We start from the raw sequence: 57,671 nt of genomic DNA on the forward strand, positions 1-57,671 counted from the left end.
TCGGCACAGTTTGCGATCGTGATCCGCGACAATAACCCTTTAAAAATTGAAGCAAGTCAATTAGTCCCTGGTGATTTAATTCTACTGGAAGCCGGTGATATTGTCCCTGCCGATGCAAGGCTTATCCAGGTGAGTTCTCTTAAAACGGACGAAGCATCGCTTACCGGCGAAAGCCATTCAATAGAAAAAATAACCGAGCCAATAAAAGAAGGGGACATTGTGCCTGGTGACCAGCTCAATATGGTTTTCAAAGGAACGGTTGTGAGTAATGGTTCTGCCCAAGCGGTCGTCACTGCCATTGGTATGAATACCGAAATCGGTAAAATTGCAGGTATGATGGAGGCAAGTTCTCAAAAAACGCCCCTCCAGAAAAGGCTAGCTGTTTTTAGTAAGCAACTGGCGGTTATTGTTCTAGTGATTTGCCTAACCGTTTTTGGTCTTGGCTTGCTCCGTGGCGAGCCACCATTTGCCATGTTTCTTACCGCATTGTCGCTGGCTGTTGCTGCGTTGCCAGAGGCATTGCCAGCCGTTATAACAATTGCGCTTGCCCAGGGGGCCCGCCGAATGGTGAGCCAAAATGCATTGATGAGAAAATTGCCGGCGGTTGAAACGTTAGGGTCAGTCACCTATATATGCAGCGATAAAACCGGGACGCTTACCCAAAACATCATGACGGTAGAAAGTATCCTTGCTGTAGAGGGCAAGGAAGAACTTTTGGGCTATGCCATGATGCTCAATAATGATGTGCGATTTTCCGCAGACAAAGAACTGTTGGGCGATTCCACAGAAACAGCATTGGTAAAGTATGCCATAGATAAGGGCAAAACAAAAGAAGAAGCAGATCAAAAATTCCCGCTGTTGGAGAAGCTGCCATTCGATTCAGAGCGCATGCGGATGGGCACCTTACATAAATATGGGGACAAATGGATTTTGTTTGTAAAAGGTGCCCCAATAAAAATGCTAGAATCGGTATCTGAAAAACACAAAAATCAGACTGACGGATGGCTCGCGCAAAACCGTAAGTGGGCGGCAGATGGCCTTCGGGTTCTATTTTTTGCTTACAAAATTTTTGAAAAAGATCCTGGCAGGATAACCTCAGATGAAGAGAATGAACTTGAATTTTTGGGGATGGCAGCCATGATTGATCCGCCCCGCGAAGAAGTCATAGAAGCCATTAAAGAATGTAAATCCGCGGGTATAAAAACTGTAATGATAACCGGCGACCAGCCACTTACTGCCACAGCCATCGCCCAACGCCTGGGGATGATTGAAGAAGGATCCCAAGAGGTCAGGGCAGGCTCTGATTTAGAGAAGCTGACGGAAGAAGAATTTAAGAGTGTGACGAAACACGTTGCTGTATATGCCCGTGTGTCGCCAGAGCAGAAATTAAATATTGTAAAAGCTTTACAGAACAACGGTGAGTTTGTTGCCATGACTGGCGATGGCGTAAATGATGCACCATCCTTAAAGCAGTCAGATATCGGGATTGCAATGGGGATAACTGGCACTGATGTATCGAAGGAAGCATCTGATATGATTCTGTTGGATGATAATTTTGCCACCATTGTGAAAGCCGTTCGGGAAGGTAGGCGTATTTACGAAAATATTAAAAAGTTTATTGTTTATGTGCTTTCGTGTAACCTGGGTGAGATCCTCGTAATCTTCTTTGCCCCAATTATTGGGTTTGCTATTCCACTGCTCCCCATACACATTCTCTGGATAAATCTGGTGACGGATGGCTTGCCTGGGATTGCGCTGGTGGCAGAACCAGCCGAAAAGGACATTATGAACCGTCCGCCCCGTCCACCTAAGGAAAATTTATTTGCAGGTGGTTTAGTTCTTCGTATCGTACTCATAGGAATCATCATGACATTTGCTGCACTCTTCATTCAGTGGTGGTGCATAAATGAAAATTACGATGTAAAAACACAACAGACCGCAGTATTTACAACTTTGTGTTTTGTGCAACTAGGTAATGCACTTTCTGTGCGCTCTACATATCATTCTATATTTTCCAGAGACATATTTGCTAACCGGGGGATGTGGGGAGCAATAATCCTTACCATAATGCTTCAAATGCTGATTGTGTATGTGCCGTTTTTGGATACCGTTTTTAAAACAACACCATTAAGCTGGCATATTATGCTAATAGTGATAATTACAACTGTTGTTTGTATTATCTTAATTGAGTTGGTTAAGCTTATGAATAAGAAATAAGATCCCTACGATACCATATTGCCTGACGTCCACACCAGAGTAGGAGAGCGTTTCAAAAGCATTTAGCGACGGCATAATAGATAATTATTAAGCACTAATACTTGTCTTAGATTACAAGAATCAAAATCCTTTTACTATTATATCTCAAGAACTATGGAGCCATATGTAACGCTAACTGAAAGTTTGAATGAGTTGCGCAACCAAGGATATTCGGAGGACTTCAACCTTCGACAAAACTGCCTTGAGTGCCGTAACGGGCAGTTCAAAATATTTACCGATGACTTTAAAGTGGATAAATTCATTCGGTTTGAAGGGGACAGTAACCCCTCGGATGCAGCCGTGCTATATGCGATATCATCCGATGTTCATCAAATAAAAGGTGTGCTGGTAAACGGCTATGGTATTTACAGCGAATCAATAACGGACGAAATGCTGCGTAAGCTAGATATACGAAGCTAAACAGACAATTCGCTGTTGTCAAGCTCGGCCTGTGCAGCAGCATGTCAAAAGGCCGGATAGTCTTTTCGCTGTCATTCAATTGTAAATTCGAAATTTGCCAGCTGTTAGTTGGGTGATCCGCTCATTAAGAAATTAACGGCCATTGCCGCCATTGCCCTTGTACCTACTACCAATGCTTTTTCATCGACAAAGAATTTGGGATTATGGTTTGGGGCAGCTTTGGCAGGATCCTCACCTTCGGGCGTAACACCGAGAAAAATATACAGACCCGGCACTTCTTTGGCAAAGTAAGAAAAATCCTCCGAGGCCCCCTGCAACGACCCGGGTACCACGCCGGCTTCGGCAACGCGCTTCAGTACTGGCAGCATCTGTTTAGCCAGGGCATCATTGTTGTCTGTGACATCATACATAGGCAAAATGTCAACCTGCGCCCTCGCATAGGTTCCTTCCGCAATGTGCTCAGCAGCCTGCTTAATATCAGTATGAAGTTGCTTGCGTGCCTCAGGGTCATATGAACGGATGGTGCCAACCATTTTTACAGTGTCCGGAATCACATTCTGGCTGGACCCGCCATGGATCATCCCCACTGAAATAACGGCCGGCGACTTCGTCAGGTCAGCGCGTCGACTAACAACGGATTGTAAGCCGGCTATTACGTATGCCGAGGCTACTACCGGGTCAATTGTGTTCCATGGCATACCTCCATGGCCCTGCTGCCCGCTGACAGTAATATTCAGCACGTCGCTGCTGGCTGTGGCTGGTCCACTCTTGTAATCAATCTGTCCTGACTTGCCGGGGTGAACGTGTAGTGCGAATACTGCATCCGGTTTGTTTTTCTTAAACATGCCGTCTTCAAGCATCCGTTTGGCCCCCCAGCTTTTGCCCGTCCCTGGCTCTACAACGCTTGAGCCTTCTTCGGCAGGCTGGAATATGAACATTACTGAACCTGTTAGCTCACTTTTCATGCTTGCAAGAACTTCGGCTGCCGCCATTAGCATAGCCGTATGTGCGTCATGCCCACAGGCATGCATAAGGTATTCAGTCTTTCCGTTTATTTGGGATGTGGCTTTTGAAGCGAATGGTAATCCGGCGGGCTCCTTAACGGCCAAAGCGTCCATGTCAGCCCGCAGGGCAACCAACTTTCCCGGCTTCCCGCCTTTCAATATGCCTACGACCCCTGTGCCGCCCACTCCTGTCTGAACTTCAATTCCCAGGGTGCGAAGGTGTTCTGCAACCAGTTTTGAAGTGCGTTCTTCCTGATCTCCCAGTTCCGGATTTTGATGTATATCCCGGCGCCAGCCGATCAACTTGGACTCGATGGCCGTCGTCTTGTCGCGGATCTTGCTTTCAATTGCAGTTAGAGCTGATGAATTTGCCTTGGTCTGCTTGGGAGTTTGCCCGATGGCAGTCAGTGATACGTAAATAAGTATCAGAAGGGGGATGAGCTTAGCCAAGCTCTTGCTGTTTCCGTTTGCTGATTTGCCCATAACCGTTTGCAGCTTTACACTTAACTTGTTAAACATTGCCATAACTGTTTGACTGCCCCCCATCAATAGCAAGAATCTGCCCATTTACATAGGAACATTCGTCGCTTAAAAGAAACGCCACTACCTTCGCCACTTCTTCGGGCAGGCCAAGCCGTTTTGTAGGATTGGCCTTAGCATATTCTGATTCAGCAGCTTTCGGATCCTCAGGGTTTACCTGTTTAAAAGCTTCCGCAACCATAGGTGTCAGTATGGCTCCCGGAGCAATTGCGTTTGTATTGATGCCGTCTTTCGCATATTCAAGCGCTGCACTTTTTGTCATGCCTGACACTGCATGTTTTGTTGCTACATACGGGGTTTGATTTAAAACACCCCTTATTCCTCCGACGGATGCTACATTTACGATCCTGCCATACTTTTGGTTTTGCATGTAAGGAATAACATAGCGCATCGCGTAGTACACTCCCATAAGATTTATATCGATTACTTTTTTAAAGGTGTCTAGGTCATATTCTGTGATACTGGCTTGCTTGCCTTCAATTCCGGCATTGTTATACAGCCCATCAATACGGCCAAACTGATTAATTGTTTCATCAACGTAACCTTTTACGGCAGCTTCCTGGGAAACATCCGCCACAACAGTAATGATTTTGTTATCCGGGAAATCTCTGCTGATCTCATCCTTAGCCTCGGAAAGACTTTGCTGATTGTAGTCAACAAGTGTGAGATTAGCTCCTCTCATAGCAAGTTCCTTTGCGACTGCTAGACCAAGCCCCATTGCGGCACCCGTAATGATAATTGTCTTGTTTTCAAAATTTTTCATTTTTTTACCTTTTTAGAAGATTAAAATTGAAATTATGGTCAAATCGCTATTAAACGAAGATCTAGGTGAAGTTACTGCAGGAGTGAACTCTTAGGATCCGCTCGGAGAACCTAATTAATTTTGTAGCAGTTCTATTTAGCCATCCTGACTACTTGTTAGCAGTCCTGACTACTCGGTTTAACTGTCACACCTTTTAAAGTTTGATTAGTAATAATTGTTTCTTCTAAAGTACAATGTTGTGCCGACATTTCCGAAAGGCGCACATCATCGCATAGCATGTTTAAGTTACTGGTTTAAACCTTTCATTTCCCCGATCATTTTTGGGCAGCCTTATTTCGATCGGAAACAGAGCTCAAGTGGTCTGGTGTTGTTATTACATTTCAACTTATGCATGTATTACATCTAGTACTGTAAATTTCTTCATCCCTGCGGCCATTTTTTATTCCACAGGATCACCTTGGCAAAGGTCCCTGATCAGGACATTAGGTCATCACATGAATTAGTCAAGTACGATTGAGCACTATTGCTGGCGATTATTTGCTTTTGTATTTTTACAGTTGTAAATTTACAGCTATAATTAATACAATCAAAATTTTAGACGAAATGAATAAAATAATTTTATTTCCGACAAAATTAGGCCCTTGGTTTTATTTGAAGGTTTTAACCGGTTTGACGCTTATATATACCTGTTTTTTAAGCAGAAGCAATCGTGAAAACATTGGGGTGCAATTTAATGAAGACAGGTGGTTAGGCATTTAAGCCTGTAACAGGGCAAAAAGTTTAGGTATATGCTTAGGGCTGATTACTATAATTTCCTAAATCCTTTTATAAGCCTGGCGGATGTTCTTTGCCGACGCCGGGCTTTCTTACTCTGGTCTTATAAACAATGTTCATATGAAATGGTCTTTTGTAATACGACAAAAAGTTAAAGCGGCAGTAGTACTTGCCGGTATTTTAGTAGTGATAATGCTTGCTTCTCTCAGTACGAATCAGACGATACAGGTTATGGATCAAAGTCTGGAATCTGTATTTGTTGACCGTTTACAACCAGCTGTTGATCTTGTGTTTTTGAGCGAAAACCTATATAACAGACGGCTTCTGGTGCAAGGGTATTTAACCGATTCATCCTCCATCTCGACAGGAGAACCGGTTAAAACCTCACGTATTGACAATTCCGAGCGCAACCGTCTGATCAGTAGCTTTGAGAAGACTTCATTGACTGCTTTGGAAGCAAAAAAACTTTCCTATTTTAAAGATCGATTGAAAGCTTATGATAGGCTCGAAAATTCCGTTCTACAACTTATCAGTAGAAATCGCCATCAAGAGGCCGGACTTTTGTTTGGAGATCAGGGAGCAATTATTTTCCGGGAAGCTGTTTCAACTCTTCATTCTATTGCTCAAATACAGTCCGATGCGGGTAAAAAGACAATAAAAAGCGCCCACGGGCAAGCAGCAGGAGGGCTGATCAATATTTCTCTTTTACTTGCAGTCTGTATTGTAATAGGACTCGTTATTTTAAACCTACTTAAAAACCAAAGTCTGGTTGATCAAAAATCAGAGACGTTCCATTTAAACTAGCAGCTTGGCAGATAAGCTTTTGTATCAAAAGACGCTAGATTATTGCGTGGATTGAGATTTTTCTTACAAATGGGCGGATCATACGCAACTATGAGATTATTCTCCTTCATGACCCGGATTATCGATCAAAATCCTGGTGAAAATGAATTTCACCAGGCATTCCAAGAGGTGGCCGAAACAATTATTCCATTATTGAGGATAAGCCGCATTACCAGAAAGCTAAAATCCTGGACCGTAAGGGAGATGGGCGCATGAGCTATATGCAGGGGGCCAATATAGGAGGCTTTGTCCGGGTGGCTGATGCTATGCTTGCGCAAGGGCTTGTTTAAATAGAGAACCTGGCCACACGACCGTGCAAAGCTAATATCGACATTGCATAATAACTCTTTAACAATACAAGGGAGGATGACAGCTATGCAAGAACAGGGTGTTATCATTAAGGTATATAGGACATTCAGGCCACATGAGTATAGAAAAAGATAGCAATCCATCAGCATTTACGCCTAATGATCATCTGGCTAATGAACGGACTTACCTTGCTTGGTTAAGGACAGGGATCGGCATTATGGCCTTTGGATTTGTGGTTGTAAAGTTTTCACTGTTTGTAAAACAGCTTGGTTTCGTGCTGCAAACACAAGTTGCTACGCCTTCGCATGCATATTCAGCCATTATTGGGATTTTTTTGGTCGTCCTAGGTATGCTTGCCATTTTGTTTGCCTTTTTGCAGTACCGTAGGACTGATAAGCAACTTAAAACCGGGCGGTATAAACCAACAACTTTATTGACCACCATTCTTACCGGAGTCATTTTAGTCATCAGTATTCTATTAATTGCTTATCTACTGCTAAGCGTGTGATACCGCCTGTAATTATGCCGAAAAACAGCAAAACAGTGCGTAAAATAAAAGAGTAAAAAGTATTTTATTTTCCGAATCTTGAAGATATATTTGCACATAAACCAGATGCAGATGTTTTTTTCAAAAACGTGCGAATATGCAATAAGAGCGGTCATTTTTGTTGCCCAGAAGTCAGAAGGAGGCAGGAAAGTGGGTATTAAAGAAGTTGCGGCTGGTATTGATTCACCGGAACACTTCATTGCAAAAATTCTTCAGGAACTCAGCAAACGTGAGCTCATACAATCCAGTAAAGGTCCAAATGGCGGCTTTTATGTTGACAGCATTGCCCGGAGCAATACACTGGCCGATATTGTCAGGGCGATTGACGGGGAAAAAATATTTAAGGGCTGCGGGCTTGGGTTAAAAAGTTGCTCTGAAACAAAGCCTTGCCCACTGCACAACGATTTTAAAGAAATCAGAACAAAAATGCATCGCACGTTACAGTCTGCGACGATCGGGGAGTTTAATGAAAATTTGAACTTAGGGCTGAGCTACATTAAAGAAAGATAAAATTTTCCAGAGTAAAAGATATTCAGGTCTTAATATATATAATATGATCGCTGTTAGTAAGTATAAGATTATAAGTAGCGTATGCCTTTTGATTTATTTGGTTGCGACTCCTGTATATGCAAATAGCCTATTTGGACAAGCCGTTATGCTATCGGTAGGAATCGTTGCATTGGTGATGGCCCTAGGTGTGCTTTTCATTGCGGTCCTGATCAAAAACGTTGTTCAACATGATCTGATTAATAAAATCAACCCGGGTAGACAGGATTATTCAAGATATCTCCATAACCTGAATAGCCAACAGATCTCTCTGCTGCTCGACCGGATGGGGAAAAAGCAGCATTTAGGGGTTATTGCGCTCGCTATGCTTAGTTTGGTAAGTTTTCCTTCACACGCACAGTCGAGCCAACCAACTGCTGACTCGCTGCTGAGCCAGGGAGGTATTTTAATTACCATTGTCCTGATATCAATCCCTGTGCTGGCAGGCGCTATCTTCTTATTTATCAAGATCACCGACACATTAAACAGGTATAGAAACCAGCAGCGCGTGGCAGAGGCCGGGCGTGTGGCAGTATATCTGGGGGGTATTGAAGGTGAGGATCTTGCAGAAACACTGCAACGAAGAAAAGATGCGCTGGATTTTGTATTGAGTCATAATGAACTGTCGGGCGCATTAACGGCCAACGATCATAAAGGGCTGATCAACAATGTAGAGCATGAGGCATCACTTCCATTTGTGGCACGTAAAAGAAAGGCGCACGTTCGCCCGAAAGTAGACCCGCAACTTTCCAGGCTTGTCACCTGGTTCATCATCACTGCGACATTCTGGCTTGTTTTTGGAACGACGGTAGGGGAATATATTGGGATAAAATTTGTTGCGCCGGATGCAGACCAATTCAGCTGGCTGAGCTTTGGGCGATTGCGGCCGGTCCATACCAATGCCGTTTTCTGGGGCTGGGCATCACTGGCAATGCTGGGGTTAGGTAACTATGTCGTGCCCAGGGTCAGCAATACAAAACTATTCAGTATAAAACTCGGATGGTACACATTGATCCTGATTAATACGGCGGTGGTACTGGGCACATTGTCTTTGATGGCTGGAATCAATAATGGGGGCGGGGAGTACCGGGAGTACATATGGCCAGTCATGCTGCTTTTTGGCATTGGGCTTCTGCTAACATTGATCAATTACTTCAAGACAGTCGCCAGCCGCACTACGAAGGAGATCTATATTTCAAACTGGTACATTGTCTCTTCGGTGATTTTTGGAATTGTGATCGCGGTGGTTGCATATGTGCCTGTTTGGCAAAATGGGCTGGGTGAAACGATCATTCAAGGCTATTACATGCACCAGGGTGTTGGAATGTGGTTCATGCTGTTTACGCTCGGGATCGTTTACTACTTCCTGCCCCAGCAGCTCAATAAACCGATCTATTCGTATAGCCTTGGTATACTTGCTTTTTGGACCCAGATCCTTTTTTATACACTTATTGGTACCCATCATTTTGTTTTCAGTGCGATTCCCTGGTGGCTTCAAACGGTCGCCATCGTGGGCAGTGTGGGCATGATCATTCCGGTAGTGGCAGGTACGACCAATTTCCTGTTGACCTTCAAAGGCGCGTGGTACAAGATCACCGACAGTTATACGCTTCCGTTCTTTTTAACGGGTATCCTTTTTTACTTTACCGGTTCCTTGCAGGGAACTGCCGAAGCCTTCCGGTCTACCAATCTGCTTTGGCATTTCACTGATTTTACTGTCGCCCATTCCCATTTGACGATGTATGGCATTATCTGCTTTTTGCTCTGGGCAGGGATTTATGCACTTATGCCCCGTATTACCGGGCAGGAGCCGCCGCAGATCACGGTTGGCGCGCACTTTTGGCTGGCGTTGATCGGGCTTTTGTTTTACACGATACCGTTGATGTACGGCAGTACCATGCGCGGGTTGATGTGGATGGAAGCCAAACCTTTTATTGACTCGGTCAGCTTTATGGCGCCGTTTTGGCTCTGGCGGGCGATTGGGGGAAGCCTGATGTGGCTCTCACACCTGTTTTTTGCCTATAATCTTTACAGGATGATGGTCTCACCGGGCACAGTTGATATTAAGGAAACGGCATTTGAAAAGCTGAAATCTATTGATCACGTGTCCTGAAACCGAGCATATCTATCCCATTCAATTTGACATCATGGATTTCTTCGATAATCATAACAAACTATTTGGCGCTGCTTTCCTGCTCTTTATCGGCTTAACAGCTTTCGTGGCCGTATTGCCTGCCATTGATAATGAGCAGAACAATGCGCCGCTGCCAAGTGCAGTGCCGCTCAGTGAGGCGGCGATCAGGGGAAAGGCATTGTATGTCTCCAATGGATGCGTGGCCTGCCATACCCAGCAGGTCCGCAATGTGGACATGGATAAGGTTTGGGGCCAGCGGCCAGGGCTGGCGGCAGACTATGCTTCAAATCGCCGCACGGATTTCTGGCGTAATACCGCCACGCTGATGGGTACTGAGCGGACCGGGCCCGACCTAACCTCGATCGGAAGCCGGCAGCCCAGCCGGGAATGGAACCTGGTGCATTTATACAACCCGCGTATTGTGATCAAGCAGTCCATTATGCCGGCATATCCCTGGCTGTTCGAAAGTAAATCCGAGCCGGCAAAAGAGGATGTGGTTGTAAATGTTCCTGATGCGTTTCAAAGACAAGGGATGACTCTGGTAGCAACTCAGGATGCGCTGGACCTGGTCGCTTATTTACAATCATTGAAACAGGCCGAGCTCCCTGGCGCAACGGGCGCCCCTGCATTTTTATATGCAAAAGATGAACAGAAAACAGAAAGTACGGACCAGTCAATGCAAGCCAATTCTGAAACTTCCGAAAATGGCCAGATGCTTTACGCCACCCATTGTCAGGCATGCCACCAGGAAAACGGAGAAGGTTTGAAAGGCGCTTTTCCACCTTTGAAAGGTAGTACGGTTGTGCTCGATAAAGATCCATCATTAATTGTAAACATCGTGATGCGGGGCTATGACGCCCGCCAGGAATATGGGGCAATGCCCGCTGTGGGAGCGAATGCAGATTTAAGTCCGGAGCAAATAGCCGCCATTATAAACCACGAGCGCAGCAGTTGGGGCAACAATGCGCCCAACGTAACGGTGCAACAAGTAGAGCAGATTGTGCAGAAAATCAAGGAAATGCCTGTGCAATAGATGCTATGGCGGCATTTTTCAAATTTTAGAGAATTCAGATTTGATATGAAAAAAGCCTTTTTGTTAGCCGTGTTTGTCTTGATGGGCTTTTTTGCTGCGGCGTGCCCGGTATGTGACCAGCGTCAGCCAAAGCTATTACAAGGTATCGCGCATGGGGCCGGCCCGGAGAGCAACTGGGACTATCTGATCGTGTCGGTTGCTGCCATCATTGTGATACTGACGCTCTTCTTCTCGGCAAAGATGTTGATCAAACCCGGCGAAAAGTCAGACAACCATATCAAAAGGCTTATTATAAACATTTAGTGTTATGGAAGATAAAAGCACAGTTTTTCTTTTCCTGGATCAGGACCAAACGCCCATCGCTGAGTTTCTCTCCCCTGTGAATTTTGAGCTGGATACCCGTAAAATGGTGGATGGCAAGCATGAGTTGAAAATTATCAGTAAAGACCCGACGGGCAAAGAAGGTATCCGGATCATTCCTTTTGAGGTAAAGAACGGGCCTGCCATTGCCGTTGAAGGTATCGCCGAGAATGCAGTGGTGGATGGGATAGTCCCATTAATGATCAATGCATATGGAAAAGGGGACCAAAAGCGGTTTCTGATTACCGGAAGTGAAACACCCCAGAGCATTCCGGCCTGGATCTGGATCCTGCTCATCGGCTTTTTAGGGTGGTCGATCTATTACCTTATCCGATACATTAACTTGGTAACTATTTGAAATGAAAACAAAACAAGAGATACTCGACATTGACGATATCAAGCTTTTGGTAGATTCTTTTTACGCAAAGGTCAGGGCGGATGCATTATTATCACCCGTTTTTAACGAGCGGATCAGCGATAACTGGCCGCAGCATATGGAAAAAATGTACAAGTTCTGGCAGACAGTGCTTTTAAAGGAGCATACTTATTATGGAAGCCCGTTTACACCGCATGCGATATTACAGGTTGACCACACTCATTTTGAAAAATGGATGGATTTATTTGTCGGGACCATTGATGAACTGTTTATCGGCGAGAAAGCCCAGGAAGCAAAGTTCAGGGCGGAGAAAATGGCGGAAATGTTTGAATATAAAATCAAGTACTACCAAAGCTATCCATCCCGTGTGATTTTATGAGATCCGGTCAAATCAAGACCGTGCCTATGATGCAGGACCATGAAAACGAATGCAAGCGCATGCGAAAAATCGCAGCATTGAGTGGCAATTACACACCGGGCCCTGATGCTTGCACTGCCAATAAAGCTTTGTTTTTTGTGCTTGAAGAATTTGAGAGTGATCGGCACAAGCATATACATCTTGAAAAGGAATTGCAGGCGGATGATTAGCAGAACCTAACATTTAATCAGAATATGAGGTCTGATAGTATGGAAACGACTGAGCGAGATCTTATAATAAACGTAAAGCGGATATATGAACCGGCCAGCAAAAAGGATGGCTTTCGCATACTTGTTGACCGTTTATGGCCAAGGGGATTAAAGAAAAGCCAGGCCGGGGTCGACCTTTGGCTTAGAGAAATTGCCCCGAGTGCCGAACTGAGGAAATGGTTTAACCACGACCCGGAACGGTGGCCGGAGTTTGTTGCAGACTACAACTTCCAGCTCAACAAAAACAGGCAAATTGCCGGGCAACTTATCGCTTTGATCAAGCAGCACAAAAAAGTATCCCTTTTGTATGCTGCCCAAGATGAACAGTTTAACAATGCCATTGCGTTGAAAGGGTTCCTGGACAAATTCATGAAAGCAGACCATCAATGAAAGATATTCCGGTAAGACAATGATTATCCATCCCATTTGTCTAGTGTTTATACTTACAATTCTTTGTAGCTCCTGCGGAAGGGACCAGGAAACGTTGCGCCAAAGGAAGCCGAAGGTAATCGAAACAATTGCTGATCTGGACGCATTACCACGGTACGTGACAGACCCTGATGACAACCCTTCGACCCCGGGAAAGGTAAACCTGGGCCGGTATTTGTTTTTTGACCCTATCCTTTCCGGAAACAAGGACGTATCCTGCGCCACCTGTCATCAGCCCGAGTTCAATTATGCTGAGTTCCTGGAAACCTCCATCGGGGTAAATGGGAGAGGTACTGGTAGCAAGCGACGATTTCTGGATCCCAATGACATTCCGTTTGTCAAAAGAAACTCGCAAAGCATTTTAAACACAGCCTTTAACGGCATAACCAATCACGAAACATACAGGCCTGAACTGGCCCCGATGTTTTGGGATTTAAGAGCAAAAGGATTAGAGGCGCAGGCATTGGAGCCAATTAAAACACTGGAAGAAATGCGGGGCAATGCTTATGTGGATCACCAGATCCTGGATGAAATCATCGAGCGGATAAATAAGATCCCTGCCTATAATGAGCTATTTTCGAAAGCATTTCCCACAGATCCCAAACCAGTCACCCAAAAAAATTTAGCGAAGGCGTTAGCGTCCTTCGAGCGGACGCTTATTGCTAGCAATACCCGGTTTGACCAGTATATGCGCGGTGACAGCAATGCATTGTCGACCAGCGAAAAGGATGGGATGAATGCGTTTTTAGTAACAGGATGCGCAAAGTGTCACTCGGGTCCCATGTTTTCTGATTATAAGCTGCATACTTTGGGCGTGCCCGACACTGATAACCGGGCAGAAAGTGACGCGGGTATCAATCAAGATTATGCATTTAGGACACCCACACTACGTAACCTGCGTTTTACTGCTCCCTACATGCACAGTGGCAAGTTTACTACTTTGGATCAAGTGCTGATGTTTTATGAAGATGTGGCAGGAGGAAAGATTCTCAACCCGAATGTGAAAGCTGGCAGCATTGATTCCCTCGCCACACACATGGACGTGAATTTCAAGGATATTTCAAGGATCGTCGAATTTTTAAATACACTCAACGATGATTCCTTTGATAAAACAATTCCTGTAACCGTACCAAGTGGCTTACCTGTGGTAGGTCTTTGAACAGTGAGGAGTAAGCAAAAGCATTAATAATTAAGTCAAACACTTATAAATTTGAAAGAAGAACAGAAATGCACAATTCTCTTTACACTGATTTACGGAAATGAAGAATATCAGGTCCAGACGCTGGAAAGGAATTACCTGTCTTTGATGACGTTAATTTCGGATTATGTGAACATTTCTGGATTTGGGCTCTGTTGTGGTATGGGAAGCTGCGGAACCTGTATGGTACAAATAGATGGACGCTTCACCCTAGCCTGTCAGGTTCCTGTTGACGATTGGCTTGCTAATTCCGAAATAAAAATTGAGCCTTCCATTATTTTTACATCTTGATGCTATTAACCCTTACATCTATCTAGTAAAAGATACTTACGAAAGAAAAAATGCAACCTTTGAGGAAATAATAAAGGCTTATAAAATTTCATCAAAAACTACATTTTATAAAATATTAAAAGCAGCTGAGAAGGTTGTATAGAATATGTCTGCTTCAATGATTAAATAGTTGATAATCAGTAATTGAAATAAGTATGGCAAAAAATAAAATTGAAACGGAGGAAATTTTGAAAGCGTCTTATAGAGTTGAACTGTTTATTAGGAAGTTTGAGAAGCAGATCCAAACAGCTTTAATTTATGAGCCTAGTGGTAGTATTGGACAGGATATACAAGTGCTGAATGAATTTGTGAAAAATCAAAAGATGCTTATCGAGGATGCTAGGAAATCTCTTTCCGGGAATTACGATTATAAGAGTAATTACTTAGATACAGAAATTGTCTCGACCCCACTTTCAACGCGGACTTCCTTATGTTTGAAAAATGCTGATATAAAAACAGTCAAAGACTTGATAGAAGCAAAGAATAAATACGGACTAAGTCATTTTAAGAATTTTAGAAATTTTGGGAAAACCGCGTATGATGAAGTTGTTCGATTTATAAATATCGTTGAAAACCTCTAACATCGCATGAGATGCTGTACTGGCGCAGTTGGAATACATTCAATTTCGGCACAAACAGGAGTACTGTAATATAATGTCCCGGGATAAAGTCGGCTACATTTCCCTTATCAGAAGGATATAGGTAGAATGAATTAATCTCCTGCGACTCCTACATCTTTTGTTTTACTACAAAAGGCGGCCAGCCACTCCATCCACCCTTTTTCGCTACTGATTTGCTATACAAATCCGCTTGTGCACCCGACATGATCGCTGCGAGTTGCTGGTATGCGACCAGCCATGCGTCAATGAGTCCGGGTGTTGCAGCCTCGCCGAGCACTTCTCCAATGGAAGCCAGTAAATGCTTGCCGACGATGTCATACTGCTCGGGCCTGATATCGAGGCTTACGTGTTTGTTGGCAGTTCGGTTCAGGGCATGGGATAGCACCTGCCGGCTATCGATGTGTTCAGCATAAGCTAACACAGCCATTGCCAGCGCAGTTGGCTGGGCTCCAGAATGCTGGTTTACTGAATTAAATACATTTCTGAGCTCCGGATTTTTTGAGCATCCTGTTATAGAAATAGGTGCCCAGTTATGTAACCGCAATAAGCTGCATAAAAAACCGGTCGTTAAAACGTAATATGGATTTGGGAAAGTAAACTCCTAAAATCGAGCTTTCTGTGGCTCTGAGCGCCTTGAAAGTACAGTAAATGTAATGAGACACACGTTTAACTGTTACTTACTTTCACAAAATGCTAGATGAGTGCTTTTAATTTTGATGCCGAAAATCATTAGGCGTAACACCTGTTTTCTGTTTAAAAAAATGGGTAAAGTGTTGTTGATACTTGAATCCAAGCTGATGTGCTATTTCGCGAATCGACTTGTTACCTTCAAAGATTCTAAGTTTTGCTTCTTCAATTATCGTAGACTGTAATAGGTCCAGTGCTGTGCTTCCAGTTTCCATTTTAATGAGGTCGCCGAAATAGGTAGTGGAAAGGTTAAGCTTCTCGGCGCAGTAGGCCACTGTGGGCAGGCCTAAAAGTTGGGTTTTTTCTGTTTTGAAATAGTCGTCCAAGAGCGCTTTAAACCGTACCACAATGTCACTGTTTACATGCGTGCGGGTAATAAACTGCCGGTCATAAAACCGCACGCAATAATTGAGCAACAGTTCGATATTGGAAACGATCAGCGTTTTGCTGTGCTTGTCAATATTTTGGTTTATTTCAACGGTGATTTTTCGAAGGCAATCCATAATTGCATTCCTCTCTTTTTTAGACAGGTGAAGCGCTTCCCTAACCTGATAAGAGAAGAAAGAGTAGTCGCTTATACTGTCTCCCAAATGTGTTCCGACCAGCAGGTCCATATTAAAAATAAGCCCATAGCCTGACGGCTTGGTCATGATGCCATTATTATCGATACCGTAGACTTGACCTGGCGCAACAAAGATCAAAGTCCCGTTATCATAATCATACGGCTGACATCCATAGGTTATATCACTACACTTGATGTTTTTTAAAAATACCGCATAGACACCCATGTAACGTCTACAATGCTGGACAGCCGATATTTCATCAAAATTTATGACGCTTACCAACGGGTGAAGCGTCTCAACGCCAAGCCAGGTGTTATAATCCTTGACCGTATCAATTCTTTCAATTTGATCCATAACATTTAAGTTTTCTACCCAAATATACTATTGATGATTTTCCCGGGTCCAGCGGGAAGACCTAATCAGTAAAACTGGTAAATGAAACAGTAAAATGTATAAAACACATTCAGGGCGAGCCAACAATCTTTGTAATATGAGCAGTCAAGCTCTGATCATTCTATCATCGCACGGAACAGCTCTGATAAGTATTTCTTATCAGTAGGTAAGTAATCACTATTAGACTTTTTCTGTATTATCTTGTATTCTTGCTATTCGTGCATTTTGCTGATTTTCATCTCAACCAGCCTTTAGAGTACTATGAACACTATTGACAGGAGACTATTTTTATCCCAACTGTCGGTCGCAGGCGCAGTGGCCGCAACGGCAGGGTTCGGTTTTACGACAGCACGCAAGCCTGACGAGTTTGTTGAAGCCGAGATCAATACGGGAAAAATTAGAGGTGTCCGCAGTGATGGGGTCAATGTATTTAAAGGTGTTCCGTATGGTGGTAAAATTTCCGGGGACAGAAGGTTCCGTCGCCCCGCGCCTTTGCAGCCGTGGACGGGTGTTAAGGACGCAACACAGTTTGGCGCGCCAGCAATTCAGGCCCCCAGACGGAATGAGCCCGCGCCATCGGAAGATTGTTTGTTCCTTAATGTTTGGACCCCGGCCAATGACAACAAAAAACGGCCAGTCATGTTTTACAGTCACGGAGGTGGTTTTGTTGCTGGATCAGGCGCGGCGCAGGGCCAGGACGGGTCTAATCTTGCGCGGAATTTTGATGTCGTTGTCGTGCAGACCAATCACCGCTTAGGCTTGCTGGGCTTTCTTTATCTGGACGAAATCGCTGGCCCGGACTATGCAGGGTCCAGCAACATGGGCATGCTCGACATTGCTGATGGGTTGAAATGGGTTAACCAAAACATTGCCCAATTTGGCGGTGATCCTAATAATGTCATGATATTTGGGGAATCGGGTGGGGGAGCCAAAACATCTTGCTTGTATACAATGCCAGCTGCTGCACCGTACTTTAATAAAGCGTCGATCGAAAGCGGCCCGGGTGTTCGGATGACGACCAAAGAAACGGCTGCGGAGACAACGGCGATGCTTTTGAAAGGGCTTAATATTTCAGCCAAAGATTGGAAGAAGTTGCTCGACATCCCGGCTTTGGATTTGCTGGCTATGCAGGCCAAGCTGCCGTTTGTTCCGCCATTTATTGAAAAAAATAACAATAGGGAGGCGATGCAGCGTAATGCAGGTGGTTTTGGTCCGGTCGTGGACGGAGTTGTTCTGCCGCAGCACCCTTTTGATCCCGTCGCGCCAGAAATCGCCAAAGACAAACCCTTATTGGTTGGCTGGAATGAAGATGAGCATACTTTTTTTGCATGGGAGCGGAAGGATACCGAATCTTTTAAAATTGATTTTGAAGGACTTAAAAACAAACTCGAACCCAAGTACGGTCAGGATACGGATAAGCTAATTGAAACCTATCGGAAAGCAAATCCCAATGCGTCGGCACCGGATATTTTTGTCGCGATCTCGTCCATTGCGATGATGGGCCTGGGCTCTGTGACGATTGCGGAGAGAAAAGTAAAACAAGGCGGGGCACCCGTTTACCTGTATAATTTCGGCTATAAATCGGAGAAGAAGATCCCGGGCACGGATTACGCCATGGGCACGCCGCACGCGATGGACATTTCTTTCAAATTCAATAATGAGATCCCGCCGCGCGACGGTTCTGCGCCCAAGGAAAGCTTTTTCGGAGGAAATAATCCCGACCGTTTTGTGGCTTCCCATCATTTCGCCGAGCTCTGGGCAACATTTGCAAGAACGGGAAAACCTGCCGCCAAGGATGTGCCTGAATGGCCTGCTTACAATTTGAAAAACCGGCCAACTATGCGCATTGATACTAAATGTGAGGTCATCAACGACCGCTTCGCTCAGGAGCTGGTTATGTGGAGATCACTTGGTAAAGTTTAGCCGTCGGCCGCTTTTACGGCGTCGAAATGTCGTTTGGAAGAGTAAATACGTCCGGTTAAAGCCGGGGAAAGGTTCTCTGAAATATAGTCAAGTCATATCGGCCCGTTTTTCAAAAGAAAGAAATTTAACCCCAGATTATGAATATCAAACAGGTAGTGTTTGCCGTTACAATTGGAGCCGTTGAACATTTTTGTTTGATAATCATAACCTACAACTATGAAAGATCGTAACATTGCACCCATTTCCGAATTTGGTGCCGAGCTAAGAAACCAGGGATTCAAGGTTTTTGAAATTAAGGCTGGTGAAAATGTAGTCAGGACCTATAACCGGAAGGATTTCTATAAAATCTGCCTCGTTACGGGTCGTAGCCTGGTGCAATACGCCGACCGCGGGATTGAAATTGATGCAAAGACCTTATTCTTTGGCAATCCGCATATCCCATACTCTTGGGAAATCATTTCAGAGGAATATACCGGGTACACCTGCTTGTTTTCGGAAAGCTTTTTAAAGGTCAATGAGCGTTCGGAAAGCCTTCAGGAAAGTCCGTTATTCAAAATAGGAGGGACGCCCATTTTTACATTATCGGAAGAGCAGCGGAACTTCATTGCTACGATCTTTCAGAAAATGATCGCCGAAGATGCCACAGGTTACTTGTTCAAGCATGATCTAATGCGAAACTACATTAACCTGCTGATTCACGAAGCACTGAAAATGCAGCCTGCCGAGAATTTCTTTAAGCATAAAAATGCAGCAGAACGCACCGCTTCTCTGTTTTTCGACCTTTTGGAAAGACAGTTTCCGATTGAAAGTATAGATCAGCCGATGCAGTTTAAAACTGCCCAGGAGTTTGCAAATAGATTATCCGTGCATGTCAATCATTTGAACCGTTCGGTGAAAGAAATCACAGGCAAGCCCACCAGTACCCACATCGCAGAAAGGATCATTATGGAGGCGAAAGCGCTTTTAATCCACACGGATTGGACGATTGCCGAAATCGGCTATGCGCTTGGATTTGAGTATCCTGCCTACTTCAACAACTATTTTAAAAGGCTTACCGGCACGGTTCCTTCATCGGTGAGGTTGCAAACTGCGTGATATCCATAATGATTGGTTTGATTATCATCATAACAGGGTGGTAATTCAGGGATACCTTTGTAAAGAGGTACAACGAGTTACAACCCAGTTATGAAAAATTGCAACGCTTCAATTCCAGAGAATGCTGGCGGTACGAAGCAAAAATGTTTTAAGGTTTACAAGACAAGTTTGGGGTTGGATATTCAGTCAACCTATACGCGCAGGGATTTTGCTAAAATTTACCTTATTACCGGTAAAGCCCATATTCACGCAGGCGGAAAAACATTTCATACCGATAAGCCTATCCTCCTTTTTGAGCCGCTGGTGCCTTACTCCTTAAATGAAGTCCCGGGCACTGAGCTAAGTTTCGCCTGTCTCTTTTCCAGAAATCTTTTGGAATATGACTTGTGTTCAAACACCTATCGACAACTGATGACATTCGCTGGGGTTTCGATGCCTATGTTTTTCCACCTGGACAGCAAACAGAAGAATTTCATCGCCAGTGTGTTTGAGCAAATCATTCTTGAACAGGATAGGTCCTACACGTTCAGCCACGAGCTTTTCTGCAATTATATGAACCTGATACTCCACGAGGTTCTTAAAAAAACGACTGGCAGCATCCCCTCTTACCAGCCATTCCATTTCAATTAAATCTAGATAATTCACTAGCTGTATTGGTCAGCATTGTTTGATTTCCATAACCTATGGTTTGGTAATCATTATTACAAAGGGTGATCAGGGGAGTAATTTTGCAACATTCTAATTATTCGCTTTACTACTATGAAAGAAGAAAAATCAATCACAACCACCGGGGAGCCAAGATGGATTGCGGTGTATTCCATATCACTTGCAGTAGCCGGACTAATCACTTCTGAATTCCTTCCTGTGAGTATTCTGACGCCAATCGCACGGGACCTTCATGTGACAGAAGGGATGGCCGGGCAGGCAATCTCGGTTACAGCATTAATTGCGATGTTTTCCAGTTTATTTACTGCAATTCTGACCAAGAAAATTGACAGGCGGTGGGTACTCTTATCGTTTTCGGTGTTACAGATCATTTCTAATATCCTTGTTTCACAGGCATCTTCTTTTGCTGTGCTCATGGCTGGCAGGGTACTGCTCGGTATTGCAGTAGGTGGGTTTTGGGCCATGTCCACAGCTACAACGATGCGGCTGGTACCACAGCATCTTATCTCAAAAGCGCTTTCCATTGTTTTTGCGGCTGTCTCTTTTGCGACTGTCCTGGCCGCGCCTCTGGGCAGTTTTTTGGATGGGATTATCGGCTGGCGTAATGTATTTATGCTGGTATCTGGCATTGGTGTTATAGCGCTCGTCTGGCAGGCGCTCGTACTGCCGCCGATGCCGCCAAGCAGCCCTTCGCAGTTGCATACACTGGTTTCGGTATTCAGGCGCAGGGATGTAAAGAGAGGAATGCTCGGTGTTACATTTTCATTTGCAGGTTATGCGATCTTCTTTACCTATCTGCGCCCTTTGCTGGAAAATATTACACATGTGCCGGTGGCCATTCTGACAACCATTCTCCTGTTTTACGGCGCTGCCAACTTCTTTGGAGCCATCATTGCCCGGTTTATGATTGATAAAAACCTTTCATTGACTATGGTGGCAATGTCTTTTTTAATGTCTATTGTCACTGCCCTGCTCATTTTCCTGGGTGGTAATATGATCCTTGCATCGCTGTTTATCGCAGTTTGGGGCTTTGCATTCGGCAGTGTCCAGGTGGGCTGGCCGACCTGGATTACCCTTGCAGTTCCCGATGAAGCCGAAAGTGGGGGCAGCGTCCTTGTTGCCACAACACAACTTGCCATTACGCTGGGTGCAGGCCTGGGTGGGCTGGTATTTGACCATATAGGGATTGGAGGCACATTCGGACTGGGAAGTTTGGTTTGGCTTTGCGCTGCATGGGCAATATGGCGTGCCATGAAAGGGCGTGTATGGAAGGCTGCTTCGGCAAGCGGCGGTATGGTGCATTTATGATTTGAAGGCATGACCCGCCCGCCCGAACATTGCTTTTTGACTTGTTTGATATTCATAATATATCGCTTGATATCCATTGGACTTAGTAGTAGCGATCCCACTAATTTTGAATCATTGAAAAGCACACAATGGAGCCGAATAAATTTATAATAGAAAATATCATGAAAGATAAAGTAGCATTTGTAACAGGAGCGGCAAAAGGAATGGGGGAAGCGGCCGTAAGGAGTTTTGCCCAAGCCGGAGCAGCCGTGATCATAGCGGACGTAGATATGGATGCAGCAAACACCCTGGCCCGCGAGCTTACCAGCAGTGGCGCCAGGGCAACGGCTGTGCATTGTGACGTCACAAAAAGTGAAGATGTAAAAGCTGCCGTTGAAAAGGCCGTATCACTTTACGGAGGACTTGATTTCGCATTTAACAACGCAGGCGTACAAGCCCGGAATGTCTTTACGGCCGATATGACCGAGCAGGAATATGACCGCGTGATGGATATTAATCTGAAAGGGGTCTGGCTTTGTATGAAGTATGAATTAATCCAGATGCAAAAGCAAGGGGGCGGGGCGATCGTCAATAATTCATCGATCGGCGGCATCGTAGGGGGTCCTGGACGAGCAGCGTACCATGCCTCCAAACACGGGGTGATCGGCCTTACAAAAAGTGCTGCTGCGGAATATGCAGCAAAAGGCATTCGCATCAATGCCGTCTGCCCCGGTACAATCGATACGCCTATGGTTCAGCAGATGTTCAGCCAAGGCGATTTGTCGGAAGAGGATTCCAAAAAAGGCGCGCCGATCGGCCGGATCGGGCAACCGCAGGAGATCGCAGATGCTGTATTGTGGCTGTGCAGCCCGCAGTCCAGCTTTGTGATCGGCCAGGCATTGACTGTTGATGGCGGCATTACGATCCTATAATTGTATCAGCCCAATTCAAGTGCGGTGCTAAAATCTGCTACGAAACAGATTGGTAACCATGGTAATAAGGTAAAATCAAAAACTAAAAACGTTAATAATGAACAATCTAAAAAGGCTCGGTAGCATTACCATAGCCATCATAGCAATGATGATTAATAGCAACATTTCAATGGCCCAGGATCTGTCCAATGGAGCCGATAATTTTTACAAAAGCGATAAAGTGACCATCAAAAAGGTCACTTTCAAAAACCAATACAATATGAAGGTGGCGGGCAATCTTTTTACGCCAAAAGATTTAGATCAAAAAGCGAAAAATGCAGCGATCATTGTCGGTCACCCGATGGGGGCTGTCAAAGAGCAGAGTGCAAACCTTTATGCTACTAAAATGGCTGAAAAAGGATTTGTTACCTTATCGCTGGACCTGTCATTTTGGGGGGAAAGCCAGGGAGAGCCGCGCAATGCGGTCGCGCCCGATATTTATGCAGATGATTTCAGTGCCGCGGTGGATTACCTGGGTACGCAAGCGTTTGTGGACCGCGAGCGGATCGGTGTGCTGGGGATTTGCGGGAGCGGAAGTTTTGTGATCAGCGCGGCAAAAATCGATCCGCGCATGAAAGCAATCGCAACGGTAAGCATGTACGACATGGGAGCGGCTAACCGCAATGCGCTCAATCATTCATTGACCCTTCAGCAACGCAAAAAAATTATTGCTGATGCAGCCCAGCAGCGCTATGAAGAATTCACAGGCAGCGAGCCGAAGCTTACCGGCGGAACGGTTGACGAGCTTACCCAAGCTTCGAATGCCATTGAGCGGGAGTTTTATGATTTCTATCGCACCAGCCGCGGGGAATATACGCCAAAAGGGTCGAGTCCAAAACAGACCACACACCCGACGCTTGCGACTAATACCAAGTTCATGAACTTTTACCCCTTCAATGATATCGAGACCATTTCACCGCGACCAATGCTTTTCATTGCAGGTGAAAATGCACATTCCATCGAATTCAGCCAGGATGCTTACAAGCTTGCCGGACAGCCGAAGGAACTTGTGATCGTTCCCGGCGCGGGACACGTGGATCTGTATGACAGGGTAAACCTGATCCCCTGGGACAAACTGGAGTCTTTTTTTAAAAAGAACCTTCAATCCAAAACGGAAGGCACAGTTGGACTGCTGCCGGAAAGAAAGTAATGGTGTAATTTTTTTTGAATCAAAATATAAATAACGGAACACATGAAACAATCAAGAGTAATCCTGTACCCTTTGCTGGTATTTATTCTGGCGATCATGGCATGTAATTCAGACGGTAGCATGGACCCAAATAGCAATAACAACCCCGGGCAGGAAAGCCCCGGGCAGGAAAATCCTGGTACCGACAGCACCGATGTGGACTCTTCGAGCAACCGATTGAAAATCACCATTGGTACAAGAACATTCAACGCCACGCTGGTTTCAAACCCCACGGTTACGGCCTTCAAAGCCCGGCTGCCGATGACGGTGAACATGACCGAGTTGAACGGCAATGAAAAGCTTTACAATTTCAGCAGCGCCTTGCCAACCAATGCCTCCAATCCGCGCAACATCGCAGCCGGTGATCTGATGCTTTACGGGTCTGCCACGCTAGTGCTCTTTTACGAGTCATTTCCTACGTCGTACAGCTATACCAGGCTTGGGAAAATAGACAATCCATCCGGCCTTGCATCCGCTGTTGGCAACGGTTCAGTATCTGTGCGTTTTGAATTGGAGTAGTGTGTTGTCTCACTAATTTATGCCTGATTTAGTGAACAGTTACCCAGATTTTGAGATTTCAAATTAATGTCTTCAACTAATAATCAACAAATGGAAAAGACCAGAAATCATATTGCAACAAAGATTTTGTTGACCTTGGCTGCGGCTGCTCTCATCACTTTTCAGGGGTTCTCTCAGTCGAAAGCTGATGCAGATGCAAAACAGGCTATTTTCCCAAAAGGCCAGCAGGGACCAGCTTCGAATTTTACAGGTAAAGCCTTCAATTATGGTCTCCTAGAAAGTGATTCTACTTATAATACAGTCGTGGGAAACGTGTTTTTTGAACCCGGCGCCAGGTCAAATTGGCATAAACATCCGGCCGGTCAGATCCTGATCATTACCGCTGGCGAGGGCTTTCACCAGATAAAGGGAAAGCCGATAGAGAAAATGCGAAAAGGCGATGTTGTGAAATGTCCGCCTGATGTAGAGCACTGGCACGGGGCAAGTCCCGACAGTGGTCTGCACCAAATGTACATCATCCCCAATACTGAAAAAGGGATTGTTGAATGGCTGCAACCAGTTAACGACAAGGAATACAATGCATTTAAATAACATCTGGACATCAAAAAAATTATACTAAGCTAGATGAACGATTGCAAAGCAGGCCTGAATTTCAGGTCTGCTTTTGCTGAATGAGAAAACAATTGCATTTGCTTTGAAATGCAGAAAGGATTATCTGAAAAGACGGCCAAAAGCATATCAGAAATCAAATGAACTTAACAAGACTTAGAAATCATGGAAATTACAAGAATAGGTTCTCAGCCATCCAGTGTCGGCTCCCAAGACTGGTTTACAGGAAAGGTTCGCATTGATGCATTATTTCAACCAAACGAATTCAGGCGAGCGCAGGCCGCAAGCGTTACTTTTGAGCCAGGCGCACGCACTGCCTGGCATACTCATCCGCTGGGACAAACGCTCATTGTGACGTCAGGAGCCGGTTGGGTACAGCGGGAAGGTGGCAAAGTGAAGCAGATTTTCCCGGGTGACCTCGTTTGGTTTGACGCAGGAGAAAAGCATTGGCACGGCGCAACGGCTACAACTGCCATGACGCATATTGCCATCCAGGAACAATTGGACGGTAAAGTTGTGCAGTGGATGGAGAAGGTTGAAGATTCTGAGTATACAAACCAATAAAGGCTCCATGTTACATTAAGCATGAACAAATAAGAGTTTCCAATCGGAGCCGATGTCACGTTGTGCCTACGTCCCGCGCTTAAAAGCGAGAATTTTTAGAAATTGTAAGAAACTAGAGTACAAATCAGTGTAATAGAAAACGCCGGAGAATTCTGGCATTTTTGGTTTTAGTTTCTTTAATTGAAACGACAATAGGTTGCCACGAAAAAGCTTTTATTAGCGTATCTATAATAGATGGTAGTTTTTTAGTTGGTTGTTAAATACCCGGCAACATTCAGACGTGTCCATTGTTTGAAACTCTTAATTAATTGTTTGATTTTTGATAAACGGTTAGTCAATTTGATTCTAATTTTGTATTGGATTTAAAATGATTAATTCAATGACTGCGAGCTCCTATTCTAAAATTGTCTGTGTCGCTATGGGTTTAGCGTTCCTTTTTATATCTTCTTCTATATCAGCTCAATCATTGGTTCTTACTGGTCCGATTAACGTTGAGAGTAATGCCCGGTCAGCAAAATCCAAAATTAAGGAACAGATGACAGTAAGGTTCGTTTTATTGCCTTGCAATGGTCAAGATACAACGAAGTATTTCGCTGATTATAGCTTTTATAAAAGTGAAGTCAACGCAATATTTATCCATCGAAGTGCCCGAAAATTGAATGATCTCATGATCGATCGAAAGCAAAGAAGGGCTGACTTATTTTGTTTTGAAAAAGTAAATGTAAGAATGAATTTGTTGAAGAGCAGTGCGAATAATTAGTTGCAATTATTCGTTTTGAATTCAGATAAAATTGATTTGTGATGGTGATGAGAGGATGTATTATGGTTGCTAAATTTATCCGTGCTATTGTCATTGGCTTAGGTGTTTCTGCTTGCCAGAATGATGATACATTGGAGCCTTCCTTCTCTACTGATTGCTTGGTGAAAGCGACTGCCAATAGTGGCCAGATTGTTTCCGGTGCCTACATTGTTACCTATCGGCCAGCAGAGGAATTGCCTGGTGACCAACGTGCGAGACTTACGGCTGCTAAGGCAAGTGCCGAGCAGTTTTTGAGTAGCAGGAAAATAGCGGATTTGCAGACCCAGGTTCTTGCATCGGGTGAGCAGACCACCTTTCTGGCACATCTGACCGAAGCCGAATCGGTCAGGCTAAAAATGGATCCATCGGTTAGGGTTATAGAACCAGATAGGATCATGTCCGTTTGCAGCTGCGTGGAGATTTCTACTCCCACCACGCTTCCCTGGAACATAGCGCAGACCGGATACGGCCGCGGCGATCTGCAAACCACTAAAACTGCCTGGGTGATCGATACAGGTATTGACCTGGACCATCCCGACTTGAATGTGGATGCAGCACGCAGCAGATCATTTATCACCGGGCAAACATCTGCCGATGATCAGAATGGTCATGGAACTCACGTTGCGGGAATAATCGGGGCACAAAACAACACGATTGGGACGACCGGCGTAGCTTCCGGTGCTACCTTGGTTTCACTGCGCGTTTTGGATGAGGAAGGCGAAGGGCGGCTTTCCGGCATTATCCAGGCTGTGAATCATGTGATACAAAATGGTCGCGCAGGGGATGTAGTCAACATGAGCCTTGGTGGAGAAGGAATATCCGCCACATTGGAAAGAGCGATTGTGCGGGGCGCAAACGCGGGCATTTTCTTTTCAATAGCAGCTGGAAATGAAGGTAAAAATGTAGAGGACTTTTCTCCTGCACGTGTCAATCACCAAAATGTCTTTACGGTTTCGGCAATGAACCAGAACAACCGGTTTGCGTCATTTTCAAATTACGGTAGTAGTGTTGACGTTTGCGCTTACGGCGTACGCATTACATCTACATACTCAAATGGCCGTTACGCTACATTGAGCGGCACCTCGATGGCAGCCCCACACGTTTCCGGTCTTTTGCTCGTTCGCGGAAGCAGCCTGCCTATGCACGGCAGCGTCTCCGGCGACCGGGATGCTACACCTGATCCGATGGCGGGTGAGCCGAATTAGATTACCTTTTATTAATTAGAACTCATGATGATGAACAACCCAGGACTTTTAAAATTTGCGTTTTTACTATTGCTATCAGTATCCTGCAAACAGGAAAGCGAGCCCCATACCAATCCGGAACCTGGATCCGGGCAAAGCAATGATTCTACTTCGGTGGAGGTTAATGCGCCGAATTCAAGATATACACCGGCTTTTGCAGGCCAGACACGCATTCGAGCCGTGCGAACTGAAGCGCAGTTTGTGACTAGGATCGTGACTGATCAGTTAACCAATCCCTGGGGGATAACCAGTTTGCCGGATGGCGGGCTGCTGATCACGCAAAAAGGCGGTCAGATGCGGATTGTTAGTGCCGCTGGGGTGCTGGGAAGTGTCATTACGGGATTGCCCGCTGTCAATGCTGCGGGACAAGGCGGTTTATTGGGGTTGTGCCTTGATCCGCAATTCGAATCGAACAGGTTGGTTTACTGGGTGTTTTCTGAACCTGTGGCGGGCGGCAGCTTGACTTCTGTTGGGCGCGGGCGGCTGTCTTCTGATGCAAGTAGAGTAGAAAATGCAGCGGTGATTTACAGGGCGACGCCATCGTATACAGGAAGCGCCCATTATGGCGGGCGCATCCTTTTTGATCGTACCGGGCATTTACTGGTGAGTACGGGTGAACGCTCGGATATGGTCACAAGGCCACAATCTCAGTCACTTAGTTCAGGCCTGGGTAAGATTGTCAGGATTACGACCGATGGACGTCCCGGGGCAGATAACCCATTTGTTGGCCAAAGCAATGCACGTCCGGAAATTTGGTCGCTTGGCCACCGTAATCCGCAGGGACTGGCCATGCACCCTGTCACTGGGGAGTTATGGGAAAGCGAGCACGGACCACGTGGCGGAGATGAAATCAACCGTGTTCAGGCGGGAGGAAATTACGGCTGGCCAACCATTACATATGGATTGGAATACAGTGGACAGCCGGTGGGTGCTGGTATTCAGCAGCGTGATGGATTGTTACAGCCAGCTTATTATTGGGACCCGGTAATTTCTCCAAGCGGGATGACTTTTTACAGTGGGAATTCCATCCCGGAATGGGAAAACAATCTATTCATCGGTTCGCTGAGCGGCATGCATATAGCGCGATTGGTGATTGAAAATAACCGGATCGTCGGCGAGGAGCGGCTTTTGGTTAGCGAGCAGCAACGTTTTCGGGATATTACCCAAGGTCGTGATGGCGCATTGTACGCCGTTACAGATCAGGGCCGCCTTTACCGGATTGCCTCAAACTAATGTTGAACAATCGCAATTAGGGATCCTTTGATTCTCCACGCCAGTCACTTCACTTGCAAAATGTCAATATCAACTGGACGGCATTATGTAGGCAAACTTTGGCAACGGGATTCGGGGATTTCTTGTATCTAATGCGTTTATATGAAGTACAGTTGTAAAGAAAGGTGGGAGTTGATGACTTTCACCTTTTTAGTTAAAAGCGTATATACATAATCGTTAGTTTTTCCAGTGATGTGTTTGAAATTCATAATCAATGGTTTGATTATCTTTATTCGTGTGGCTGCGGTGAGGTTAAATTTGTTGTTAGCGTTGGTGGCGAGGTTTGGCTTACTTAAACGTATTTCTCAATTGTGCTTTGTAAAATAAATAGCCAGATACGATCTAAGTTGATAATAATGTATTAAACTTCATCAGTAACAAAAATGGCAAGGATATTCATTACAGGCTCTGTGGACGGGCTTGGGCAGTTGGCAGCAAATGCGCTCGTCCACAAAGGTCATAGTGTGGTGTTGCATGCGCGGAATCGGGAGCGCTCAAAGTATGGTCTAGCCATGGTGCCTGGAGCAGAAGCTGTGCTTACTGGCGATTTGTCAAGCATTGAAGAAACAAAGAATCTTGCTGATCAGGTTAACGCACTTGGGCAGTTTGATGCCATCATACATAATGCAGGTGTATACCAGATGCATGAAAACAAACTGACTTTGGATGGCTTGCCACCATTATTTGCTGTTAACACGATTGCTCCATATGTGCTGACTTGCCTTATTAAGCAGCCCCATCGCCTGATCTATACGAGTTCGGGAATGCATAAGCAGGCAGACCCAAACTTGTCAGGCTTAAACCAGGAAAAACTCAGTATAACTTATTCCGACTCCAAATTCCACAATCTGATCCTGGCAATGGCCGTCGCCAGACTCCGTCCGGATATTTATGCTAATGCAGTAGACCCTGGCTGGGTGCCCACCAAGATGGGTGGCCCCGGAGCGCCGGATAATTTACAGAAAGGCTTTGCCACCCAGGTCTGGCTTGCTGTAAGTAGTGATGAGCAAGCCAAAATATCTGGTATGTATTTGCATCATCAAAAGCCAGACCGTTATCTGCGTCAGGCCGACCAGGGAGCGGTCCAAGAGAAGTTCCTGTCTTTTTGCGAAAACCTAACCGGCATTGCATTACCGTTTGTGTGAAAGGTGTCATTTTCTGACTGAGGTGGCAAATGGTAATAATTTGCGAAATCCCAGGGAACTGGGCTTATGTCGAGAGTTGGAAAGTCTGTTCCCCCAGAGTTTTGACCAATCCGCCCAGTGCCTGCACCAATGGCGTACATGGCTCTGTTTTATAAATGAGCACATGCTGAATGACAATTTCTTTGAATGGGCTTCCATCCGGATTGGAAATCGGCATCGAGATCAGGCTGGGATCGTGCCGTAAATCCAGAGAAGCGGGAATAAAGGCAATACCTTTTTCCGACCGCACCATACTTTTTAACAGGTCAAAGGATGGGACATAATGCGCAATGTTGCTTTCTCTATGAAAACCCGCTAGCCGGCATACTTCTTCCAACTGGCTGTAGAACAGGCCGGCTTCGGGTCCGTGGTCGATCCATTTTTCATTCTTCAGTTCTGCAAGGGCGACCGCCTTGCGGTTGGCAAGTTGGTTATTCCGATTCATTAAAATGCTGTAATCAGCTTGCGTATATAGATTGGCAGTCAGGCTTTCTTTCACGAGTGGAAGCACGCAAAGGCCCATATCTATTTCACCATTCGATACATTAAGTTGCACCTGGACTGGATTTGGCAGTTCAACAAGTTTGATCTCCACCGCTGGGAAGTGGGAAGAAAATAGTTCTAATATTCCCATAATCCTTTCGGGCAAAATGAGCTTGAAAACACCCAGTGTGATCACTTGCTGCTTTGCTCCAACTTGCCGGACATCACGGATCGCTTTGTCAGCAAGGGAAAGAATGCGTTTCGCATCTGACAAAAAAGCTTCTCCTGCCAGAGTTAGCTCTACTTTGTGTGATTGTGTACGTTTGATTTTAACAAATAACTCAACGCCCAGCTCAGCTTCCAATAATTTCACCTGCTGACTTAGTGCTGGCTGTGAAATAAAAAGTTTCCGGGCAGCATTGCCAAAATGTAATTCATCGGCAACACGCACGAAATACTTTAATTGACGTAATTCCATTTCAGTATCTCCATATTGGCTTACAAATATGGAGGTTAATTCCTCAGGCAAACCACGCTACCCTATACTTTGGACGTACTATTTGATATTCATAAGAAATGGTTTGATTATCATTATCGACAACGGGATTTACAAAGCAACATTTACATTCTATAAAACACTAATTATCCATTTGTACCAACCGTAAGTACAAGGCCAATGAACCGATTAGATTTTTTAAAAAAAGGATTTAGCACTCTTAGTGTTTTTGCGGCTTTTCCCATAATGGAAGCTTGTAAGGAGGATGCAATTGTAGAAAACCCCTCAATAGATTCAACGTCGCAGAGTTGTGCTGTGACCAATTCAGAAACGCCCGGGCCGTTTCCAATAAGACGTCCGGGCGATTTAATAACAAGCAACATTGTTTCTGACAGAGTAGGCGTGCCCATCGAAATAAATATTACAGTCAGAAACGTCAATGCCAATTGCGAAATCTTGACCGGGGTTTTGGTGGATATATGGCAATGTGACAAGGACGGCTATTATTCAGAGTATGGTGGGAATGGGTCGCAATCGGTCAACTTAACAGATGTACATTTTTTGAGAGGTCGCCAGATAACTGACTCTGCGGGTCTAGCCTCCTGGACAAGCATTTTTCCGGGCTGGTATCCGGGCCGGGCGCCGCATATTCATGTTCATATTTACAGTCGCTCAGGTGCTTCGTTACTCATTACCCAAATTGCTTTTCCCAAGGAAATTTGTGACACAGTTTACAGACAGGGTGTTTATGCAAGTCATGGGCTGCAAGATACTACCAACGAAAGGGACATGGTGTTCAGCGACGGTGTTGCCAATGAAATGGCGCAAATATCCGGTAGTGTAGCGAATGGATTTGTGTTGAATCACACAATTAATGTGAGGGCATTGTAGGAAGTTATTGAAGCAGGCTATGTGAAGCATTCGCGCGATTTTAGTATATAAGAACAATAGCATTTAACCAATTAAAATTAGTACTTTAATTATTTACCCACAACATCACCATGGACAACGAAAATAATGCCGGGGAGCCGGAAAGCACCGGTGCATCGCGGCGGACGTTCCTGAAACAGTCGTCCGCGCTCGCTGCCTTCGCGCTGACGCCGCCAGCCGCAGTACACTCCGTTGAGAAGGGTCTGGACGAGAAAGTGGCGGTCGCATTTGAACAGCAGCCGCTTCGCGTTCAGATCAATGGTGTTGCCCAGCAATTGTCCGTGGAGCCTCGGGTGACTTTGCTGGATTTACTTCGCGAACAATTAAACCTTAACGGCACTAAAAAAGGTTGCGATCATGGTCAATGCGGAGCCTGCACGGTGCATGTGGACGGCCAGCGCGTCAACTCCTGTCTGACTCTGGCACTAACCACAGAAGGCTGCAAAGTCACGACGATTGAGGGAATGGGTAGTGTTGAAAAGCTGCATCCGATGCAGGAAGCATTTATCAAACACGATGGATTTCAATGTGGTTATTGCACACCCGGCCAGATCATGTCGGCCGTCGCCTGCATTAACGAAGGGCATGCCAATTCGCCCGACGAAGTGCGGGAATATATGAGTGGGAATATCTGCCGTTGCGGCGCATATGCGAACATTGTGGAGGCAATTATGGAAGTTAAATCAAAAGGAGGCCGGATATGAACCAATTTCAATTCACGCGTGCAAACACGCCCCTGGCGGCGGTATCGGCCGTTTCTAAGGAAAACGGTGCCTATTTTCTGGCCGGTGGGACAAATCTGATCGACCTTGTTAAAAGGGAAGTTATCATTCCCGAGCGGCTCGTCGACATCAACCGCCTGCCCCTGGCCACAATTGAGGAAACTACGTCCGGTATACGCATCGGCGCAATGGCCAAAAACTCGGCAGTTGCCGATCACCCACTGATCAAAAAGTATTTCCCATTATTATCAATGGCGCTAAATGCTGGCGCTTCTGCTCAACTCCGGAATATGGCTACTGTGGGGGGTAATATGATGCAGCGCACGCGCTGTCCGTATTTTTACGATCATTCCATGCCGTGCAACAAACGCGGTCCGATCCAGTCGGGTCCCTCGAAAGGCCAGCCCAATGGTCCGTCGGGATGCGGCGCGATCGGCGGTGTTAACCGGATGCACGCGATTTTCGGCACTTCCGAAAAATGCATTGCCGTGCACCCCAGCGATATGTGCATTGCGCTTGCAGCGCTGGATGCGCGGGTCAATGTGACCGGGCCGAAAGGCAACCGCAGCATTGCTTTCGCTGAATTCCATCGCCTGCCGGGCGATGCCCCGCAGAAGGATAATACGCTGCTACCAGGGGAGTTGATTCTTTCCGTAGATGTGCCTAAGAATGAATTAGGTAAATACTCGCATTATCTCAAAGTGCGCGACCGGGCCTCCTATGCATTCGCGCTCGTTTCGGTGGGGGTTGCTGCGGATATGAAAGGAAAGACGATTCAGGATATTAGGCTGGCAATGGGCGGCGTTGCGCATAAGCCCTGGAGGCTGGCCGAGGCGGAAGGTTATCTGAAAGGGAAAGAAGCTACCCTCGAAAATTTCAGACAAGCGGCCACGCTTGCCATGCAGGGCGCGAAAGGTTATGGCGAAAATGATTTTAAACTAACCTTAGCTCCAAATTCCATTATCGAAGCACTTCAAATCGCCACTCAAACCGTCTGACCATGAAAAACGAAAAAAATCCACCGCTTGACCGGGTCGACGGGCGAATGAAGGTGACCGGCGGAGCCAAATACTTTGCCGACTTTGCCATTCCGAATATGACCTATTGTGTCATCGTAGGTAGTGACATCGCGCGTGGCACGGTTACAAGTATAGACACTAAAAAAGCGCAGGGCGCTCCTGGCGTGTTGGGTGTATTTACCCACCAAAATATGCCGCCGATTCCGGGCTGGGATGCGCCGCCAAGCAAGCAGGCCGACGGACCGCCGCCCAAACCTGACACCGAAGAAAAATACCGCATCCTAAGCAGTCCGAAAATCCTGTTCGACGGCCAACCTATCGCCATGGTTGTTGCCGATACCTATGAACGCGCGACCTACGCCGCATCACTTGTCAAAGCCATTTACAGCAAACAAAAAGCGCGAACGGATCTCGAAAAATATAAAAAAGATGAGATTACGCCAAGAGGCGGTGATTACTCACGGGGTAAAGCAAAAGCTTTCGAATCAGCACCGGTGCAGCTGGAATCGGAATATACAATTCCCATTGAAGTGCATAACCCAATGGAATTGCACGGGATTGTCGTGCACTGGACCGGCGCGGATCAGCTGATGATCTACGCCAAAACACAGGGTGTCAATTCCACCCAGCAGGCGATGGCGCAGGCATTTAAACTCGACCCGAAAAACATCCATGTGCATACCGAATATATGGGAGGTGGTTTTGGAATGGGACTGCGCACCTGGCCGCAGGAAATGGCGACCGTGGCCATTGCAAAAAAAGTAGGTCGCCCGGTGAAGCTGGTTATGAACCGGAGCCAAATGTTTACCATGGTCGGCCACCGGCCTTACACGGCGCAGTCCATTCAAATGGGCGCAGACAAAAATGGCAAACTCGTCTCCATTCATCATGCGGCCACGGCAGAAACGGCTAAATATGAAGATTTTACGGAAGCGACCGTCAACATGACCAAGTTTATGTACGACTGTCCGAATGTAAGCACGCGTTACCGGCTCGTGCGACTCGACCGAAGCGTGCCGATCTGGATGCGCGGCCCGGGTGAAGCGACGGGTGCATTTGCACTGGAATCGGCCATGGATGAAATGGCTCACAAGCTTAGTATAGACCCGATTGAATTCCGGCTTAAAAACTACGCGGAAACCGATCCTGAACATAACCGGCCATATTCAAGCAAACATCTGAAGGAAGCTTACGAGCGCGGGGCAGAGGCTATCGGCTGGAAAGACCGTAAAAACGATCCGGGCGCGAGTAAGGAAGACAACTGGCTCACAGGTTATGGCATGAGCACGGGCGTTTTCAATGCATTCAGATGGGAAGCGTCGGCCAGAGTGGTGCTCAATGCGGACGGATCGCTGGTAGTGCAAAGCGCGGTGACTGATATCGGTCCGGGCACGGGCACAGCCTTGACGATGATTGCGCACAATGTGCTGAATATTCCTTTCGAGCGCATTAAGGTTGAATATGGCGACACGTCGCTACCGAAAGCGCCAAGTCAGGGCGGTTCGGCGATTGTGTCCGCAGTTGGCTCTGCTGTTTTCGATACTTGTAGAAAAATCAAAAATGAGCTGTTTGACCTTGCAACAAAAGCAGGCGCGCCGCTTGCGGGCAGTAAGGTGGCCGATCTTTCAATAGAAAATGGAAATGTTTTTATCTCAGACAGTCCTTCAAAAAAGGTGGCGGTAGCTGAACTGTTGAAAGCCAACAATTTGCCTTCAATCGCCCAAACTGCCGACTCGAAAGGGAGCGCGGAGCTGGAAAAATATTCTATGTATTCGTTCTCCGTGCATTTTGTAAAGGTAAAGGTCAATGCGCTCACCGGTGCTGTTCGTGTGACCAAAACAGTCAGCGTAGCCGATTCGGGCCGGATTATTAGTCCAAAAACAGCAGCCAGTCAAATGATCGGCGGCGTGGCAGGCGGTATAGGAATGGCGCTGACAGAGGAAGCGATAATCGATCACCGCTTTGGCAGATTCGTCAATAATAATTTCGCGGATTACCACGTGGCCGTGCACGCCGACGTGCCGGCGATCGAAACAATTTTCATTGATAAACCCGACCCGATCATTAACCCGATGGGCGCAAAGGGAATGGGTGAGATCGCACTGATCGGATTTTCTGCTGCGGTTGCCAATGCGGTCTTTAATGCGACTGGTAAGCGGATCAGGCAGTTACCTATCACGCCGGATAAGGTCATGCAGCAGGTATCTTGATGCTCGATTTACTGGTGAATCCGGATGAATTAATCCACTAAGTGAAATATCAAATCTTACAAAATACCCGCAAAATTAACTTGCGGGTGTTTTTTTTCGCAGATTTCATATTAAAATCCGTGAATAGTAATGAGAAAAATACAGGGAGAAAGGTGTTTGAAATAGTACTTACTAATTCAGATTTCGAAGTCCCCGAAATGCATTAGGCGTTTGGCCAACGTGTTGTTTGAATAGCCTTGAAAAATGCTGGGGATATTTAAATCCCATTTCAAATGCGATCTCGCTTACTGTTTTTGTCTGGTCAAAAATCTTCTCTTTGGCCACATCAATCAGTTTTGCCTGGATATAGTCCTGCGCAGTTTGCCCGGTTTCTTTTCTGACCAGGTCCCCAAAATATTTTGTGGACAGGTTAAGTTCACTGGCGAAATAAGCCACCGAGGGTAATCCAATCATACTGGGCTTGTCTGACAAAAAGTAGGTTGTCAAAAGCGATTCAAAGCGTTCAATAATCCCTTTGTGCACCGTATCGCGGGTAAGAAATTGCCGGTCGTAAAAGCGTTTGCAGTAATCTAAAAACAGCTCGATATTTGAAACGATCAGTTTCCTGCTGTGATGATCGAGGGCATGTTCTAGCTCATACCTGATTTTAGCAAGGCAATCCAGCACAATCTGCTTTTCCCGCTCAGAGATATGCAACGATTCGTGGGTCTGATAGCTAAAAAAGCTGTATTCATGGATGTGCTGGTTGAGTGCGGTACCGTGCAGCAGACCGGGATGAAAAACCAGCGCATAACCGTTCGGCCTGTATAGCTCATTTTCAAGAGTTACCACCTGCCCAGGCGCAAAGAAAACGAGCGTGCCTTCCTGATAATCGTAATTCTGCTTGCCATAGCGCAAATCCCCGCACGCCACTCCTTTTAGCATGACAAAGTACAGCCCCAAATACATGTTTTTGATCTGCCGCGTGTCAGCTTTTGACAGGTCTACGACAGTCACCAAAGGATGCAGCGTTTCGTGCTGGTTGAATGCATTGTAATCACTTACCGAATCAAACCGGATCTGATTTTCCATTGTCTTTTTTATTAACTGCTACCAAATTACAGATTTCAAAAGGGCCTGACTACATACTGATTATGAATATGGAACATTGGTATAAATATCAGGAATATGTATACAAAGTGATTGCAAAAACGGGCGGAACTTTGCGATACAATAATAGGAGCTTAGCGGCTAAAATGATGTGCCAGTCTTCTATGCGGCTGCCCATTAATGGATCACTTCGATAAACTAAAATGGAAAAACGAAAATTAGGAAATAGTGGGCTGGAAGTTTCTGCGTTAGGTCTGGGATGCATGGGACTGAGCTTTGGATACGGGCCAGCAACTGAAAAGCATCAGGCCATCCAGCTGATCCGTGCAGCTGTGGAGCGGGGCGTTACTTTGTTTGATACAGCCGAGGCATATGGACCATTTGCGAATGAAGAACTGCTAGGTGAGGCTTTGGAGCCATTCCGTAAAGAGGTAGTGATTGCGACCAAGTTCGGTTTTGCCGGTGGGGTTCCAGCCATGGGACTCGACAGCCGCCCGGAAAATATCCGTGTAGTGGCAGAATCATCATTAAAACGTTTACGTACGGATGTAATAGACCTTTTTTACCAGCACCGGGTGGATCCGAATGTGCCCATTGAGGACGTTGCCGGAACTGTGAAGGATTTGATCAGCGAAGGAAAAGTGAAGCATTTCGGCCTTTCGGAGGCCGGTGTTGCGACCATTCGCCGCGCCCACTCCGTCCAGCCGGTTGCTGCATTGCAAAGTGAGTATTCGCTTTGGTGGAAAGAGCCTGAGGCCGAAATCTTGCCCACATTGGAAGAACTCGGCATTGGCTTTGTGCCGTTCAGTCCGCTGGGAAAGGGTTTTCTTACAGGCAAAATAAACGTCGATACCACGTTTGACAAAAGCGATTTCCGTAATAAAGTCCCTCGTTTTGCAGAAGAAAACAGGAAGGTAAACCAGAACCTGGTGGACCTGCTCGGTCAACTTGCAACCGACAAGCATGCCACTGCCTCGCAAATTGCATTGGCCTGGCTGCTGGCTCAAAGACCCTGGATCGTGCCCATTCCGGGAACCACAAAACGTCACCGGCTCGAAGAAAATCTGGGTGCTGTAAATACTGAGTTGAGCGGAAACGATCTGAGCGAGATCGATGCAGCGGTTTCTCAGATCAAGATCATGGGCGAGCGCTACCCGGCCGAAATGCAAAAACAAGTCGAACGGTAGCGCCCGGAATTCTCCATGGAGACAGTTGGAGAATAGCATTATAGATCAGTAATAAGTAAAATCAGATTTTCAATTATTATGGAAAATATCAAAGGAAAAGTAGTGGTAATTACAGGAGCTAGCAGTGGCATGGGCGAAGCGGCCGCGAAGCATTTGGCCAACCTGGGTGCATCCGTTGTGCTGGGCGCAAGAAGAGCTGATAAAATTGAAAAGCTTTCCCAGCAGATCAAAGACAATGGCGGAAAGTCGCTTGCTATCGCTGTGGACGTAACCAAAAGAGATCAGGTAAAGCAATTCGTCGATTCAGCAGTTAAGCATTTTGGCCGGGTAGACGTGATCCTTAACAATGCAGGTATCATGCCGTTATCACCGATTGACCGTCTTAATGTCGATGAATGGGATACGATGATCGATGTGAATATCAAAGGCGTGCTCAATGGTATTGCCGCTGTGCTGCCTTATATGAAAAAACAGAAGTCAGGCCAGATTATCAACACATCTTCGGTGGCAGGACATAAAGTATTTGGTGGTTCTGCGGTTTATTCTGCAACCAAATTTGCCGTGCGGGCATTAAGCGAAGGCTTACGGATAGAGGTGAAGCCCTACAACATTCGCACCACGATCGTCTGTCCGGGTGCAGTCAAAACAGAGCTTTTGGAACACATTTCGGAGGCCGATATTCAGCAAGCCAACCAGGATTATGTAGGAGCGGTAGGAATCAGTCCGGATAGCTTTGCACGTGTGGTTGCCTTTGCAATCAGTCAGCCAGATGATGTAGATATCAATGAAGTGATCTTCCGTCCGACAGCACAGGAACTATAACAGTGACGTTTGGGCAGCTAAGCAGAATTTACAGTAGTAAGACAAGAATGTTTCAAATTCTGGTCAAACCCTGGGTGGTAGTTTGATATTCATAATCTATTGTTTGATATCCTACATGCTCGCCGATCAGCTTAGCTTATATTGCAGATATTGAAATAGTGCAGAATAATCAAGGTTTCGTAATTATTTTAATGATCTAACTAGCTTATATAAGGTATAGCTAATGTAAGTCAACGAGTTTTAGGTAAACGGCGAAAATATGAAAAATGAAGATTCAGCAGGCCACATCAGCCGGCGCGAAATGCTGGCCGGGACTGCGATTGCAGTCACCACGCTGGCTATTACCAAGGTAACCGGATTAGAGGCGGGGCCTGCGCCACAGGTCGTGACACCTGTTGTTTCCGCTGAGGTATCGTTTACGGTGAATGGAAAAGTCCAGAAACTGGAAATTGATACCAGGACAACATTGCTGGACTTGCTCCGGGAACATCTGCACCTGACAGGCACCAAAAAAGGTTGTGATCATGGACAGTGCGGTGCCTGCACGGTGCTTGTCAATGGAAAGCGAATCAATTCATGTCTTTCGCTGGCATTGCAACACGAATCCGATTCCATCACCACAATTGAGGGGTTGGGAACACCCGAGAAGCTGCATCCGATGCAGTCCGCATTTATCAAACACGACGGATACCAATGCGGATACTGTACACCTGGTCAGATCTGCTCAGCCGTTGCTGTGCTTGAAGAGATAAAGGCAGGCATACCCAGCCACGCGAGTGCCGATCTGAATGCGAAGGTGGGATTTACCAATGCGGAATTCAGGGAAAGAATGAGCGGGAATATCTGCCGTTGCGGCGCTTATTCCAACATCGCCGAAGCAGCAGCGGAGGTTGCAGGGGCGTGAGTCCGATAAAAGCTTGCTGCATCATTTTCACAAACGAGATCTAACCCGATGAAATCATTCACATACGAACGCGTTACCACGCCTGCCCAGGCCGCAGCGGCTGTCGCCACAAAGCCGGGAGCTAAATTCCTGGCAGGCGGCACAAATCTGCTTGATCTGATGAAATTACAGATCGAGACGCCTACCCACCTGATCGATATTGGCCGGATTGGACTGGATAAAATTGAAACAACAGCCAATGGCGGGGTAAGGATAGGCGCACTGGTCAGTAACACGGACCTTGCGGCAGACCCGCATATCCGTAAAGATTATGGCATTTTATCCAGGGCGCTGGTTGCGGGCGCTTCCGGGCAGCTGCGCAATAAGGCAACAACGGCGGGTAACCTTTTGCAGCGCACGCGGTGCCCCTATTTTTATGATACCAATCAGCAATGCAACAAGCGGGTGCCTGGCAGCGGGTGCGCCGCCATCGCTGGGTTTAGCAAACAACTAGCTGTCATCGGCAGCAGTGATGCCTGCATTGCGACTTATCCGGGCGATATGGCCGTAGCCATGACGGCCCTTGACGCAGTGGTGGAAACCATCAATCCCGCTGGCACGACCCGGCAGATTCCTATTTCCAAACTTTACCGTTTGCCGGGGAAAACCCCACATCTGGAGAATACGCTGGAAAAGAATGAGCTGATCACTTCCGTGGTGCTACCTGCCCCGGCCGGAGGCACGCACATTTATCATAAAGTCCGTGACCGGGCTTCTTACGCATTTGCCCTGGTGTCGGTTGCTGCCATTTTATTTAAAGACGGAAGCGGCAGGATCGCCGTTGGCGGCATTGCTCCAAAGCCATGGCGCGTTCCGGGCGCAGAAAGTCTGTTGCCATCGGGCTCAAAGGCATTTACTGCAAAACTGATGGAGGGCGCCAGGCCCACCAAAGACAATGAGTTTAAACTCGGTCTGATAGAACGCACGATTGAACTAGTCTTAAAAGAAGGGAAAAGCTGATATGAAATTCGACAAACCAGCAGGGCAAAACCCCATTGATCAGTTAAAGGTCGTTGGCAAGCCAACAGACCGCGTGGAAGGCCCTTTGAAAACAACGGGCACGGCCAAGTATGCCTATGAATATAATGAAGAGGTTACCAATCCCGCCTACGGCTATATATTGGGTGCAGCCATTGCGCGAGGAACCATCACACGCATCGATCAGGCTGCGGCCAAAGCAGCGCCTGGCGTGTTGGCGATTGTAACCGCTGCTAATGCCGGGCGCCTGGAGACTGGCAAGTTTTATGTCAGCCGTTTTCTGGCCGGGCCGCAGGTAGATCATTACCACCAGGCCGTTGCCATTGTTGTAGCGGAAACTTTCGAACAGGCAAGGTCAGCAGCCGCACTTTTGAAAGTTGAATATAAAAAAACGAAAGGCAATTATGACCTGGAAACTTCAAGAGCTGGCGCTCAGGCCCCCTGGCCAGGTCCCTACACGCCTCCGGGCGAATCGCTGACAGGCGATTTTGAAGGAGCATTCAAAACGGCCCAGGTACAATTAGATCAATCTTACTCTACACCCGACCAAGCGCACGCAATGATGGAGCCCCATGCCACCATTGCCAAATGGGATGGGGATAAGCTGACCTGCTGGTGCACGATACAGCAGCTTAACTGGGGCGTCCGCGACCTTGCTTTTATTCTGGGTATACCCAAAGAAAATGTGCGGCTTATCTCAGCTTACATCGGCGGTGGCTTTGGGGGAAAGGGTACGGTCCTTTCGGATCTGGTAGCGGCAAGTCTGGCGGCCCGTGCCTCTGGCCGGCCGGTGAAACTGGCATTACAACGTCCTTTAATGTTTAACAACACCATCCACCGTCCTAAAACCATTCAACGCATTCGGATAGGCGCTGATCGAGATGGCAAAATTACGGCGATAGGCCATGAAAGCTGGTCAGGGAATCTGCCAGGCGGCATGACCGAAGCTGCTACCGCATCAACGAGGGTATTATATGCCGGTGCCAACAGGCTCACCAGGCTCCGGGTGGCTACTTTGCACCTGGCTGAGGGTAGTGCCATGCGCGCTCCGGGAGAGGCCTCGGGTATGATGGCTCTTGAAATAGCGATGGATGAAATGGCTGAAAAGCTCAACATGGACCCGGTCGACTTCCGGATCAAAAATGACACACAGGAAGATCCCGAGAAACCGGGACGCAAGTTCTCCACGCGCAAATTAGTGGAATGCCTGCGCGAGGGAGCCGACAAATTTGGTTGGGAGCGCCGGAATGTCAAACCAGGGGCCATTAAGGAAGGGGACTGGCTCATTGGGATGGGGGTTGCATCAGCAATGCGGGGTGCGCCTGTTACCAAGTCAGCTGCACGGGTACGGCTTGACAGCAGCGGCAGGATCACGGTGGAAACAGACATGACCGACATCGGTACCGGAAGCTATACCATTATCGCGCAAACCGCAGCAGAAATGATGGGCGTCGGCATCGATCAGGTTAAGGTGAAGCTTGGGGATTCATCCTTCCCTGAATCATCGGGGTCCGGCGGGCAGTGGGGTGCGGCTTCTTCAACTTCCGGCGTATACGCTGCCTGCATGAAACTGCGAGAAGCAGTAGCAGCTAAGCTTGGTTTCGATGCAGAGAAAGCCCAGTTTTCGGACGGCCGCATCATTCTTGGCGACAAAAGTGCTGCATTAGGTGATGCAGCTAAAACTGAGGATCTGGTGGTTGTAGATGAGATGACATACGGAGAGCTTTCAAAAGAATACGCGCAGGATACATTCGGAGCGCATTTTGTGGAGGTCGCGGTAAATGCATTTACGTATGAGATCCGTGTAAGGCGAATGGTAGCAGTATGCCATGCGGGAAGGATATTGAATCCGAAAGCCGCGCGCAGCCAGGTCATTGGCGCAATGACGATGGGCGTTGGAGCGGCCCTGATGGAGGAAATGGTGGTTGACAAGCGGGTCGGCTTCTTTGTAAATCATGACCTGGCAGGTTACGAAGTCCCTGTTCATGCAGACATCCCGTATCAGGAAGTGATTTTACTGGAAGATATTGACCCAACGATGTCGCCCATGAAAGCAAAAGGAATCGGCGAGCTGGGCATCGTTGGTGTGGCAGCAGCTGTGGCCAATGCGGTCTATAATGCGACCGGGATCAGGGTGCGGGATTATCCTGTTACGCTCGACAAACTTTTAAGAGCAGTTTGAGTTTGTGCAGGTAGCCGGGTTCATATTCAAACAAACTTGTTTTAAGAAATCAATAATGAAAATGAAAAATCAGACGGAGAATAAAAACATAGATCCTAAGATGCGAAGAGGCTTTTTAAAAGCGGCCACTTTGTTGGGCTTGGGAACAGTTGCTGCCGGAACCGGTAAAAGTTATGCAAGTGCTGCTCAGGACCCGGAAAAGAAAAAAGATATTGGTGCCATACTCACCCAGAAGAGGTCATTGGGCTCAAAGAAGAACCCGCTTGTGGTTTCGGCCATTCAGTTGGGGTGCATGGGAATGCACACGGGCCGAGGTGTCCATCCTGATCATAAGAGCATGGTCAAACTTATCCGGGATGCTGCGGAACGTGGCTGCGATTTTTTTGATACCGCCGAAGTGTATGGGCCGTTCATTAACGAAGAATTGGTCGGAGAAGCCCTTGCACCCATCCGAAACAAAGTTGCCATCTCCACCAAGTTTGGGTTTGACATTGGTGGCAAAAATGTCTTAGACAGTAGACCAGAGCACATTCGTAAGGTCGTTGAGCAATCTCTCAAACGCCTGAGGACCGACCGCATTGATCTTTTCATTCAGCACCGGGTTGATCCTAACGTGCCAATTGAGGATGTTGCGGGCACGGTAAAAGATCTTATTAAGACTGGAAAGGTGCTGCACTTTGGGCTTAGTGAAGCCAAGGCAGAAACCATCAGAAAGGCACACGCTGTCTGCCCTGTTACAGCGGTGCAAAGTGAGTACTCTCTGATGACCAGGCTTCCCGAAGAATTCATCTTTTCCACTTTGCAGGAATTGGAGATAGGTTTTGTGGCCTACAGTCCGCTTTGCCGTGGTTTATTGGGCGGGAACTTAACCGAATACTCTGATTTAAACACGAATGATATTCGCGGCGCATGGCCACGTTTTCAGCCCCAGGCGATTAAATCTAATATACGAATTGTCGAGGCGCTAAATGAGTTTGGCAAAACAAGAGGCATGAGCTCATCGCAAATATGCCTGGCATGGATGCTTGCAAAATACCCTTTTATAGTTGCCTTACCCGGAACTACCAAACTATCTCATTTAGAAGAAGATTTTCGGTCTGCCGACTTCACATTGACCAAAGAAGAAATTACTGAAATCGAAAGTAAAATAGAAAAAATCGGTGTTGTTGGCGATCGCTATGATGCACTACAGCAGGCGCGGGTAGAATATTGATAGACACCTGGCAGCTTGCCATAGACACCAACGAATAGAAAATACAACATTGGTAAATAATAAAAAGAGGTTGTCATGAACGACGAAAATCAATTATCAAGAAAAAAATTTATTCAACAAGCGTCCCTGGCAGGTGCGGGATTACTGTTGGCAAGACCCTTACCAATGTTTACTCAAACAACTGGGGTAAAGAACATTAAAACTAAAGGGTACGCAGCCAAAGATGCTTCAGGAAAACTAGTGCCCTGGGAATTTGAACGTAGGGCTGTGGGCGATAGCGACATTCTTATCGAGATCAAGTTTACCAGTATCTGCCATTCGGATATCCATACGATGAAGGGCGATTGGGGGGCACAGCCTTACCCGCAGGTTCCGGGTCACGAAATTGCTGGGATCGTTACAGCAGTTGGTAAGAAGGTGACCAAGTTTAAAGTAGGTGATAGGGCGGGTGTTGGCTGTATGGTAGACAGCTGCATGAAATGCGAAAGTTGCCAGCATGGTGAGGAGCAGTTTTGTGACAATGGCGCTACGGTCTTCACCTATGGCTTTCCTGATAGAATATCACCTTCCGGTATTTCACAAGGTGGCTATTCGAATAACATTGTTGTGCGGGACCATTTTGCTGTTCATATTCCTGACCACATTTCCCTCGAGCAAGCAGCACCCTTACTGTGTGCTGGAATTACTACTTATTCTCCATTAATAAATGCAGGTTTCAAGCGTGGAGACAAGATCGGCGTGGCTGGTATAGGTGGTCTTGGACATTTAGCTGTAAAATTGGCCGTGGCGAAAGGTGCGGATGTGTATGCATTTACGACATCGCCTGATAAAGTAAAAGATATACTCAGTTTTGGAGTGAAAGAAGCAATTCTGGTTGATGATGTAGCGAAGTTGAAGCCTTATAGAAAAAAGCTGAACTATATGATTTCAACCATTCCTGCGCAGTTTGATGTAGCTGCCTATGCTTCGGTGCTGAAACGGGGCGGATTTTTTACACAGGTGGGTATGCCTGCTGGTTTTAATCTTACGCTAAATACTATTGCGTTTGCAAATACACATGTCAATTTCAATGCTTCACTTATAGGAGGTATGCCACAAACACAAGAGGTAATTGACTATTGTGCAGACAACAAGGTTTTTCCGCAAATACAAATCATCAAAGCCCAGCAAATCAATGATGCATGGATGAAGGTGATCAACAAAGAAGCCCGTTTCAGATATGTGATTGATGCTGCAACATTTTAGAATAAAAAAGGCTCAAATGGGCATCACCGAAAAAAGCTCATTTTCTACTCTGACAACTTCGAGAAGTTTTTCATCCAGCCGTTTTTAGGCTTCCACAACCTGCTTCCCTGTAGCGGCCGGGGCTTTGGGAGCGCCCACGCGCTCTAGCCGAAGCAACCACATAACCTTTCGACAATGCCGTCAGCACGGCGGATGTGCTTGGGTAGTCGGGAATACTACATGTAAGGCCGGTGCACTAAGGCAGCACTTAGCTATGGCAGGTCATACAAAACAGAAAATCTTTCGGCTCTTAGAAGTACAGGCGCCTTCAGATTTTGCTTGGCCGGCGGTAAGCTAAGGTTCGTGGTTCTTTCTCCCATTTGTCCTTTATAAGCGTACGCGGAAACGGTGGTTAAAGCATACCGGGCCCGACATCAGGTTGCCCAGCTTTTCCAAAAACCAATTGACGACACAGGTTTACTAGGCCATCCATGGTAGATGGCTTTATATAATAGTCGAGCGCACCTAATTTTTTAGCAAAGTCAATCATATTTGGATTTCCAGATGTTGAAAGCATAACTGTAGGCAAGGAAGCTAAGCGAGGAATGATTCGCAGATTCGATAGAGTTTCCAAGCCATTCATTTTCGGCATGTTCATATCCAGAATGATAAGACATCTATCAAATGCTGTTTGCGACTCTAGAACCGTCAGAAGTTCCTGCCCATTCTCTGATTCAACAATTGCTATGTTTGGATCTATGGCTTTGATCGCCTCTATCATTAATAGGCGATCATCGGCGTCGTCATCTGCTAAAAAGAAAGTTGTACTTCTCCTCATATGCAAATATAAGATTTTTTATAGAACGCCTATCTCTATCGACTATACGCTCTTGACAACGTGATTCACAGACTCTATATGTAACCGCTCGAGGTGGCCAAATTAATCGGTGGTTTTTCCGTACTCCGGCATTCGACTGCCATGCCGTTACAAGTTGACCAAAAACACCAGACAATTGGTACAGCTTAGTAGTTCATGAAATCTAATTACGGTATACTAGACGAATAGACCTTAAACTGTACTATCAGTGATTTGTAGGTATGGCAATTACGAGAGAATAGCAGACAAACTTGTAATTTTAATGCTTGGAGAAAACTGAGTTTTGAAACTGAATTACATGGGAAGATCTTGGATGCACGCCCCGGATTAAAATTAAGATACCAAAGATTTGGACTGATGAACTTACTAGCGCGGGTCTGATACATTATTCTAACAGGCATTTTCAAACTCATCTTTACGGTTCTTTGTAACGATTAGCCAGCGAGAACGAATTCATGGATGTTATGAATTGTTTCCTAATCTCCAATGCAACATTATATCTCACGTAGATACCTGTATTTTGACTGAGGTAATATTTGGAACGTAACTGTACTGACATTTGCTGGGAACGCTTGAAGATTGTATCTTTGAACAAGAGAAAAGATGTTCTAAATGTAACTTTCAAATTGAGAGGCAAATTCGGGACTGCCGCATTTCGTGGGATTATAAGTATTTGAAAATAAATCGGTTACTGTTAGGGTTCGACTCCCCGCATCTCCACAAAATGCCGTTTCGGATCTCCGGAGCGGCATTTTTTATTCCACTAATTGCTTGCTCGCTGATCGCCGCAGAGAATTGGTAAAGAAAAGTAGCCATACTGACGTTTGGCTGCCGGCACAAAGTATTCGATCTGGTAATCGAAATCAAAAAAATCTTTCAACCGGTGACGAAATACATTCAGAATATCAAATGGGGAAAGGATCAAAACCTCGTCTGATAAATCAATATCGACGTTTTGATCGGGCAACATATAAAGAGGACCTTTTTAGCCTTCGACGGTAATTGTTTTCAACTCGCCCGCAAGCGCCAGTCCCACCAGCCGGAGCTCGCTTCTACGCGATCATTTTCAAAATCACCTACCGTGAGCGACTCCTCGCGTTCAGCCCGGTCCAGAATCTGTTTCATCAGGTTTGTCTCTGCCTGTGTAAGTGGTTTACGCTGCGCTTTGAATGCCTTTTTAATCGGCAGCGTAAAGCGGAAATCATGCATGGGAAGAAAACCAGAGGCTGACGTGAAATATTCAAAAATGCTTCCATCTTCGCAGAGTTCGGCCAGCCATTCTGTTTGATAATCGGGGATACGGGCAGCCATCACATGATGATGCGCCCGCTCAACCACGAAATTAGTATCCAGTTGGACAAAACCCAAATGGTCAATGATCCGGTAAACAGCTTCGATTCCGGTCCCGAATTGCGCTTTGAGGGCCAGTCCGGCTGCTTCTAAGATAATTTTCCTTACCTGTCGTATGGTTAGAACAAGATATTCCATGATCCCGTCAATTTCAGAATAACTGCCGGGAATTCATATCTAAGATTTCAGCTATTTATTCCGTTGCTTCATTACTTGCTTACCTGGTGCCAGAATAATGCGCCTTAATTCATTCAATACGATCCCAATCAAGGTAATTATGGAAAGCTTCGCAAACGTCTCAAACTTGTATCAGGTAGCAGAAATTGAGCTGATCTACAAAACCAATGTACAAGCAGCCAGCGTGCTAAAATAGTGTTGTCCAGAGATGCTTTCAATGTGCTGATGCAAACATGGAATCCCGGACAGCGGAAGCTCCGTCGTACTTGAATTTATTGAAGAGTTTAAGAAACTGATATTGAACAATGCCAGCGTGCTAGGTATTTTTGAAGTATCCAAAGGCGGGATTTCAGGAGCAAGTGCTGATGTAAGGATCGATTTTGCAGCTGCTTTGAAAGCCAATGCAACAGGGATTATCCTGGCACACAATTACCCTTCCGGCCAGCTCGTGCCGAGTGATGCCGATAAGTATATTACTGAGAATATGAGAAAGGCTGGGGAGTTACTGAATATCCGAGTTCTGGATCATTTGATCGTGACTGAGGAAGGGTTTTTGTTCGTTTTCGGGTGAGTGCATACTGTAACGAACCAATAAAGAATGATATGTTAATTTTCAAAAGCGCTATCCTATCGGGTTTCTTTTCTGTTCGTATGGTACTTTCCTGCATGAAAGAATCGCCTGGGCTAAACAGGAGACAATTGACCAGAATTCTGAGTCTAATTCTGATATGCCCAAAAGATAGTGTTTCCGAGCCCAGCGAGGTCATGAACGTTTTTGGTTAAGTTTCCTGAGACTAACTCACTTGAACTGACGTCAATATTAGGCTAAACGCTTGCACCAATGAAATTAATAAATTTTGGTAGATTGGGGTTGAAATAATCACCAGAGAATTTATGAGCGACATTTATTTAAGTAAGGTCAAAATTAAAAACTTCAAGAAATTTAAAGATCCCTTTACATTGATTTTAAATCAAGGAGTCAATATTCTTGTGGGGGAAAATGAGGAGGGAAAGTCTACCATTTTAGAAGCGATACACTTGGCATTGACTGGTATATTGAATGGAAAGTATTTGTGGAACGAGCTCTCTGAATACCTCTTTAATAAAGATGTAGTTAACGAATATTTAGCGAACCTGTCGCAAAGGAGAAATGTAGAACCGCCCGAGATTCTGATCGAAGTATACTTCGCGGGCAGTTCCGCGTCTGTTTATGAGGGCGATGATAATACTGAACATAAGGGGAATACAGGGTTGTACCTTAAAATCGCCTTGGACGAAAGGGAGCGAGGTATATACCTTGATTATATCAAAAGTGATGTCGTCTCTGCTCTGCCAATCGAATACTACGAAGTAACATGGTCTTCTTTTTCGCGAGATTCGATTACACCAAAACATATACCTGTCAAGTCTGTGCTTATAGATTCAAGCAGTGCTAGAAACCCCAATGGATCCGATCTCTATATTGCCCATATTATCAAAAATCACTTGGAGGACAGGCATAAGAATATGCTAGCACAGGCGCATAGACGACTTCAGCACAGCTTTCTGAATGAAAAGTCGGTGCAAACTGTGAATGAAATAATTAAAAATATGTCCAACAAGGCTGTCAAAGATCGAGAGTTGTCATTATCCGTTGACTTATCTACGAAAAATGTTTGGGAAAATGGAATGACTAGTTATGTTCAAGGCGTCCCATTCCACCACATTGGTAAAGGACACCAAGCAATTATCAAGACCAAATTATCTCTCGCGCGAAAAAAGGCCCAAAAAGCAAATTTTATCTTGCTTGAGGAGCCTGAAAATCACCTTTCTCACACGAGATTGAATGAGCTGGTCACAGATATCAATGACAGTCTAAGCGAGGGAGGTAAACAAATCCTAATTTCAACTCATAGTAGTTTTGTTGCTAATAAGCTTGGGTTGGATAAGCTGATTCTGCTTAATTCCTGCAAACAGACTCGACTTGAAGAGTTAACGCCAGATACTATTAGTTTTTTTCGAAAAATATCAGGCTATGATACTTTAAGATTAATTCTTTGTAGATCTGCCATCCTTTGTGAAGGAGATTCCGATGAATTAATTATTCAAAAAGCATACAGAATTAAATACGGAAAGTTACCCATTGAAGATGGGGTAGAAGTAATGGCCGTGGGTTTGTCGTTTGATCGGTACATAGAGATCGCTGAAAGATTGTCGAAAAGAGTCGCCGTTGTTACTGATAACGATGGGAAATCGAATTTTCTAATAAAAAAGTTCAAAGATTACTATTTTACTGGGAAAACTGTTCAGGCTTTTTTTGACATAGATGATGATTGTCGGACGTTAGAACCTCAATTAATCAAAGCGAATGGTTGGCAAAGAGTTAATCAAATACTAGATCTGCGGAAAAAGGCAACCAAAGATCAAGAATTAGGCGATTATAGGTTTGGCAATGAAACGGAATTATTAGAGTATATGCTTTCTAACAAAACTGATTGCGCACTTCTATTCTTTGATACTAGTAAGGCTCTTAAAATTCCGGAATATATTAACAATGCGATAACACATGCAAAAGGAGAATAGATTAGTCTTGGCTTGCGCCGGATCCGGAAAGACTACATTTCTGGTAAGAAGAGCTCTTGAAGAAAGTAGCGGCAGTATAATCATAACAACCTTTACAGAAGCAAATAAGAATGAGATAAAGCAAAAGTTTGTGCAGTTAAATGGAGGTGTTCCAGGACACGTAACTATTATGACTTGGTTTACCTTTCTATTAAAGCATGGTGTTAAACCATTTCAAGGTAGCTTCAATCATGAATTGCTTAATATACGTATCAAAGGCATGATATTTTGTCAGCAAGCATCCGGTCAGTACAAAAATTTGAATGGTGAAGTAAGGTATGTTGGAGAACAACAATTCAAGAGGTACTATTTTACCCAAGATTATAAAATCTACTCTGATAAACTATCAAAGTTTGTTTGCCAGGCAGATGGCGTTGTCGGGGGCGAAGTGGTTAGTCGAATTTGTCGAATCTATACTCATATTTTTATTGACGAAGTTCAGGATTTGGCCGGTTATGATCTGGAGTTTATTAAGCTGTTGTTTAAGAATACGTCAAACATATTGCTGGTAGGAGATCCCAGACAAGTGACCTATCTTACTCATCATGAGCGGAAGCATTCCGGTTACAAAGGTGGGCTTATAAAGCAGTTTCTTTTAAAAGAGATTAAAAAAGTCAGATACATAATTGATGAGACTACATTGATTGCTTCCCATCGAAATAATAAGCCCATTTGCGACTTCTCTTCAAAACTGTATCCTGAGTTCAAGGCGAGCATACCATGTGACTGTACCGAATGTAGAGGAACAACTTATCAACATACTGGCATTTTCTTAGTAAAGCCTGAGGATGTCAAAACCTATGTGCAGCAATACTCACCAGTATTGCTTAGAGACAACAGTTCGATCCATCCTGACTGGAATTTTGGAAAATCTAAAGGTTTATCTTTTGATAGAGTACTGATTTATCCGACGCAGCCAATGACAAAATACTTACGAGATGGTAAATTAACTAAGATTGTCAGTGGTGTGGAGAAACCCGCCTTTGAGATATCAAATTTCTATGTTGCTATTACAAGAGCTCGTATTAGCGTAGGCATTGTCTGCAAATTTGAGAAAGAAGAATCTTTCATAGATGGGGTTCAGTTTTTCGATCCATCGGGCCTTTAGTTCCGGTAAACAACACTTCACATTACATTTGGCAGGCCCTTAAAAGGTCTTTTTAAAATTTGGTTAGAAATCATAAAAATAGATACTATTTCAATTATGCCTTATTCAGCAAAGCTGATGAGATCTAACCATTTAAAAAACATAAATAGGCCTGTTTTTAGGAAAGCTTGGCTCACAAATTTTCAACGTTTAAATGGAAGTCATTTTCCACCAATCAACCGCTCCAACCGCTCCATCATCTCATCCTTCTCCTTCAACATCCGCTCATACAAAGCAATCTTCTCCTCGTGAAGCTGAATCATTTTGTCGATTGGGTGAATTGTAGAGTTATTAAAAACCGAGGCTGGTTGAACACAATTATCGAAAGTGTTATTTGATATAATGTTGATAGCCTGTTGTTCATCAAAATTCCGAATCGCCTCAGCCGGAATTTTAAGAATCGCCGCGACTTGCTCCAAAATGTCAGAATCGATCTTTTCTTTTTGTTCGAGGAGTGAGATTTTTTGCTGGTTCCAGTCTTCGCCAAGCTCAAACGCCAGCGCGTCCTGTTTTACCGACATCATCTCTCTGAATCTCTTTAAGTTACGGCCTTCGTGAATCTTCGGATTGGAGGTAGTATGTGCCATGTGGAAAGGGTGTTTGGTTAAAAAAAGCAATTTATATAAATCTCCCGGGAACTGCTCGGATATCTTACATGCATTGAAATGTATGTTACCGCGGCGATGGTGTTGCGTACTGTCCGCAAGATTGAGTGTTTTGCAAAGAACGTAAATGCAAGATTTTTACCACACTTTTAACATTAACAAAATGGACACACAACTGCTGACGCATAGTCCACACTCAGACATTGATTCCGAAGACTCGGTGTCGGCCGACCGTCTCTATTGCGCCTACGGCCGGAAAGTTAAAGATCTTCTTAGCCAAAGTGACGCCGAGACTTGGATCGAAGACCTTTGGGATATGTATACAGGCTTCACCTTTTTCAGCCAGGAAGCCGGTTATGATCCACGGGGTCACAACAGGTTTGTTTCTTTCAAAGAGCTGGTATCTTTCTTCCAGGATGTTGGAAAGATGAAAGCTTAACTTTTATGGAAAGGCAATCGGCTCTAAGCGGTTGCCTTTCCTTTTAAATCCTCAGTTGGCAGCCAATATGTAGTTGTACAATGTATTCTTGTCTTCGTATACAATCGTGAAAGAGTCATTATCATACCTGGTAACACGATATCGTATCTCTTTGCCTTTGTTTAGTTTGCCAATAACATAGAACAGTTTTCCATCCACAGCGACGTCACTCAGCTCAAAATTTCCTTTGAATGAAATTTCAGAAGCGTCTTTTGCATTGCTGTAAAGTGTGATTTTTTCTCGGCCTTCAAATTTCTTCTTTCCAGAAATGAGTTTATCGAATCCGGACTTTTCTGGCAAAATATTTGAATAAGCTACGCCTGAAAGGCTGGTTTCCGCCGCTTTACTTACCCAATACCCATGTTGGGCACCTGCCGAATTTAGCTGCGTCATATATACGATGTTCGCACCCATCATAGCGGCTTGAATTTTTAGTTTCTTGAAGGCCCGGTCTTTTATGCGTTCCATCCCAGTCATTGTAGTGCCGCCCTGTGCCTTAGCGCTAACATCACCAAGTTTATACAAACCTTTAACTTCACCTTCTACTTGGGATATGGACACCAATTCCCAATCTTTAATACTATTGACTTTTTTGAAATTGGTGGTTTCGGAAAAGACTTGAACCCTTCCTGATTTGAACACAATCTTTTGGATCGAGTTCTTAAAGATGCTGTTAGCAATATCTTCTTTTGGGTAGGTGAACTTTACCGCGTCGACACCGACTTCTTTGATTTCAACCGCTAGCTTCTCATTAGCGAGGTAAATAGTGTCTAGTTGAGCGAGACAAACTGATGTGATGAAGGAAAGAAGGATGGTAAATCTGATTTTCATAAAGATTAAAACTGATGGGTAGGTTATAAGTGGTAACAAAGATAGATAGTTACTAAGCATGGGGCAATTTTCACGGTCGTCTTCCGGCGTGCAGCAGGTCAGGCAATTTTGTACGCCTGACTGCATCAGAGCCCTGAGTTCGATGAGCTGCATGATTTTTTGATCGATCAAACTTACTTTTTCAGAAATCTTCGCCGAAACATTACCGCAGGAAGCCTGCTTATTTTCGATCTTCGTTAAAAAGTCTGCCGTTTCGTTTAGCGTGAAACCAAAGCTTTTAATTCGTTTGATCTGAAATAATCTCTCGGCAATGATGCAATAGTCAAATTTTGGATCAGCCCAGTTTGCTTTTCCATTCTTTTTTCAATTGCGTATACTGTTCATTGCTTTCTGCCTGCTTCCATTTGGAATAAAATATCGCAGCAGCCTCCGCTTTCTCTTGTTGCCCGGTGCCTTTTTCGAGCAGCGCATAATCGTTGTCTTTATCGTATTTCTTTCCTCCTTTATAATTGGCGTAACGCCGCGCCCTCGTAAACCCCATTTGTAAATATTTACGAGCCATATCTGCTCCTACAAAGTCGTCTAGTTCCAGATAAGCCAAAAACAGTTCATAAATTTTGTTGCTGCTTTCTTCGGCAATGGCTTTTGTTTTGAATCGCCAATGTTTTCCTATTTCGGATTTGTAAGGTTCACAAATCAATACACCCTGCTCACCTTTTCCGACCCGATAAAGTTCCGGCTGTTTTTTATAATCGATGTCAGGCTTCCACTCGTAAGCTTGACTATTGAAATCCAGGTAGGACGGTTTATCTGCCATTAACGGTGTAGGTTTTGCGCCAACTAACTTCATCTTTTCACGACCTTGAATGTGCTTTTTTTACCTTTTGAATCAATGTTTAAAATATAGATCCCGACAGAAAGCATTTGAATGTCCATAGTTTCAGTCAATTGCTTTGTGGAGAAAGTGCGAAGTATACGGCCATTCAGATCGATTAACTGGATTCGCTTTTCTTCACCCGACTCAAATGCAAGTTGAAGGAAATCCTGTGTTGGATTCGGTGAAACGGTGACTTTTAGGTAGTTCGCTCTGGGTTCTGTGGCTGTGATTACTTCAATCCTGACAGTTGCCGGATTATCAATAATACCCGTACCGCAACTGTTGTAAACTTGAAACAACATGTAAAATTGATTTGCCGAGGCATTATATAGCTCAATCTCATCGACAGGGTTGGATGTCCGACGATACAGGTCCTGAACAGAAGTTCCATAATGATAAGTCCACGGCGCACCGCCTTCCAGCAAAACCTTCACACGCGGATTGGCCTTGCCGTCATAAATAACGGACTCCGAGGCGAATTTCGCTCTCGCCTTTTTGCCCGCCGTAAGTGGATATTCGTAGGCGCCGCTGGCCGTGCCGCCGTCCGACGCTACAATTCGTAAGCTGTATTGTTTGTCTGGAAACAAGTCCAAAGGAAGTGTGGCTTTCAAAGGATTTCCCGCTCCCGTGGTCACAATGTTCCGCCAGTTGCGTCCTGTTGTATCCGAAATCTGGACTGTCATTTTGTTGTCGGCTGAAAATGTTCCGGTCGTTTTATATTCAACGCTGATCGTATCGTCGGTACAAAATCCGGCACTGGTTAGGGATGACCATTTCGTCACGCTCACCGTCCTGGCCGCGGTTGGGTTCACTTCCACGACAGCCGATCCCCTCACCTGGCCGGCTCCACAGGCATTTGTCACAGATGTAAGCGTATATGTGGAGGTTTGCTTTGGAGAAACCCGCACGTAAGAAACCGCCCCAAGCGCTCCCGCTGCATTACCGGTCGTGCCATCTGACAGCACATATTGGACGCTTTCAAAATTTTGCCTGTTGGATTTCAGTGCCAGCTGTGCGCTTTCCCCGCTATTAATCGTTGTGCTTCCTTTTATCGTAAGATCTGCAAGAATGGCCACGTACACAGGTACCGGTTCGAAAAGAGAATACTTCCTGGCGGTAACACGCAGCTCATAAAAGCTTCCTGGCAGCACTTTTGGTATTTGTAGGTTAATGGTTCCTGAAACAGTTTTTGCAGAATCCAGCGTCTGTATGGCTCCGGTACTTTGGTTAACAAGCAGAAAACGAATGTAGTCGTCAGCCATGTCCACTTCGCCCAGCAGTTCGTAATTTACCTTAAACTTAGTCCCTTCGCATACACTGCTCGATGAGGAAGACACGATAAGTTTTGGCTTCACCGAAACAGCCACGGCGCCCGATGTAGTACCATATCCGCATTCATTACTTACTGAGCTGATTGCGAACTCCTGCTTTCTGCTTGGGCGCACATCCACTATTTGCAGATTATCTGACGAAAAAAGGTTGAATCTGCCATCGGTCCAAGTAGTTTCCCATGGCGAAGTGCCGGTCAGGATCAGTTCCAGGCGCACCGGTTCGCCCGCATTGACCAGTATAGGCCCGCTTTGGTCTTGTGCCCGCAAGGTCGCAGTAGGTGGTGTTGTAATAGTGATGTGCAGCAAATCGGAAATACTTCCATCCGAAGAAACAATTCTGACGTAATAAGGCCCTGCCGGCGTTGCTGCCGGGATAACGCCTTTCAAAATCCGGTCTTTCACACCACTGACCAATGTTTGATAGTCCGAAGAACCTTCACTACCCATTTGTAGTGAAAATGTGGCATCGGAAGCGGTACCTTCCAGGATGCCAAAAGGCATTTGAATCGGCGTGCCTGCACAGAATTTCAGCATGCTGTTAAATATCGAAATGGATATCCGGTAAGGCATTTTGGCAACGTAGGTTTTTAAATTTACATCCGCGGTTCCGCATACATTAGTTGCTGATTTGATTTCATAAGTCGTAAGCTCGCCCGATTTTGGCGAAATAGGCATGTATACTGCAGTAGGAGTTGGATCAAGGTTGTTAAAAGTTTTTTCTACCCCATTTTCAGTGTAAACAATTTTGGAAATAGATGGAGAAGTCGACGTCAAAGTCAAACTACGCTGAATGTCCGTTTCCAGGATCCTATATGGGTCTTCCGGTTTGGACGGCGGGTAAACAGAAAAATTTGTAGGCTTCTCCTGAACGCTGAATGGACGTATTTCTGTAAATAGTACAGGGTTTGTTGAAGCGATCCGTATGCCTGCATTCGCTTCATAAAAGGATTGCGTAGTCATTTTTATTTTAAATTTTCCAGCATGGTCTACGGTAATGATGTTTTGAAGTTCAGAGTAATTAATGTGTCCCTGAATCGTAAACTTATTGCCCGAATTGAATGTGCCTACGGTTCCAAAAACAATTTCTAGACTATCATTATTGCAAATCGCCCTTTTCACAGGTTCGAGGTAAATGCCGGGATTTTGTGAAGGCGTAACTGTCAAACGGGCCGATCTCACATTCTCATTTTTGAAACAAGTATTGCTTATCGACTTGATTTTAAAATCAGTAGTCTCTTTCAAAAACATTTCCTTCGTTATAATGTCGCCGTCATTGGGATATGTCGCAACCGAACCATCCGCATATTCCACCGAATAAGGAGCGCCGCCAGTGAGAATATAACTCAGTTTTGCGTCGGAAGGAATGTCATAATTGTATTTAAAATTATATCCCGAAAACTGTGCATCAGGAATTGTCTGGCCGGTGATAAAATGCGATTGCTGAGACTCCATAGCCGGATTAGTAGTAATAATCTGGTAAGTATAACTTCTGTATCCCTGCGCGTTTTGCGGCAGCGTCACTTCCAGAAAATCACCTGATCGCGACGCAGGCAGGATCGACGTCTCGCCCGTTACACCATTCGTCATTCTGATGGAAAATCGCGTCGCCTCGGTCAGCGATGCTTTCGATGAAAACTTGATCTTGCCTTTCGCGCCAGCGCATAAGATTTGAGGTGTCTTATCTTCATCGATCCGGATGCCGGGCCGGACCTTAATCTCGACGGTCTGAATGTCCTTTATTTCTGTTTTCCCGCAGCCCGATGACATTGATTTCAATGTGTAAGATTCGTCTTTGAGCGGAAGCGAATAGAATTGAAGCGAGGAA

The 57,671-nt window shown here is 45.5% G+C and carries 56 protein-coding genes (2 of these 56 cut by a window edge); 43 read left to right on the forward strand and 13 right to left on the reverse strand.

The genetic code is table 11. The features are described 5' to 3' along the window. On the forward strand, positions 1-2,217 hold the 3' portion of the coding sequence (locus L0660_RS15570) for a cation-translocating P-type ATPase (protein WP_234612793.1). Its footprint begins 333 nt before the window's first position; the window shows 2,217 of its 2,550 coding nt (coding positions 334-2,550); its start codon lies beyond the left edge, outside the window; the stop codon is at positions 2,215-2,217. A gap of 153 nt (positions 2,218-2,370) precedes the next feature. Further along, positions 2,371-2,676, forward strand: coding sequence for a phosphoribosylpyrophosphate synthetase (locus tag L0660_RS15575; protein ID WP_233796315.1), 306 nt, complete (start codon positions 2,371-2,373; stop codon positions 2,674-2,676). A 104-nt stretch (positions 2,677-2,780) separates the two neighbouring features. Here the strand turns inward: L0660_RS15575 and L0660_RS15580 are convergent, their stop codons facing one another. Both L0660_RS15580 and L0660_RS15585 read right to left on the reverse strand, forming a co-directional pair. Next, positions 2,781-4,199, reverse strand: coding sequence for an amidohydrolase (locus L0660_RS15580; protein WP_234612795.1), 1,419 nt, complete (start codon positions 4,197-4,199; stop codon positions 2,781-2,783). Then, on the reverse strand, positions 4,192-4,983 hold the full coding sequence (locus L0660_RS15585) for a glucose 1-dehydrogenase (protein ID WP_235160251.1): 792 nt from the start codon (positions 4,981-4,983) through the stop codon (positions 4,192-4,194). Before L0660_RS15585 ends, L0660_RS15580 begins: the two co-directional genes overlap by 8 nt. Positions 4,984-5,877: 894 nt before the next feature. On the opposite strand from L0660_RS15585, the gene L0660_RS15590 reads away from it, so the two are divergent. The 14 genes from L0660_RS15590 to L0660_RS15655 all read left to right on the forward strand — a co-directional run bounded on the left by L0660_RS15590 (position 5,878) and on the right by L0660_RS15655 (position 15,070). Then, a complete protein-coding gene (locus tag L0660_RS15590; protein ID WP_235160252.1) occupies positions 5,878-6,561 on the forward strand; it encodes an MCP four helix bundle domain-containing protein in 684 nt (227 codons plus the stop codon). Between the two features lie 90 nt (positions 6,562-6,651). Beyond that, positions 6,652-6,816 carry a hypothetical protein gene (locus L0660_RS15595; protein WP_234612798.1) on the forward strand — a complete coding sequence of 55 codons (165 nt, stop codon included), beginning with the start codon at positions 6,652-6,654 and terminating at the stop codon, positions 6,814-6,816. A 208-nt stretch (positions 6,817-7,024) separates the two neighbouring features. Further along, positions 7,025-7,417: a YidH family protein gene (locus L0660_RS15600; RefSeq protein ID WP_234612799.1), complete on the forward strand. Its 393-nt coding sequence runs from the start codon at positions 7,025-7,027 to the stop codon at positions 7,415-7,417. A 111-nt stretch (positions 7,418-7,528) separates the two neighbouring features. Next, complete coding sequence (locus L0660_RS15605) at positions 7,529-7,966, forward strand: Rrf2 family transcriptional regulator (RefSeq protein WP_233794383.1); 438 nt, start codon at positions 7,529-7,531, stop codon at positions 7,964-7,966. A 145-nt stretch (positions 7,967-8,111) separates the two neighbouring features. Next, positions 8,112-10,115 carry a cbb3-type cytochrome c oxidase subunit I gene (locus L0660_RS15610; RefSeq protein ID WP_234612802.1) on the forward strand — a complete coding sequence of 668 codons (2,004 nt, stop codon included), beginning with the start codon at positions 8,112-8,114 and terminating at the stop codon, positions 10,113-10,115. Between the two features lie 34 nt (positions 10,116-10,149). Then, positions 10,150-11,169 (forward strand): cbb3-type cytochrome c oxidase subunit II, encoded by a 1,020-nt coding sequence (locus L0660_RS15615; protein ID WP_234612804.1) that lies wholly within the window; start codon positions 10,150-10,152, stop codon positions 11,167-11,169. A 45-nt stretch (positions 11,170-11,214) separates the two neighbouring features. Further along, a complete protein-coding gene (locus L0660_RS15620) occupies positions 11,215-11,472 on the forward strand; it encodes a hypothetical protein (RefSeq protein WP_234612805.1) in 258 nt (85 codons plus the stop codon). Between the two features lie 4 nt (positions 11,473-11,476). Further along, positions 11,477-11,887, forward strand: coding sequence for a cytochrome C (locus L0660_RS15625; protein WP_234612806.1), 411 nt, complete (start codon positions 11,477-11,479; stop codon positions 11,885-11,887). Between the two features lies 1 nt (position 11,888). After that, positions 11,889-12,284: a group III truncated hemoglobin gene (locus tag L0660_RS15630; RefSeq protein WP_234612807.1), complete on the forward strand. Its 396-nt coding sequence runs from the start codon at positions 11,889-11,891 to the stop codon at positions 12,282-12,284. Beyond that, the gene (locus L0660_RS15635; RefSeq protein WP_234612808.1) at positions 12,281-12,493 is read left to right on the forward strand and encodes a hypothetical protein; all 213 of its coding nucleotides are present in this window, start codon (positions 12,281-12,283) and stop codon (positions 12,491-12,493) included. The genes L0660_RS15630 and L0660_RS15635 overlap by 4 nt, the downstream gene beginning before the upstream one ends. A gap of 24 nt (positions 12,494-12,517) precedes the next feature. After that, the gene (locus L0660_RS15640; RefSeq protein WP_234612809.1) at positions 12,518-12,922 is read left to right on the forward strand and encodes a DUF488 domain-containing protein; all 405 of its coding nucleotides are present in this window, start codon (positions 12,518-12,520) and stop codon (positions 12,920-12,922) included. Between the two features lie 157 nt (positions 12,923-13,079). Continuing rightward, complete coding sequence (locus L0660_RS15645) at positions 13,080-14,120, forward strand: cytochrome-c peroxidase (protein WP_235160253.1); 1,041 nt, start codon at positions 13,080-13,082, stop codon at positions 14,118-14,120. 51 nt (positions 14,121-14,171) lie between these two features. Beyond that, positions 14,172-14,450 (forward strand): 2Fe-2S iron-sulfur cluster-binding protein, encoded by a 279-nt coding sequence (locus L0660_RS15650; protein ID WP_234612811.1) that lies wholly within the window; start codon positions 14,172-14,174, stop codon positions 14,448-14,450. Between the two features lie 194 nt (positions 14,451-14,644). After that, positions 14,645-15,070, forward strand: coding sequence for a DNA-directed RNA polymerase subunit alpha C-terminal domain-containing protein (locus tag L0660_RS15655; RefSeq protein WP_234612812.1), 426 nt, complete (start codon positions 14,645-14,647; stop codon positions 15,068-15,070). 148 nt (positions 15,071-15,218) lie between these two features. On the opposite strand, the gene L0660_RS15660 is transcribed toward L0660_RS15655, so the two are convergent. Together L0660_RS15660 and L0660_RS15665 are read right to left on the reverse strand one after the other, a co-directional pair. Further along, a complete protein-coding gene (locus tag L0660_RS15660) occupies positions 15,219-15,653 on the reverse strand; it encodes a globin domain-containing protein (RefSeq protein WP_235160254.1) in 435 nt (144 codons plus the stop codon). Positions 15,654-15,816: 163 nt separating this feature from the next. Continuing rightward, positions 15,817-16,713 carry an AraC family transcriptional regulator gene (locus L0660_RS15665; RefSeq protein WP_235160255.1) on the reverse strand — a complete coding sequence of 299 codons (897 nt, stop codon included), beginning with the start codon at positions 16,711-16,713 and terminating at the stop codon, positions 15,817-15,819. Between the two features lie 300 nt (positions 16,714-17,013). On the opposite strand from L0660_RS15665, the gene L0660_RS15670 reads away from it, so the two are divergent. The 12 genes from L0660_RS15670 (at position 17,014) to L0660_RS15725 (ending at position 30,035) form a co-directional block, all read left to right on the forward strand. Continuing rightward, positions 17,014-18,675: a carboxylesterase/lipase family protein gene (locus L0660_RS15670; RefSeq protein ID WP_235160256.1), complete on the forward strand. Its 1,662-nt coding sequence runs from the start codon at positions 17,014-17,016 to the stop codon at positions 18,673-18,675. 216 nt (positions 18,676-18,891) lie between these two features. Continuing rightward, positions 18,892-19,770, forward strand: coding sequence for an AraC family transcriptional regulator (locus tag L0660_RS15675; RefSeq protein WP_235160257.1), 879 nt, complete (start codon positions 18,892-18,894; stop codon positions 19,768-19,770). A 90-nt stretch (positions 19,771-19,860) separates the two neighbouring features. Beyond that, positions 19,861-20,400: a hypothetical protein gene (locus L0660_RS15680; RefSeq protein ID WP_235160258.1), complete on the forward strand. Its 540-nt coding sequence runs from the start codon at positions 19,861-19,863 to the stop codon at positions 20,398-20,400. A gap of 129 nt (positions 20,401-20,529) precedes the next feature. After that, positions 20,530-21,744, forward strand: coding sequence for an MFS transporter (locus L0660_RS15685; protein WP_235160259.1), 1,215 nt, complete (start codon positions 20,530-20,532; stop codon positions 21,742-21,744). 161 nt (positions 21,745-21,905) lie between these two features. After that, positions 21,906-22,655: an SDR family NAD(P)-dependent oxidoreductase gene (locus tag L0660_RS15690; protein WP_235160260.1), complete on the forward strand. Its 750-nt coding sequence runs from the start codon at positions 21,906-21,908 to the stop codon at positions 22,653-22,655. 97 nt (positions 22,656-22,752) lie between these two features. Further along, on the forward strand, positions 22,753-23,844 hold the full coding sequence (locus tag L0660_RS15695) for an alpha/beta hydrolase (protein WP_235160261.1): 1,092 nt from the start codon (positions 22,753-22,755) through the stop codon (positions 23,842-23,844). 42 nt (positions 23,845-23,886) lie between these two features. Continuing rightward, positions 23,887-24,402, forward strand: a complete 516-nt coding sequence (locus L0660_RS15700) for a cyclophilin-like fold protein (protein ID WP_235160262.1) — start codon at positions 23,887-23,889, stop codon at positions 24,400-24,402. A 90-nt stretch (positions 24,403-24,492) separates the two neighbouring features. Beyond that, entirely contained in the window at positions 24,493-24,993 is a 501-nt protein-coding gene (locus tag L0660_RS15705) for a cupin domain-containing protein (RefSeq protein WP_235160263.1), read from the forward strand. A 183-nt stretch (positions 24,994-25,176) separates the two neighbouring features. Beyond that, positions 25,177-25,575, forward strand: a complete 399-nt coding sequence (locus L0660_RS15710) for a cupin domain-containing protein (protein WP_235160264.1) — start codon at positions 25,177-25,179, stop codon at positions 25,573-25,575. Between the two features lie 822 nt (positions 25,576-26,397). Then, positions 26,398-27,579, forward strand: coding sequence for a S8 family peptidase (locus L0660_RS15715; RefSeq protein WP_235160265.1), 1,182 nt, complete (start codon positions 26,398-26,400; stop codon positions 27,577-27,579). Positions 27,580-27,609: 30 nt separating this feature from the next. Then, the gene (locus L0660_RS15720; protein ID WP_374759679.1) at positions 27,610-28,851 is read left to right on the forward strand and encodes a PQQ-dependent sugar dehydrogenase; all 1,242 of its coding nucleotides are present in this window, start codon (positions 27,610-27,612) and stop codon (positions 28,849-28,851) included. 422 nt (positions 28,852-29,273) lie between these two features. Further along, on the forward strand, positions 29,274-30,035 hold the full coding sequence (locus L0660_RS15725) for an SDR family NAD(P)-dependent oxidoreductase (RefSeq protein WP_235160267.1): 762 nt from the start codon (positions 29,274-29,276) through the stop codon (positions 30,033-30,035). A 64-nt stretch (positions 30,036-30,099) separates the two neighbouring features. On the opposite strand, the gene L0660_RS15730 is transcribed toward L0660_RS15725, so the two are convergent. Next, positions 30,100-31,035 (reverse strand): LysR family transcriptional regulator, encoded by a 936-nt coding sequence (locus tag L0660_RS15730; RefSeq protein WP_235160268.1) that lies wholly within the window; start codon positions 31,033-31,035, stop codon positions 30,100-30,102. A gap of 264 nt (positions 31,036-31,299) precedes the next feature. On the opposite strand from L0660_RS15730, the gene L0660_RS15735 reads away from it, so the two are divergent. From L0660_RS15735 to L0660_RS15750, 4 genes are all read left to right on the forward strand, one after another. Then, entirely contained in the window at positions 31,300-31,944 is a 645-nt protein-coding gene (locus L0660_RS15735; RefSeq protein ID WP_310587963.1) for an intradiol ring-cleavage dioxygenase, read from the forward strand. Between the two features lie 110 nt (positions 31,945-32,054). After that, entirely contained in the window at positions 32,055-32,687 is a 633-nt protein-coding gene (locus L0660_RS15740) for a (2Fe-2S)-binding protein (protein WP_235160270.1), read from the forward strand. After that, a complete protein-coding gene (locus tag L0660_RS15745; protein ID WP_235160271.1) occupies positions 32,684-33,703 on the forward strand; it encodes a xanthine dehydrogenase family protein subunit M in 1,020 nt (339 codons plus the stop codon). The genes L0660_RS15740 and L0660_RS15745 overlap by 4 nt, the downstream gene beginning before the upstream one ends. 2 nt (positions 33,704-33,705) lie before the next feature. Further along, positions 33,706-35,934: a xanthine dehydrogenase family protein molybdopterin-binding subunit gene (locus tag L0660_RS15750; protein ID WP_235160272.1), complete on the forward strand. Its 2,229-nt coding sequence runs from the start codon at positions 33,706-33,708 to the stop codon at positions 35,932-35,934. A 171-nt stretch (positions 35,935-36,105) separates the two neighbouring features. On the opposite strand, the gene L0660_RS15755 is transcribed toward L0660_RS15750, so the two are convergent. Next, on the reverse strand, positions 36,106-37,005 hold the full coding sequence (locus L0660_RS15755; RefSeq protein WP_235160273.1) for an AraC family transcriptional regulator: 900 nt from the start codon (positions 37,003-37,005) through the stop codon (positions 36,106-36,108). 221 nt (positions 37,006-37,226) lie between these two features. Between L0660_RS15755 and L0660_RS15760 the strand changes: the two genes are divergently transcribed. The 7 genes from L0660_RS15760 (at position 37,227) to L0660_RS15790 (ending at position 45,593) form a co-directional block, all read left to right on the forward strand. Then, a complete protein-coding gene (locus tag L0660_RS15760) occupies positions 37,227-38,210 on the forward strand; it encodes an aldo/keto reductase (RefSeq protein ID WP_235160274.1) in 984 nt (327 codons plus the stop codon). Between the two features lie 78 nt (positions 38,211-38,288). Continuing rightward, complete coding sequence (locus L0660_RS15765) at positions 38,289-39,032, forward strand: SDR family oxidoreductase (RefSeq protein ID WP_235160275.1); 744 nt, start codon at positions 38,289-38,291, stop codon at positions 39,030-39,032. Positions 39,033-39,291: 259 nt separating this feature from the next. Next, positions 39,292-39,936, forward strand: a complete 645-nt coding sequence (paoA, locus tag L0660_RS15770) for an aldehyde dehydrogenase iron-sulfur subunit PaoA (RefSeq protein ID WP_235160276.1) — start codon at positions 39,292-39,294, stop codon at positions 39,934-39,936. Positions 39,937-39,984: 48 nt separating this feature from the next. Then, entirely contained in the window at positions 39,985-40,935 is a 951-nt protein-coding gene (locus tag L0660_RS15775; RefSeq protein WP_235160277.1) for a xanthine dehydrogenase family protein subunit M, read from the forward strand. 1 nt (position 40,936) lies between these two features. Continuing rightward, positions 40,937-43,135 (forward strand): aldehyde oxidoreductase molybdenum-binding subunit PaoC, encoded by a 2,199-nt coding sequence (paoC, locus tag L0660_RS15780; protein WP_235160278.1) that lies wholly within the window; start codon positions 40,937-40,939, stop codon positions 43,133-43,135. A 61-nt stretch (positions 43,136-43,196) separates the two neighbouring features. Continuing rightward, a complete protein-coding gene (locus L0660_RS15785; protein WP_235160279.1) occupies positions 43,197-44,348 on the forward strand; it encodes an aldo/keto reductase in 1,152 nt (383 codons plus the stop codon). 75 nt (positions 44,349-44,423) lie between these two features. Beyond that, positions 44,424-45,593, forward strand: a complete 1,170-nt coding sequence (locus L0660_RS15790; RefSeq protein WP_235160280.1) for an NAD(P)-dependent alcohol dehydrogenase — start codon at positions 44,424-44,426, stop codon at positions 45,591-45,593. A gap of 391 nt (positions 45,594-45,984) precedes the next feature. Here the strand turns inward: L0660_RS15790 and L0660_RS15795 are convergent, their stop codons facing one another. From L0660_RS15795 to L0660_RS15805, 3 genes are all read right to left on the reverse strand, one after another. Further along, positions 45,985-46,410, reverse strand: coding sequence for a response regulator (locus L0660_RS15795; protein ID WP_235160281.1), 426 nt, complete (start codon positions 46,408-46,410; stop codon positions 45,985-45,987). A gap of 802 nt (positions 46,411-47,212) precedes the next feature. Beyond that, positions 47,213-47,419 carry a DNA glycosylase AlkZ-like family protein gene (locus tag L0660_RS15800; protein ID WP_235160282.1) on the reverse strand — a complete coding sequence of 69 codons (207 nt, stop codon included), beginning with the start codon at positions 47,417-47,419 and terminating at the stop codon, positions 47,213-47,215. A gap of 38 nt (positions 47,420-47,457) precedes the next feature. Then, positions 47,458-47,937, reverse strand: a complete 480-nt coding sequence (locus L0660_RS15805; RefSeq protein WP_235160283.1) for a DNA glycosylase AlkZ-like family protein — start codon at positions 47,935-47,937, stop codon at positions 47,458-47,460. A gap of 313 nt (positions 47,938-48,250) precedes the next feature. On the opposite strand from L0660_RS15805, the gene L0660_RS15810 reads away from it, so the two are divergent. The 3 genes from L0660_RS15810 to L0660_RS15820 all read left to right on the forward strand — a co-directional run bounded on the left by L0660_RS15810 (position 48,251) and on the right by L0660_RS15820 (position 51,685). Then, positions 48,251-48,547, forward strand: a complete 297-nt coding sequence (locus tag L0660_RS15810) for a JAB domain-containing protein (RefSeq protein WP_310589636.1) — start codon at positions 48,251-48,253, stop codon at positions 48,545-48,547. 323 nt (positions 48,548-48,870) lie between these two features. Next, positions 48,871-50,538, forward strand: a complete 1,668-nt coding sequence (locus L0660_RS15815) for an ATP-dependent endonuclease (protein ID WP_235160285.1) — start codon at positions 48,871-48,873, stop codon at positions 50,536-50,538. Beyond that, entirely contained in the window at positions 50,522-51,685 is a 1,164-nt protein-coding gene (locus L0660_RS15820) for a UvrD-helicase domain-containing protein (protein WP_235160286.1), read from the forward strand. The genes L0660_RS15815 and L0660_RS15820 overlap by 17 nt, the downstream gene beginning before the upstream one ends. 200 nt (positions 51,686-51,885) lie before the next feature. On the opposite strand, the gene L0660_RS15825 is transcribed toward L0660_RS15820, so the two are convergent. Beyond that, positions 51,886-52,311 (reverse strand): helix-turn-helix transcriptional regulator, encoded by a 426-nt coding sequence (locus tag L0660_RS15825; protein WP_235160287.1) that lies wholly within the window; start codon positions 52,309-52,311, stop codon positions 51,886-51,888. 181 nt (positions 52,312-52,492) lie between these two features. On the opposite strand from L0660_RS15825, the gene L0660_RS15830 reads away from it, so the two are divergent. Further along, positions 52,493-52,768, forward strand: a complete 276-nt coding sequence (locus L0660_RS15830; RefSeq protein WP_235160288.1) for a hypothetical protein — start codon at positions 52,493-52,495, stop codon at positions 52,766-52,768. 51 nt (positions 52,769-52,819) lie between these two features. On the opposite strand, the gene L0660_RS15835 is transcribed toward L0660_RS15830, so the two are convergent. The 3 genes in view from L0660_RS15835 to L0660_RS15845 are tightly spaced (at most 29 nt apart) and all read right to left on the reverse strand, a layout consistent with a single transcriptional unit that may run on beyond the window. Beyond that, positions 52,820-53,953 (reverse strand): MerR family DNA-binding protein, encoded by a 1,134-nt coding sequence (locus tag L0660_RS15835; protein WP_310589637.1) that lies wholly within the window; start codon positions 53,951-53,953, stop codon positions 52,820-52,822. Between the two features lie 19 nt (positions 53,954-53,972). Further along, complete coding sequence (locus L0660_RS15840) at positions 53,973-54,455, reverse strand: DUF4385 domain-containing protein (RefSeq protein WP_235160290.1); 483 nt, start codon at positions 54,453-54,455, stop codon at positions 53,973-53,975. A gap of 29 nt (positions 54,456-54,484) precedes the next feature. After that, positions 54,485-57,671, reverse strand: partial view of a T9SS type A sorting domain-containing protein gene (locus L0660_RS15845; RefSeq protein WP_235160291.1) — the 3' portion only. The gene runs 1,079 nt beyond the window's last position; the window shows 3,187 of its 4,266 coding nt (coding positions 1,080-4,266); its start codon lies off the right edge, out of view; the stop codon is at positions 54,485-54,487.

It is taken from the genome of Dyadobacter sp. CY351 (assembly GCF_021502625.1).
GTDB classification, from domain to species: Bacteria; Bacteroidota; Bacteroidia; order Cytophagales; family Spirosomataceae; genus Dyadobacter; species Dyadobacter chenhuakuii.

Bases quoted from the DNA above. Each gene is read 5' to 3' on its own strand.
- paoC (WP_235160278.1), top strand. From the start codon at position 40,937: ATGAAATTCGACAAACCAGCAGGGCAAAACCCCATTGATCAGTTAAAG.
- L0660_RS15795 (WP_235160281.1), bottom strand. From the start codon at position 46,410: ATGAGGAGAAGTACAACTTTCTTTTTAGCAGATGACGACGCCGATGAT.
- L0660_RS15790 (WP_235160280.1), top strand. From the start codon at position 44,424: ATGAACGACGAAAATCAATTATCAAGAAAAAAATTTATTCAACAAGCG.
- L0660_RS15635 (WP_234612808.1), top strand. From the start codon at position 12,281: ATGAGATCCGGTCAAATCAAGACCGTGCCTATGATGCAGGACCATGAA.
- L0660_RS15820 (WP_235160286.1), top strand. From the start codon at position 50,522: ATGCAAAAGGAGAATAGATTAGTCTTGGCTTGCGCCGGATCCGGAAAG.
- L0660_RS15680 (WP_235160258.1), top strand. From the start codon at position 19,861: ATGAAAAATTGCAACGCTTCAATTCCAGAGAATGCTGGCGGTACGAAG.
- L0660_RS15745 (WP_235160271.1), top strand. From the start codon at position 32,684: ATGAACCAATTTCAATTCACGCGTGCAAACACGCCCCTGGCGGCGGTA.
- L0660_RS15595 (WP_234612798.1), top strand. From the start codon at position 6,652: ATGAGATTATTCTCCTTCATGACCCGGATTATCGATCAAAATCCTGGT.
- L0660_RS15700 (WP_235160262.1), top strand. From the start codon at position 23,887: ATGAAACAATCAAGAGTAATCCTGTACCCTTTGCTGGTATTTATTCTG.
- L0660_RS15585 (WP_235160251.1), bottom strand. From the start codon at position 4,983: ATGAAAAATTTTGAAAACAAGACAATTATCATTACGGGTGCCGCAATG.
- paoA (WP_235160276.1), top strand. From the start codon at position 39,292: ATGAAAAATGAAGATTCAGCAGGCCACATCAGCCGGCGCGAAATGCTG.
- L0660_RS15695 (WP_235160261.1), top strand. From the start codon at position 22,753: ATGAACAATCTAAAAAGGCTCGGTAGCATTACCATAGCCATCATAGCA.
- L0660_RS15640 (WP_234612809.1), top strand. From the start codon at position 12,518: ATGAGGTCTGATAGTATGGAAACGACTGAGCGAGATCTTATAATAAAC.
- L0660_RS15630 (WP_234612807.1), top strand. From the start codon at position 11,889: ATGAAAACAAAACAAGAGATACTCGACATTGACGATATCAAGCTTTTG.
- L0660_RS15605 (WP_233794383.1), top strand. From the start codon at position 7,529: ATGTTTTTTTCAAAAACGTGCGAATATGCAATAAGAGCGGTCATTTTT.
- L0660_RS15740 (WP_235160270.1), top strand. From the start codon at position 32,055: ATGGACAACGAAAATAATGCCGGGGAGCCGGAAAGCACCGGTGCATCG.
- L0660_RS15615 (WP_234612804.1), top strand. From the start codon at position 10,150: ATGGATTTCTTCGATAATCATAACAAACTATTTGGCGCTGCTTTCCTG.
- L0660_RS15715 (WP_235160265.1), top strand. From the start codon at position 26,398: ATGGTTGCTAAATTTATCCGTGCTATTGTCATTGGCTTAGGTGTTTCT.
- L0660_RS15620 (WP_234612805.1), top strand. From the start codon at position 11,215: ATGAAAAAAGCCTTTTTGTTAGCCGTGTTTGTCTTGATGGGCTTTTTT.
- L0660_RS15580 (WP_234612795.1), bottom strand. From the start codon at position 4,199: ATGTTTAACAAGTTAAGTGTAAAGCTGCAAACGGTTATGGGCAAATCA.
- L0660_RS15590 (WP_235160252.1), top strand. From the start codon at position 5,878: ATGAAATGGTCTTTTGTAATACGACAAAAAGTTAAAGCGGCAGTAGTA.
- L0660_RS15705 (WP_235160263.1), top strand. From the start codon at position 24,493: ATGGAAAAGACCAGAAATCATATTGCAACAAAGATTTTGTTGACCTTG.
- L0660_RS15720 (WP_374759679.1), top strand. From the start codon at position 27,610: ATGAACAACCCAGGACTTTTAAAATTTGCGTTTTTACTATTGCTATCA.
- L0660_RS15610 (WP_234612802.1), top strand. From the start codon at position 8,112: ATGCTATCGGTAGGAATCGTTGCATTGGTGATGGCCCTAGGTGTGCTT.
- L0660_RS15760 (WP_235160274.1), top strand. From the start codon at position 37,227: ATGGAAAAACGAAAATTAGGAAATAGTGGGCTGGAAGTTTCTGCGTTA.
- L0660_RS15815 (WP_235160285.1), top strand. From the start codon at position 48,871: ATGAGCGACATTTATTTAAGTAAGGTCAAAATTAAAAACTTCAAGAAA.
- L0660_RS15805 (WP_235160283.1), bottom strand. From the start codon at position 47,937: ATGGAATATCTTGTTCTAACCATACGACAGGTAAGGAAAATTATCTTA.
- L0660_RS15830 (WP_235160288.1), top strand. From the start codon at position 52,493: ATGGACACACAACTGCTGACGCATAGTCCACACTCAGACATTGATTCC.
- L0660_RS15750 (WP_235160272.1), top strand. From the start codon at position 33,706: ATGAAAAACGAAAAAAATCCACCGCTTGACCGGGTCGACGGGCGAATG.
- L0660_RS15625 (WP_234612806.1), top strand. From the start codon at position 11,477: ATGGAAGATAAAAGCACAGTTTTTCTTTTCCTGGATCAGGACCAAACG.
- L0660_RS15710 (WP_235160264.1), top strand. From the start codon at position 25,177: ATGGAAATTACAAGAATAGGTTCTCAGCCATCCAGTGTCGGCTCCCAA.
- L0660_RS15800 (WP_235160282.1), bottom strand. From the start codon at position 47,419: ATGTTGCCCGATCAAAACGTCGATATTGATTTATCAGACGAGGTTTTG.
- L0660_RS15665 (WP_235160255.1), bottom strand. From the start codon at position 16,713: ATGGATCAAATTGAAAGAATTGATACGGTCAAGGATTATAACACCTGG.
- L0660_RS15730 (WP_235160268.1), bottom strand. From the start codon at position 31,035: ATGGAATTACGTCAATTAAAGTATTTCGTGCGTGTTGCCGATGAATTA.
- L0660_RS15600 (WP_234612799.1), top strand. From the start codon at position 7,025: ATGAGTATAGAAAAAGATAGCAATCCATCAGCATTTACGCCTAATGAT.
- L0660_RS15670 (WP_235160256.1), top strand. From the start codon at position 17,014: ATGAACACTATTGACAGGAGACTATTTTTATCCCAACTGTCGGTCGCA.
- L0660_RS15690 (WP_235160260.1), top strand. From the start codon at position 21,906: ATGAAAGATAAAGTAGCATTTGTAACAGGAGCGGCAAAAGGAATGGGG.
- L0660_RS15575 (WP_233796315.1), top strand. From the start codon at position 2,371: ATGGAGCCATATGTAACGCTAACTGAAAGTTTGAATGAGTTGCGCAAC.
- L0660_RS15755 (WP_235160273.1), bottom strand. From the start codon at position 37,005: ATGGAAAATCAGATCCGGTTTGATTCGGTAAGTGATTACAATGCATTC.
- L0660_RS15655 (WP_234612812.1), top strand. From the start codon at position 14,645: ATGGCAAAAAATAAAATTGAAACGGAGGAAATTTTGAAAGCGTCTTAT.
- L0660_RS15675 (WP_235160257.1), top strand. From the start codon at position 18,892: ATGAAAGATCGTAACATTGCACCCATTTCCGAATTTGGTGCCGAGCTA.
- L0660_RS15685 (WP_235160259.1), top strand. From the start codon at position 20,530: ATGAAAGAAGAAAAATCAATCACAACCACCGGGGAGCCAAGATGGATT.
- L0660_RS15840 (WP_235160290.1), bottom strand. From the start codon at position 54,455: ATGGCAGATAAACCGTCCTACCTGGATTTCAATAGTCAAGCTTACGAG.
- L0660_RS15725 (WP_235160267.1), top strand. From the start codon at position 29,274: ATGGCAAGGATATTCATTACAGGCTCTGTGGACGGGCTTGGGCAGTTG.
- L0660_RS15825 (WP_235160287.1), bottom strand. From the start codon at position 52,311: ATGGCACATACTACCTCCAATCCGAAGATTCACGAAGGCCGTAACTTA.
- L0660_RS15765 (WP_235160275.1), top strand. From the start codon at position 38,289: ATGGAAAATATCAAAGGAAAAGTAGTGGTAATTACAGGAGCTAGCAGT.
- L0660_RS15775 (WP_235160277.1), top strand. From the start codon at position 39,985: ATGAAATCATTCACATACGAACGCGTTACCACGCCTGCCCAGGCCGCA.
- L0660_RS15785 (WP_235160279.1), top strand. From the start codon at position 43,197: ATGAAAAATCAGACGGAGAATAAAAACATAGATCCTAAGATGCGAAGA.
- L0660_RS15735 (WP_310587963.1), top strand. From the start codon at position 31,300: ATGGAAGCTTGTAAGGAGGATGCAATTGTAGAAAACCCCTCAATAGAT.